The organism is Suipraeoptans intestinalis (assembly GCF_034091795.1).
GTDB lineage: Bacteria > Bacillota > Clostridia > Lachnospirales > Lachnospiraceae > Suipraeoptans > Suipraeoptans intestinalis.
The window spans coordinates 1-57,671 of sequence record NZ_JAXFXH010000008.1 but is presented as its reverse complement, the minus strand read 5'-3'; the positions used below and the strand labels follow the sequence as shown (position 1 = coordinate 57,671).

Here is a 57,671-nt window from a genome sequence, read left to right as displayed (position 1 = left end):
TCCCTGTCTGGTGTTGATCTCAAAAAACTTGTATTTTCCGTCTCTGCTGTCGTATTTGATATCAAAATTGGAGAACCCTACATAATGCATATCTTCCAGCAGCTTCTTTGCCTGCTTCATCAAAGTCTCATTCTCTTCCGTAATGATCAGCGCATGATTTCCTCTGGCAATGGGACCGTGCTCCTCCAAAAGCACATGCCCCAGACACATCATGACCACCTGACCTTCCCGGTTGGAATAGGAGGTCAGCACATACATGCTCTCATCACTTCCGGGAATCGTATCCTGGATGATCATAGGACTCTCATAGCCTGCCTCATAGGTCTTTTGGATAGCGGCTTCCAGTTCCTTCCTGTTTTGAATATAGAAGATCTTTTCCTGGCCTTCAAAAGGATGATGCCAGTAGGTCACGCTTTCTGACGGCTTCAGGATCACCGGATAAGAAAACTCCATGGCAAAATCCAGACCCATGTCCGGCGTGTATACAATGGTGTCCGGGTAATCCACTCCATTTTTTTCACACAGGTCATAGAAAAAGTCTTTTCTTTGGAGACGATCCATCATTTCAAAGTCGATATAAGGAACGATCACATTCTCTTTCAACTGCTTCTTATTCTTGCTTAGGAGATTGATATAGGTATCTCCCGCCCCGAAAGCGATCACCTTTTTATCCGGGAATTTTTTCGCCAGTCCGTTCAACGCCGCGATCACCTTCTCGTCCGTCTCGATCTGGGGATCTGCCTGATAGATGGTGATCCTGCTTTCATAGCTGGGCCCGGAAAGATATTTACCGAACACATAGGTCTGCACCTGATATTCTTCGTAAAACGCCCTCGCCACACTGTAGGTATTGATATCCCCTCCGAAAATAACGGGAACAAATTCTCTGTTTTTAAATTCCATGGTTTTTTCCTCACTTTACTCGTTGCGGACATCCGCCTTTTTCCGGAATCTCCTGTTTGAAGCCTTTTGTCCGCAGACAGCTTCCGCTCTTTGTTTACAGGATTTACTCTAGCCTAATCCCCCGGGATTGTCAACCCGAAGGCCGCCCTCCTTTGCCGGCTTCCATTTCTGCTATTCCTGTCTAAAAGTTCAGATCCTTGCTGTCCTCCTTGAACCCTTCTCCCACCACCTCGTTGGATTCCATAATGATGGTAAAGGCCTTGGGATCCACCTTATGCACCGCCTTCTTGATGGTGTACATCTGCTTGTTGTTGCAGGCGCACATGACCACGTCCTTTTCTTCCCCGGAAAAGGTTCCCTGTCCTCTCAGGATGGTAGCTCCTCGCCCGGAACACTCGTCGATCTTTCTTGCGATCTCCCTGCCATGCTCCGTCACGATCAGCGTCATCTTTCCTTCATCGATTCCATACAGGATCCTGTCCATTACAATGGCCATGAGATACGTTACGATCACTCCGTAGATCAACCCGTCTACATCTTTAAACACTACCACCGTTCCTATGACGATGGTGATCACGTCCAGCACAAAGGTGATCAGTCCCAGCGTGATATGGGGCTTCATCTTGCGGATGGCCACGCTGATGAAATCCTGTCCTCCGGTAGAAGAGGCCCGCATAAATACGATAGAATAGCCGATTCCTGCCAAGACTCCCATACAAAGGGCGGCCAAAAGCCGGCTTCCCTGATACACCGGAAACAGAGGCGCCACATAATCCATAATGGCAGAGGTGATCAGCATACTTTTTACCGACTTAAAAAAGAAGGCTTTTCCCAGATACCTGTAACAAAAGATCGATACCGGCACATTTAAGAGCAGGGTCGCCGCTCCCACCGGAATCTTCCAAAGGTGGTACATCACAATGGCCAGTCCCGAAAATCCCGCCACAGGGAAATTGGCCCGCAGGGCAAAATTATAGATTCCTGCCGCAATAAAAATCCCCGCCAGGATATCTACCCCAATATCTATTCCCAGCTCCTTCCAGTCTATGCTACCGATTCCTCTCTTCATATATCTCTTCCCCTCTCTTTCCTGTTCTTCGAAATCCTTTTGCAAGAACCTGTTCCCCATATGTTTTCTGAAGCTTTTTCATATCTTTTTCCAGCCGTTCCCGCTGCGGGCTTCGCCAGACCTCCCGCTCAAACAGGCTCATCTGCCTGGGCTCCCTCCCGCTGACCAGCTTCATGCTCCGGACTCCCAGAAGCCGCACCGGTTTCCCGTTCCACCGTTCCAAAAACAGCTCCGTCGCCGCCTTATAAAGAACCATGGGATCGTCCGTTGCCGTTTCCAAAGGCTTCTGATGGGAGCTGGTCTCAAAATTATAATACTTGATCTCTACGCTAAGAGCCAGCGCCTTTTGTCCTGCCCCGGACAGCCGTTTCCCGACTTTGCGGGAAAGGCTTAAGAGTACCGGAAATAATTCCTCCTGCGTCTTCAGGTCTTTCGGGAGGGTCACGGAGTTTCCGATCCCCTTGGCTGCCTGTCTTTCTGTCTGTAGCGGCGACGTATCCACTCCATTGGCAAACTCCCACAGTCTGCGCCCATGGCTTTTCAGATGGGATTCCAGAAGCACCGGATCCGCCTGCGCCAGCTGACCGATGGTAGAAATCTCCAGCTTTTTCAATACTTCCGTACTGGCTCTTCCCGCCATAAACAGCTCTCTTACAGAAAGCTTCCACATTTTCTTTTGGATCTCCTCCGGAAACAGCGTATGCACCTTGTCCGGCTTTTCAAAGTCCGACGCCATCTTTGCCAGAAGCTTGTTGGTGGACACTCCCACATTTACCGTAAATCCGAAGGTTTCTTTTACCCTGTCTTTCAAAAAGGCGGCTGCTTCCACCGGCGTTTCAAAGCCTTCCGAAAACTCCGTTGCATCCAGATAACACTCGTCAATGCTGACCGGTTCCAGATCCGAAATAAACTCCTGCAAAAAGGACATCAGTTTCCGGCTGTAGCGTCTGTAGGTTTCATGATCCGGTGCAACCGTCCGCAGATCCGGACACTTACGAAAGGCATTCACCACAGGTTCCCCTGTGTGAATGCCGTATTTCCTGGCAGGAAGGGATTTGGCCAGTACCACTCCATGTCTGGTGCTCTGATCGCCCCCTACAATGGAAGGGACTTCTCGCAAGTCCACTTCTTCCCCTTTTTTCAGTTCCTCCAGTGCACTCCAGCTAAGAAATGCAGAATTTACATCCACGTGAAATATGATTGACACGGTCCTATCTCCTTGCCACTAGCCTGCCGTCTTCCTCATCAATGACAATGACTTCTTCTGCTCCGATCTCTCCCTGGAGCATCAGTCTGGCCGCCAGAGTCTCTACATGTTTCTGCAGATACCGTTTCAATGGTCTTGCGCCGTAGTTGGGATCATATCCTCCCTCTACAATGCACTGCTTTGCCTGCGGAGTCAGTCGGATAGAGATCTCTTTTTCCTTTAATCTGTCATTTACATCTTTGATCAACAAGTCAATAATGTCATAAATCATCTCCTTCGTCAATGGCTTAAAGAGGATCACCTCATCCAGACGGTTTAAAAATTCCGGTCGGAAATGCAGACGCAGCTCTTCCATAACCGCCTGTTCACTCTCCTTTTTCAGAGTGCCTGCTTCATCGATCCCTTCTAACAGATAGGTAGAGCCGATATTGGACGTCATGATCAGGATCGTATTTTTAAAGTCCACCGTTCTTCCCTGGGAATCTGTGATCCGGCCGTCGTCCAGCACCTGCAGCAGTACATGGAATACATCCGGATGCGCCTTTTCCACCTCGTCAAACAGTACCACTGAATATGGTTTTCTCCGGACAGCCTCTGTCAGCTGACCTCCTTCATCATATCCCACATATCCCGGAGGCGCTCCGATCAGTCTGGATACCGAATGCTTCTCCATGTATTCGCTCATATCAATCCGAACCATGTTTGCTTCGTCGTCAAACAGGCTTTGGGCCAGCGCCTTGGCAAGCTCTGTTTTTCCCACACCGGTAGGCCCCAGAAACAGGAAGGATCCAATCGGCTTGGAGGGATCCTTGATCCCCGCCTTGGACCGCAGGATGGCTTCTGTCACCAGGGTCACTCCTTCTTCCTGTCCGATCACTCTTTTGTGCAGTTCGTCCGCCAGATGGAGGATCTTGTTTCTTTCACTCTCATTTAACCGCTCTACCGGGATCCCTGTCCATCTGGATACGATCCTTCCGATCTCTTCGTCGGTCACACATTCGTGTACCAGGGTTTCTTCATCCTCCCGGGTTCTTTCCTCTTCCTCCCGCAGTTCTTTTTCCAGCTGAGGAAGCCGTCCGTACTGAAGCTGCGCCGCCTTTTCCAGATCGTAGGTATTCCTTGCTTTTTCGATCTCCTGATTTACCTGCTCGATCTCTTCCCTCAGCTTCTGGACTTTTCCGATAGCCTGCTTCTCGTTATCCCATTTTGCCTTTTTTCCTGCAAACTCTTCTTTCAGCTGCGCCAGCTCTTTCTGCAGAATCTCCAGTCTTTCCTTACTTAACCGGTCTTCCTCTTTTTTCAGCGCCGCTTCTTCGATCTCCAGCTGCATGATCTTTCGCTGCAACTCATCCAGCTCCGCAGGCATAGAATCCAACTCCGTCTTGATCAGGGCGCAGGCCTCGTCTACCAGATCGATGGCCTTGTCCGGCAAAAACCGATCTGAAATGTAACGGTGGGACAATACGGCGGCCGCCACCAGCGCCCCGTCCGTGATCTTGACCCCATGGAACACTTCGTACCGTTCCTTCAGCCCTCTCAGAATAGAGATAGCGTCCTCCACCGTAGGTTCATCCACCATGACAGGCTGGAATCTTCTTTCCAGCGCCGCATCTTTTTCAATGTACTGTCTGTATTCATCCAGTGTGGTGGCTCCGATACAGTGCAGCTCTCCCCTTGCCAGCATTGGCTTTAGCATATTGCCGGCATCCATGGCGCCGTCCGTCTTTCCGGCTCCCACTATGGTATGCAGCTCATCAATAAACAGGAGGATCCTTCCTTCGCTTCCTTTGACTTCTTCCAGCACCGCCTTCAGACGTTCCTCAAATTCTCCCCTGTATTTGGCTCCCGCTACCAGTGCCCCCAGATCCAGGGAAAAGATGGTTTTATCTTTTAGTGCTTCCGGCACGTCTCCTCTGACGATCCTCTGCGCCAGACCTTCTACCACCGCCGTCTTTCCGACTCCCGGCTCTCCGATCAATACCGGATTGTTTTTCGTCTTTCTGGACAGGATCCGGATCAGATGACGGATCTCGCCATCCCGCCCGATCACAGGATCCAGCACCTGCTCTCTTGCCTTTTCCACCAGATCCTGCCCATATTTATTCAGACTGTCATAGGTATCTTCCGGATGATCGCTGGTCACCTTTTGATTCCCCCGCACTGTAGCCAGAACCTTCAGAAAATCGTCTTTTTTGATTCCCAGTGCTTTCAGCACCTCTTTTGCATCTCCCGCTTCATACTTCAGCAAGGACAAAAACAGGTGCTCTACCGACACATAGCTGTCTCCCATCTGTCTGGCCTCATCCTCGCCGTGGATCAGCGTCTTATTCAGATGCTGCCCGATATAAGGGTTTCCTCCCTGTACCTTCGGCCGTCTGGCAAGTGCTTCCTGGATCTTTTGCACCGCCAGCTCTCTTGCGATCCCCATCTTTTGCAGTAACTTCTGGATCAGGCTGTCCTCCTGCGTGATCAACGCCCACAGCAAATGGATCTGCTCGATTTCCTGATGCCCGTATTCTAATGCAGCTTTCTCACAGCCTTGAACGGCTTCCATTGATTTTTGCGTAAACTTATTTATATTCATCATTGTTTCCTCCTTTTTCGCTTGTTCTATTCGGAGTATAACAACTTTTGTTAGCAAAGTCAATAGTTGAGTGCTAATATTTTATGGTTACAACCGTTCCTCCTTCTTTTTTCTTTTTGACCATCCGAAAACCGCTCCGATACCTGACAGTATAAAAAGTGCCAGATTTCCTGCAACAGCGTCTCTGTCCCCTGTTTTCACTCCTTTCTTTTTGTGTGTTAGCTCTGTAGGCCCTGCGGGGATTTCCTTTTCTGTCTTTTTGTTTTTCTCCTTTGGCTGTTCTGTAGGCTGTACCGTCTCTCCCGGCTTCACCTCTGTCCCTGGATTGGGGTTAGGCTCCGGCTTTGGCTCCGGTTTGGGCTCCGGTTTAGGCTCTGGTTTAGGCTCTGGTTTAGGCTCCGGCTTTGGCTCCGGTTCCGGTTTTTTCCCGTTCAGTCCGTTTTTGGCAGCTGTGATCTTCAAAAGGATCGACAACATTTGTTGATCGTCTCCTCCTTGTTTTAAAGCCGCCTCCCCTTCCTGGATCGCTTTTTCATACGCTGTCTGCAAGGCTTTTTCTGCATAAATATACGCCTCCGTTTCTCTGACGGTTTCTGCCTCCTTCACCATTTTTTCCAGGGATTTCCCTGTTTCTGATAATTCCTTCTGGAGTTCTCCATCCAGTTCCTTTTTGGCCAGTTCGATCCGTTCTGCAAGCGCATCGACAGCCGTCTGATCCTTCTCTTCCTTTTTCAACAGTTCTTCTGCTTCCCGAATCGCATCATCATACGCTTTTCTTTTCTCCTCTGCAGATGCGCCGGTATATCTTCCGCCGGCCCGCACCTGTTCTGCCTCAGACTCCAAATACTTTAATTTTGTAAGCTGTACCGGCGCCGATTTTCCCTCTTTCACCCGGATTTCCAAATCTGCCTGAAGCTGTTTTGGATTGCTCAACCCGTCATTTTCCAACGTAGTCAGTTTTCCCCGGATGTGATAAGTTCCTGTCTTATCCACCTGATAATTTTTTTCAAACTCGATCCATTCAGGCGTCACCTTGTGAAACGGCTTTCTTTCTCCCTTTTCCATCACATCGGTCCATACGGTGACATATTGCGGAATCGCCTCTGCCCACTCATCCTCTATGGGATTTTCTTCTACTCCCGTTTCAATATATATGGGCATCACTTCCGTAATGGGGCACACCAGCTTTACCTCTGCCTCCTGATATTGGTCAGGATCTTTTATTTCAACAGAAGGAGTTCCTTCCACAACGATTCCCTTTGGCAGCTGTTCCACCTGAATCGTATAGGTTCCCATCGCCACCTCTCCTATGAATGGACGCACATGCTTCTTCGACGGATCATAGGTACAACTGTACTTCTCTTCGCCATTTTGGTATAGCTTGATCAGCAGCTTCTCTCCCAGATCCAGTTGAGGATCGCCCGTCTTTATCTTGAAAAATACACCCTTTCCAATTTTGGGATCTTCTGAAGGATGCTTCTTTTTCTTGAAAACAAACCGAACGGTCTGTACTTTCTGATCTTCCCGCAGGACGACGCTTGCTTTTTCGGGCTCTGCCTGATATCCGTCCGGTATGCGGACCGGATATACTTCGTACTCTCCTGTGGTCAGTTCATTTTTCCCATGCTTTTGTTTTTTCTCCACATGCAAAAATTCATAGGAAACTGTGTGTGTGGATCCGTCTTCAAATACGGTTTCCGGTATGATCTGATAATCACTTTTTTGTTCTGCTTCGATGGCCAGCTCCATCCCCCACATATATAAGGAATTCACATCTATCGTCTCTTTTTTCGCTCCGTAACGCTTGACTACCCCGGCAAATCCTTCCGCCAGATTTTCTATTTCAATCCGGTATGTTCCATAAGGTACCTGTTCCAACTCAAATGTATTTTTGGCGTCATTTCTTTCCAGACGATATTTTGTGTCTCCGTCTTTCACATCCACTGCCCACACTGTCAGATCCTTATAATTGGGATAGCGCATTTTGCTGGCTTCCTCCAGCTTCAGTTTGATCTCTCCCGCTTTCAGCTCCCGGAATACCAGATCTACCTGCGTCGTTTCTCCCCGCTTTATAGAAAACGGGATATCCTGTGTATTGACAAGCTTGGCAACTCCTCCGCTCTTGTCCACCAGCTTAAAGGGAGTGATGGCCTGCGCCTGTAAAATGTACTCTCCCTCTGGCAGCCTGTCTTTTCGGATCATCTCGATCTGCGGATTTTCCTTTCGCAGAATCCGGTACTCAAATCTCGGCGTCCCTGCTCCTTCCAGCGTGGGATGAATCTTAACTTCTCCCATCCCCTCTTCTTTGTGCGCCAGATGATGCAGGCTGTCTGTGACACTGTTAAATCCGTTGTCTGTGACTGACAACTCCACACTTTCCGGATAGACTCCCTCCGGAAGTTTTACCGCATACCCGTCTGCCTTCTTTTCATAATTCAGTTCTTTTCGTTTCCCGTTCTGCTGATAGAACAGCTTTAACTCCTGAATTCCGGATCCCTCTTCTTTTATTCGGAAAGTCCACGTCCCATCCGCATGACTCAGATCTACGATCTCCGGCGCCTTGGTATCCAGGATCACTTTATATGCATATTCCTGCTCTTTATATGCACTTCCGTCCTTCTTTGTTCCGCTTGCCTTTGCCTTGAATTTCAAAAAATAAGTCCCGTCTTCATAGGCTTCTCCCGTTTTCTTTACCCCTGAAAATTTCCAGGTATTGTGTGTGTCCGCTAAAACCAGACCCGGTATCGTCGGCCTGACGCAAGCTTTATATCCCAGATCATACGGCGTATTTTGCTGGGTATAGTGGCTTAACTTCTCCAGTTCTTTTCCCGCTGTTTCTCCTTCCGCTTCACAAAGATAGAACTCCGGATCTACGTAATTTCTCAGGAAGATTCCGTAAAACTGCAGAAAATCTCCTTTTCCATCCTGATTGGGGGACAACGTCAGCGGAAGAAACTCCCGTTCCTTTATGTCAAACGTTCCCTTTGTCCCTGCAATGATCTCTTTTTGATCCAGGTTCGTTTTAAAATGTGTAAACTCTGCCGGTCCCAGGATCGGATCATACCAGAACGGTTTCTTTTGTCCATCGTCATACACCCTGTCATAAATAGCCGGCTCCAGAACCGGCAGTTCCTCCCAGCTCCCTTTGAATCCGGCAAATGGTATGGAGACCGTCGCTTCCTTTCCTGTCACATCTTCAAATACCACAAAGCCTTCTACAAAATATCCATTGGGCATTTCCGCACTCAGATCTGCCGCATACGGACCAATATCTACCGAAACAGCAACATCCTTCGTATTTTTCGCCGGAATCTCTACCTCCTCCAGTTCTTTCTCATACAGCTTTTTAGGCTTTAAGGTAAACTTTCCTTCTGCCGTCTGATCTGTATTTACATAAATTTTTCCACGATACTTTAACGGCTCCTGGGAAAGATTTTTCAGCCGAACCCCAAAGTCAAACTTTTCTCCCACATCCTTTAAGATCACAGAGCAGTTTCGGCTGTCTTTTTCCGTGTTTGACACGACCACCTTGGTGTTCACTGCTTTTTGCAGCTTCATAACGCCTGCGCCCTGATGTCTGGGAGAAACCAATACACTTTCCTTCCCTTCTTCTGCCATGGCTTTTGGCTCTGCTGTGCTCATTAAGATCTGCTTTGTCAGGCTGACTCTCTCTGTCTGACTCAGATCCGGAAACTCTTCGTCCACACGCTGTTTGATCAGTGCAAATCCGGCTGCCACATGTGGAGTGGCCATGGACGTTCCGCTTTTAAATCCGTATTCGTTCTGAAACACCGTGGAATAGATATCCCCTCCCGGCGCTGTGATTTCCGGCTTAAATGTTCCTTCGTCTGAAAGCCCCCAGCTGGAAAAATCAGAGATCCCGCCCCCATCTGCTTTTACAATATCAAAGACCTCGTCCGGAAAGCTGATCTTTACGCCTGCAGGATATCCCTTGATCTCTTCCAGCATGGACTCTCCCGCAGCTCTGGATACTTTTACGATGGGGAATCCTTCATACACGGCAATAAACAGCTGGAACTGTTCATTCCCGCCTTCTTCGTCATTGTAAACCAGGATTCCCTTTGCGCCCTTGTGTTTTAATTTCCGCACAGACGCCGCATTTACCTGCGCCGACTTTTCCAGCAGAACCATTTTTCCCTGCACCGTATCCGGCGCTGCTCCTCCTGTTGCCAGCGTCTTCATATCTTCTCCGGATAACTGCGTCAGATCATATTTTTCATCCCCCAGTGCAAGTCTGTTGGAATTGGAATTAAACGCATACGAATACTGTCTTTTATGTACGGTGGCATCATCTGTGTAAAGGCAGATCTGTCCTCCATAAGATACACTGTTCTCCACCGATGCTACCGCAAAACTTTTGTCCGCTACCGCAGGCGTATCGACTGTGCTGTAATCCGGATTGAATACGCTGGGTTTTAAGTGATCCAGACTTCCCACCGCCCCTTCGTTCCCGGCCGCTATCGCCAAAATACACCCTGCTTCTCCTGCCGTCTTTATGACTTCTCCCATTTCCCGATTTGCATTTGTCACCTTTCCGGCATACTCTCCCAAAGACAGGTTGACCGCCGTGGCTCCCAGCTTCACAGCATCTTCGATCGCCGGAGTATAATTTTTGATCAGCTCATCATCTTCTGTGGCAATATTCATGATCAAAAGCTGTGCATCCGGTGCGATTCCCCGCGCCTTTGTCGCATTTTTGTCCGGCATCCTGATTTCCGTGGCTCCGATGATGCCTGCAATGTGCTGTCCGTGGTCTATCTTGGTCTTGACATTGGTTCCTCCCCCGTCTGCATAGTTGCAAACGTAGGGGAATTTTGCGTTAATATATCCTCCCCGGTTCTTTTGCTTTCCCTTCAGAAACTGATCCACTTTTTCTTTCGTCAGTTTTCCGCTGAATCCTTCCGGAATCTGAAAGGCCTTGTGTTCTACATCCGCTCCGCTGTCCACAATGGCTATGATCTGGTTCTTTCCTGAATATTTTGAATAAATCTGTGAAGATTCTATGGTGATCAGACTGTTTGCCATTCTATTCTTGGCTCTGGCTGCCTTTTTTCCGCCCTTTGCCGCTTTATACTGGGAGGCAATTTCTATATGGCGTACTTCTTTCATTTTTGCAATTTCTTTTGCGTTTTCATAAGTAGTTTTTGCCCGAAATCCGACAGACAAAAGATCCAGCGTGTACAGCACCTGGAAGGGTTTCAGTCTTTTTTCCAGTCGTTGGACCATTTGCTGATTGATCCTATCCCCATACGCACTTTTCTTTTTTCTGCCTTCCTCCGTCGTCAGATCGAAATCCCCCTCTTCTGCCTCCTTTGTAAAAGCTTTCTCCTCCAGTCTGACAAAAATTTCTACCTCTTCTTTTTCGTCGATCTTTCCTTTCGTCTGCTCTTCCAGTTTTGTTAAATTGACAGATGCTTCTTTTACTTCTGCTCTTCCCTGGTTCTTTTCCTTCTCTGCTGCTCTTACAGACGTTGGAACCGCCAAAGACACTCCCATTACAACCGCTAATCCCCAGCACACGATTCTTTTGATTTTCACAACTTCACCTCTCCTTTTTTTCGGCATACATCTGCCTCTTATCCCTTCCCCTGCTTTTCTTTTCGGATATTCTTTCTCCGTAATAAAAGCATTGCCATTAACATCCCGCTTCCCAAAAATACTGCCAGATACTGCCTTTTTGGTCTCTCGCCGTAAGTTTTTGCCGCCTTTTTCCGATTCTCTGATCCTTCTCTTCCTCCTTCTCCCTCCTTCCTTTTTCCGGCTGCTTCTTCTATTGCTTTGGCATTTGTCCCGCTGTTTTTTCCTGCTAAGATCTCCGGTGTCCCCGGCTGCGTCGAGGTATCCGGCTGGATCGGAGTATCCGGCTGGACCGGGGCATCCGGCTGGATCGGAGTATCCGGCTGGATCGGAACATCCGGCTTTGTTTCTTTTATAAATGCAAGATACACTTCCGTTTCCGTATCTTTTTCCACCACGATCTTCCCGTCTTCGGCTATCTTCCATGTGGTTTCCGCCATCTGATCTTCCGACGGCTTGTCAATGATCTCTGTTCCTTCCGGGGCTTTCCCCTGTGTCCCTGCCTTTTCTGCCGTCTCTGCTCTGCCCTGTTCTTCTGCCGGTTTCAGATCCTCCGGCTGTCCTTCCTCATATTCCAACGTTTCCGGACCTTCTTCTTGTGCCCTTCCATCCTCTTTTCGGATCCCGGAATTATCCGCTTCTGCCGAGACTTTAGATTTCGGAATCTTTTGATAGATCGTCAGCTTCCATTCCCCTTTTTCTTTTAACGTTATCTGGTAAGTTCCCCGGGAAAGCTTTTGCTGTTCTCCCTTTCCTCCCCGGTAAAGATACTCGGTTTCCTCCTGACTTTGAAGATTTTTAAACACAAGACAGATCGGTTTCTCCCAGGACCTATATGCATTGGTTTCATGCTCTGACAGCCTGACAGTTCCGGTTTCCGGCTGTGGCTCCTGCTTTTTCTGAAAGGAAAACAACACGGTTTCATGATCCAAGGTCGTATCATCCACGCGAATCTGTCCGTTTTCTCCCGATTCCATCCGAAACACATAGCCGTCCACCTTTGCATCCACCTGATAGACCCCATAGGGAAGGGTCACCAGATAGTCCTTTGACTGCCCGTAGGTATGTGTAATGGTCTGTTTCGTCCGGATCTCCGTAAAGACAAAGGAAATAGGCTGTTCCCTTGTATATCCGGTATATTCATTGGAAAATGCCGGCTGTATCCAAACCTTTCCCTGTTTTTGAGGCTTTGGGTTTGGATCCGGATCTGGATCCGGCTGTGGTGTCGGCGCTTCCCCTTCCTGAAAGGTAAAGACTGCCGTTTCATGATCCATACTTTTATCCACCCGGATCTGGTTCTCTTCTACCACTTCCAGCTTCATCCAATACCCCGTTACCCTGGCCTCCACCCGGTAGGTTCCGTAAGGAACCTTTACCAGATAATCTTTGTTCCCGCCATAGCTGTGGGTGATCACTTCTTTCGTCTCCGTGTTGGTAAAGGTAAACAAAATAGGATTTTCGGCAGAATACTGATGGAACCTGTTGTATGCAGACGGCCACAGCCAGATCTTTCCCGGTCTGTCTCCCGGCGTTACCGGCGGATCAGGCTCAGGCGTCCCCTCTTTCTCATAATATACGCGCACACTTACGTCTCCCAGATAGCCTTGTTTTTCCTCTATGTGGATGGGATTTTTTTCTATTCTTGCCTGCCAGCCGGCTGCTACCTCTTCCGCCTCCAGCCGGTAGTCTCCCTCCGTCACCTTCCCATGATACAGATTGGTGATCAGTGAGGATTCCGTATCCTGTTCCAGATAGATCTCTTTTTTGGTATCCTGATGGATCAGCTTTAACCGGATAGGACCTGTATAGCTCTCTTTTCCTTCTGCCTTCTGGATTCCATGCACATATGCCCGTACCGTAAAGTATCTGATTTTTTGAAATGTCCGTTTCAATATGACGGTAGGAGCCTCCTCTGGTATGGTTACCTCTTCTTCTCCCGCCTCCAGCACTCTGTACTGGTCATCCTTTACCGTCGTAACCACCTTGTAGGTTTCCCCTTTTTTCAGTCGATGTCCGTCTGCCTTCCGGCCATCTTTGTCATAGATCGTCACCTCATAGGCGGGAATCTTCCCCTTTCCCTGCAGGGCTGTCCGGATCAGGATCTGCCCTGTGGCATCGTCACGTATGGAATCTTCTATAGGATACTCATAAACATTATTAGCCCAGTCCTCTACCCTCAGATACGCGTCTTTTTCTGTTGTTTCCTTCGGAAGAGTGCAACTGTATCTCCCCTCTTTTTCTTCTGTCGGTATCCAGTTCTTTTTTCCGTCTTTTTCAAAAAATACCTTTACACTCCTGACGCCTGACAGCTCTTCTTTGATCTTCTCTACGGTAAAGGTCCTTGTTTTTTCCTCATACCGGCTTTTTTCTATTTCCGGCATGACCGTGTCTACTATCAAGGGAAATGTCAATGTCTGCAGATCTGCCGCCTTTGACAGAGGTCTTACCTGCACCCGGAACAGATACTTTCCATCCGGCGCCTTTTGTCCGCTTCCGACTATCGTTCCGTCCCATCTCCAATCTGCGCCGGAGGTTACTTTTTTATTATCCGGATTATTCCCAAAATAGTTTTTAATGCCTTTTTTTCCCTGGTTGCTTCGATACAGCGGCTGCGCTTCTCCCTCTGCATACACCTCCACCTGCATATCCTGATAGGATCTTAGGAACATCCCATAAAATCGGGCATAATCATTCCTTCCGTCTCCATTAGGGGAGATGGCCAGATGAGAATCCTCATAGAAGGGCGTCGGATGCGCACCTTTCCCTCTTCCCAACACCAGGAACTCCCCGTCCGCCATGGTAGACAGATGGGTAAACAAATACTCCGGCGCCCCATAGTCCTTCGACTCTTTTTCTTCTTTTTTGTCTTCTACATACAAGGGCGTTTTCCCCTCCCGCAGCAGCTGGTAAACGGAAGGTTCCAGCACCGCCAAATTATCCCAGTCTCCCACAAATCCGGAAAAAGGAATGCTGATCGCCGTGTCTTCCTCTGATTCCAGCAATAAAAATCCATCCAGATAGTTGCCGTTTGGCGTCTGCGGAAACGGCAACGCCGTCAGGTCGATCTCCTTTTGGATCACTGCCTTTTCCCCCGGCTTTACCTGATACGCTCCTGCATCTATCTCTCCCAGTTTCACCGGCGTCATGGAAAATCTTCCGTCCTTTACAGAATCCGTCGTCAGATAGATTTTCGCCTTGTAATGCACTTCTCTGTCTGAGATGTTTTCCAACGTAACCCGGATGTCGGCTTTGTCCTTGAGATTTCCCAGCGCAAGACTCCCTACGCCCTTTTCTCCATAGGCAATGACCGGTGTATACAGAGCATTGTACAGATTTAGCACACCTGCCCCCTGCTGTCTGGGGGAAGACAGGACCCCTTCTTTGTTTTGGTGCGGAACCGCTGTGTTCATCAGAAGGTTTTTTAGAAACACCTGCTTCTCTTCTGCCGTTTTTTCCGGGTACTGCTCTGCCACTCTTCTGGACAAAACAGCCAAAGCTCCTGCTACATGCGGAGATGCCATGCTGGTCCCGGACATCACCCCATAGGTCGCATCATTCAGCGTGGAATAAATATTTCCTCCCGGGGCGGTAATATCCGGTTTTAGTCCGCCCTCCGCACTGATTCCCCAGCTGCTGAACTCCGACAGCTTCCCTTTCGCCGGATTCTGGGTCTCGATCACCTCGGAAGACAGACGCAGCCATTTGCCGGGATGCTCTTTTAAATACCTGCCATCCTCATAGGAGATCATGGAAGATACTACCGGATTCTGTTCTACGTCCATGCCTACCAGGCTGCCACCTTCTTCCTGTGTATTGTAGATCAGTATAAAATCGGCTCCCTTTTCTTTGGCATTGGCGATCTTTTCTCGAAAAGGAATCTTTCCTCTGGCGATCAATGCGATCTTCCCCTCCAGGGAAAGCCCCGCCACATCTTCCTTTCTCCCCAGACCTGCATCCACCACTTCCCGATATTCCCGGTACAGCTGTTCCTTGTTTGCATGTCTTTCTTCGTTGTATACATTTCCATGAATGATTGCCCGGTCCTCTCCCTTTACCTCCAGATAGGACTCGTATGCCGTAGTATTTTCCAAAGATGCAACTGTCAGAGCGTTTGGGTCCACCCCCGGCATAGCCGTCACTCCGTAGTCCGGGAACCGGATATCCGGCTGCTTTACACCCCATCCGAAATATCCGTCATTTCCTCCGGCGATCGCCACGGGAATTCCCCTTTTTCTTGCCGCCAGGATCGCCCGTTCCACTGCGGGATCCTGCAAGGCCAGAGCCCCTCCTCCTGTTCCCAGGCTCATGTTGACTCCATCCGCTCCCAGAAGCACCGCATCCTCCAGCGCCCTGATATACGAAGAGGACTCTGCTCCCTTCTTTTTCCCAAACACCTTCATGATAGCCAACTGCGTATTTGGCGCAACGCCTTTTGCTCTGGCTTTTGTTTCCGCTTCCGGGTTTGCCCCAATGATCCCTGCCACATGCATGCCATGGGATTCTTTTTTATTTTCTTTCACCTCTGTCGTTCCGGAGGCATAGTCATAAGCAAAGGGAATCTTCTCACTAACGTATTTTCCGGACAATCCCTTTTCTTTGATCAGGGTCTCTGCCTGTTCCCTACCAAGCTTTCCTTTCACGTCTTTATCCAAGCGAAAATCCGGATGCTGTACATCTGCTCCGGAGTCGATCACTGCAATCAGCATCCCTCTGCCGTCATATTCACCGGGAATCCTGTTTTTTGCGATCAACAGGTTGCTTGCCGCATCCCGCGCCTTCCTTCTGGCTTTCTTTTTCAGCTCTTCTTCCTGATAAAGCTTCTCCCGGCTGATCTGTTCCACCTCCGGAAATCCGGATATCTCTTCCGCCTCTGACTGACTCAGCCGCAGCTTGCATCCGGAAAACAGGACGTTGTATTCTTCCTCCGGCTTTTCTACCCCCATCTGTTGAAGCTTCTCTAAAAATGTATGCATCTGCCCCGCCGGATCCTGCGTCTCCTTTAATATGACCAGATATCCCGGCTGTGCCGCCTTTGTCCGGACAGGCATCCCCAGAAGCAGCAAAACTACTGCCACCAGGATCCCCCAGCCTTTTCCTTTCTTCTTCATGTTCCTTTTTGCGGGATTTCCGTCATTTTAAGACGGCTCCTGCTTTCCTCCCTGTTGATTTTCTCCGGGAAAAAAGCACAGAAAAGCTCTCTTTCGCCTCTGTGCTTTTTCCCTATCCGTTATCTGCTTCGCACCCATACTCCGGCAGCATTTACATAATCATTGCCAATCCAGCGATTTGCAGCCATGGCCCCGTTTCCTTCCAGATAGTACCAGTTATTTCCGTCTTTTACCCAACCGATTTTCATAGCTCCGCTTCCTTCCAGGTAATACCAGCTGCCTCCGTCTTTTATCCAGCCGGTCTTCATGGCTCCGCTTCCTTCCAGGTAATACCAATTGCCTCCGTCTTTTATCCAGCCGGTCTTCATGGCTCCGCTTCCCTCCAGGTAATACCAATTGCTTCCGTCTTTTACCCAGCCAGTTTTCATGGCTCCGCTTCCTTCCAGATAATACCAGTTGCTTCCGTCTTTTACCCAGCCGGTTTTCATGGCTCCGCTTCCCTCCAGGTAATACCAGTTGCTTCCGTCTTTTACCCAACCGGTCTTCATGGCTCCGTCTTTTCCCAGAAAATACCACTGTCCCCCATCTTCAATCCATCCGGTTGCCTTTTCCCCGTCTGCCTTCCGATAATACCAAAGGCCTTTCTCTTGCTTCCATCCGGCTTTCTCTTTGGGTTTTTTCTTCGTTCCGATGCGAACCACCCGGTCTGTGGGCTCGGTCATCTGTTCCTCCGACACCACTTCTTCTCCTACTTTTTGCCCATCTACCATGGTATAGGTTCGAGTGCGAAAGCGCTTGCCCGGTTTTCCCTCGCGCTTCGTTTTCTTTTCTCCCTCATACAGGGTGTCGTCCTTGACCTCTTTTGTCTTAAACGGAAGTTCCTCCAGAACCTCTTCTTTGGTCACTGTTTCGATTCCCTCCGGTGTGTAGGTGATCAGTGGATTGCTGTAAGAGCTGTTTTCAATCTGTATCTCATAGGTTTTTCCCTGTTCAAACAACAGTTTTCCATTTTCCATCAAAGTCTTGCGGATCCGGCCATCCGGCGTAAACAGTCCATCCTTTGATTCTTCGATTTTTTCTGCTTCCTGAATGGTGTATTCCCTGAATTCCTGCTGCCCTGCTTCTCTTATTTTCACTTTTGGATAGCTGCCCCAGGTTTTTCCCAGGTACTTGCTCACCGGAAACGTTTCACTGGCAGATACCATCTGATCTTTCTCCATGAAAAATACCGGTGTAACCTGAAATGTTTTCTCAATGTCCTCATAGGTCTCCGATACGTCCTTCAGCAACAGTCTGTATTCTCCTATCGCCGGTCTGGTAAACAGATTGCTGTTTTCGGAAAAGTAGGTTCCTGTGCTCTCGTATCGGAAGGGTACCTTTTGTCCATCCGGTCCTGTGATCTCCTTTACCTGAAATCTGGAATCGGGTACCTGACTCCCGTCTATCACAAATTTCGTCCGGTCTGCAAAAGGAGCCGACGCAGGCTCCAGCCTGATCTGGTCTGCCGCAATCTTTTTTCTGGGAAGAGACGTTCCTGTCGCCGTATAAGAAAACGTCAGGGGACTGTATTTATCTGTTAAAATGGTAATGTCGTAGGTCTTTCCCTGTTCAAATACCTTTTTCTCCCCACTCTTCGTGATGGTTTCATTCACAAAGCCATCTCCCCGGAATACATATTTCCCTGCTCTTGAATAATAGCTGTCTCCATACGAACCCCCTGCTTCCTGTACTTTTACACTGGAAATATCTCCCACCAGCGCCAACACATCCACCGTATCAGAGATCAGTTTTCCCCCTTCCAGCTTTACAGAAGGAGATACCGTCAGTGTAATGGTAATGTCCTGATAAAGACCGTTTTTATCCTGGAACACGATTCTTTGCTTCTGTCCCGGCTTCGCTTTTTTCAGGATATATTCTGTTCCGGTAAAACTTCCTTTTTCATTGGCATAATAGGTTTCTCTCTCTTCCTGCCCTTCCAGGGTGATATACTCCTTTGCCACCTGAAAGTTGCTGTTGGCAGGAACGGTTTCCGTATGCAAAGGAAACGTCACTTCCTTATCCCAACCCTTGGTGTCCTGTACCGGCTGCAGATAATTTCCGGTTTCTCCCGTCTGCGTTTCTTGTCCCAGCGCCTGTATCACGCCTCGTTTTATGGCATCTCCACTTAAGGTCGCTCCGCTTGTAGCGTCTGCCATATCTATCTGCCGGATCTCTTCCAGCGTTTTTCCCTGAAATGCGGCTACACTTTTCTCATAGGCCAACGTCCAACGATCCTTATCATATCCGGTGATCGAGCTTCCATCTTCCCTGGAAGCCCCCTTATCAAGAATCCCCAGTACCTGCCCGGTGGTCTCCTCATACCGGACTGTCAGATCCGCATAATATCCCCTGGTTTCCACCAGCGTCTTTATTTCTTTCCTTTTTTCTGCCGCCTCCGCAGTCATCCCATATCCCAAACTTCCGGTAGCCACCGACACTGCCAGCACCCCGGCAAACACACTTCTTTTTTTCACTTTGTCTCCTCCCTGATGTTGATTTTTTTGCCTGACAGAAAGTTCTTTCTCCCGGCATCCAGCAAAGCTGGAATTGTTATTTTGATACTGATTCTCATTTTCTATAAAATTGTATCGAAAGTCTTTTCGCTTGTCAATGCATTTTTTATTTGATGACGCAGTTATTTTTACAAAAACGGCTTCCCTGAGATCGACGAAGGGACAAGCCAAATCGACTTGTCCCTTTTTTCAATCCTCAAACATATTCTTTTAAACTATCCGTATCTCTGTTTTCGCTCTCGGAAAGTATTTTTTCTTACACCCTGTCTATCTGCACTCAGAGATGTTGTGCGACCCCCAGAGATCCTTTCAGATTCCCGACTCGTCCAGACACTTCCAAAACAGGCTGCTTTTCTATGTTTCCAATATCTGATACAGCAGATGGTACAACTGCCCTGCCTCTTTCTCAGACAGCTGTACGCAGTTTCCCACTTTGGCCGGGATTTCCCTGACTTTCTCCTTCAGCTCTCGTCCCTGCTCTGTCAGCGAGACAATCACACTTCTTTCATCCTCTCTGCTCCGCCTTCGGACAAGATGTCCCAGTTCTTCCATTTTTTTCAGCAGAGGAGTCAGCGTCCCATTATCCAGCTTCAGCTTTTTTCCGATCTCACTGACCGAAAGTCCATCCCTCTCCCACAGTACCAGAAATACGAGATACTGAGTGTAAGTCAGTCTCAGCGGCTTTAAAAAAGGCGTATAAAGCCCCGTCACTTTTCTTGCCGCCGCATACAAGGGAAAGCACAGCTGATGCTCCAGCTTCAATGCCTCTTCCACTAGGGAATCCTCTTTTTTTTGTTGTCCTGTTTTCTCTGATGTGTCCTGCTTTTTCATGTGATCTCCTGCCAGCTAGATCAGTTCTTCCACTGCCGCTTCCACTTTTTTCATGTCGTAGGTAGGTTCAAAACGCGCTACCACTTTGCCTTCTCTGTCCACCAGAAACTTGGTGAAATTCCATTTGATCGCCGGATTGTTTTTATAATCTTTATCAATCGTCTTTAACATGGCGCTCATCATCATTGCCTTGGGTCCTTTTCCAAAGCCTTCAAAGCCCTTCTCCTGTTTCAGATACGTGTACAAAGGAAGCTCCTTCTCTCCGTTGACATCTGATTTCTTCATCTGGGGAAACCGGGTGTTGTAGTTCAGTGTACAGAATTCATGGATCTCTTCATCCGTGCCCGGAGTCTGTCCCGCAAACTGGTTACAGGGGATATCAATGATCTCCAGCCCTTTGTCATGGAATTTTTCGTACATCGCCTCCAGTTCCTTGTATTGTGGGGTAAATCCACAGCCTGTCGCTGTATTTACAATTAAAAGGACTTTGCCCTGATACTCCTTCAGTGAAACCTCCTGATTCTCTGCCGTTGTGACTGTCTGTTCATAAATACTCATATCGATCCTTCCTTTCTTTTTATATTTGATTCAATTATATTGTATCAAATATAAAAAGTCAACACTTTTTCTCTTTGACAAACTCGTATATCCGTCCCCCACAGGTTCGGATCAGTTCATAGTCGTGGGTAATGACCAAGACCGTCCTGCCTTCTTTTTCCATTTCTCTCAAATATTGAACGATCTGCAGCATCTTTCCTTTGCAAAGTCCGCTGGTGGGCTCATCCAGCACTACCACCGGTTTCTCTGACAGTGCCGTCATCCCCAGAAGCAGCCGCTGTTTCTCTCCTCCCGACAGGCTCTGCGGATGCAGCTCCCGTTTTTCCAGCAGCCCCAATTGTCTTAGAACCTCTTCTTTTTTCCTCTTGTCTTTGCTCACGATCGATATCTCCTGCCAGACCGATTCGGTAAAAATCTGATAGTTGACGTCCTGCATGACCATAGCCATAAACTGATAGTGCCTTTTGATGGGCGTTCCCCGATAGAGCCCTCTTCCCCTTCCATGGATCAGTCCGGAAAGTTGTTTTACAAAGGTAGTTTTTCCCACCCCGTTTTCCCCGATGATGAAGTGGATCCCCTGGTCAAATCCCAGACTCAGGTCAAGGATTTTCTCCCCTCGATACGACACACAAAATTCCCGGCAAAGCAGGTGGGCTTTCTCCGTCCGGTACCTCCCCTTCCCCCGGGGATGGATCCTGATCCGCTCCAGATCCTCCAGATCTTTTTCCGTAATCTCTTCCATGGTCCTAAGCCCGTAACGTCTCACGATCTCTCCCAGATTCTTTTCTGCCAGGTCTTTTCCCCGGAACACTTCCATTTCCCCGTCGTGCATCACAGCCAGTCCATCCATGAGATCTTTCAGGTAGTACAGTCTGTGTTCTGCTACCAGGATAATCTTGCCTGCCGCTTTCAGCTGTCTCAGGATTTTTTGCAGCTGACGGATGGATGAATGATCCAATGAAGCAGAAGGTTCATCAAACAAATAGACCTTGTTATCCATGCAGACAGAAGCCGTAATGGCTACCAGCTGCTTTTCTCCGCCGGAAAGTGTAAAAATGTTCCTGTCCAGCAAGTGATCCGTCCCCAGCTCTTTACTGCAGCGCCGGATGGTTTCCCATATTTTTTCTCTTTCCACACAGCGGTTTTCCAGTGCAAACGCCAGTTCATCCGTGGTATTGGTACAATAAAACTGTGTCTTCGGATTTTGAAATACGGTGGAGACCCACCGGCTTCTTTCCCCTATACTTTCCTTCCAAACGGATCTTCCCTCCATCTGGATCTCCCCTTGCAACACAACCTCTTCTTCCCCAATGATTCCATTGACTGCCTTTAGCAGACTGCTTTTTCCGCAGCCCGACCCTCCGCATATCGCGATCAATTCCCCCGGCTCTGCCTCCAGATGAACGCCCCGGAAAATAGCGTCGTCTCCGTAGCAGACAGAAAGATCTTTTATCCTAAGCATACTTCCCCCTTATATAGACGCCTATGACCAGAAGCATGAGTGCAAAAAAGGCATAGTCTATCCCTGTCAGTTTCGTCCCGGAAATGCTGCTCCGTCTTTTTCCCACTTCCATTCCCCTGGTCAGGGCAGAGACAGCCACCTCATCTGCCGTGCGGGTGAGACACATCAAAAGAGGGACCGTCCTGTATTCCAACAGCCGGACAGGATGTACAAGAAGTCTTGCGGTGGTCAGTCCGTGAAGATACATGGCATCCTTTACCTGCCTATAATCTTCGCGCACCGTATAAAAAAATCTTGCCATGACCGTCATAGGGATGACGATCTGATCCGGCAGCCTCATTTTTTTCAGGGCGCACACCAGGTCGCTCATTCCTGTGGTTACAAAAGCATATTTCCCCATCATAATGCCTGGCGCCATTCTTAAAAAGACGACGGTCAGAAACAGAAAAAGCGAAGCCCACACGCCTTTTGCATCCTGCAAAAGAAATTTCTGAACCAGTCCCGCCGCAAGAAGCAGAACCCCTCCCCGAATAGATTCTTTGTAGCGTTTTTCCAGAAACAGAAGCAGATACGGCAACAGCGAAATGGCGATCGCCGCCGCCAGATACGTTTGCTGCAGATTCCCCAGCAGCAGCACATAGGAGATCACTCCCGTCATAAACAGCTTTGTCCGGATGTCGATCCTTTGTCCCAGCCCTTTTTTCACTTTGCTATTCCTCCTTTACCATACCGGCTTTCACAAAGTGTTTTTTCAGGATCCGAATCCCCAGGGTGCAGCCAAGATATGTCCCCATCATCCCTCCCAGCACAATGGGACCCAGCGACCATACGGGCAGTACGCTCATCATTTTTTCTGCATAGGCTCTTCCGTATCCCTGCTGAACCAACTGCTCTATATATTTTTCTCTAGCAATAAAAATGGGGATCCAGTTTCCGACGCCGGAGATTACCGCCACAACAAATGCCAGCCTTGCCCGTTCTATGCTTTTGTATCCTCCGCTCTTCAGCACATACTCGCCCAGCAGACCACCTAGCAAAGCCGTCGGAATCATCCATATGCCGTGTCCCGTGGCCACAAATACCAGCGCTGTCAATATCTGCTGGATAAACAGCATCCCCGGCTTTCTGATCTTGGCGGCAAACAGCATTGCCACCGGCCCCGACAGAAACCCTGCCACAAAAGGCACCATGGGCATCAGAACGGGAATAAATCCCAACATTCCTCCCACAAATGTGAACAGCAGGATCAGGATGGAAAACAGTCCCACATTGATCAGATCTTTTACGTTCAGTCTCTTATTCATCACGTCTTTCCTCCACTTTTTACAATACGCTTCCTTTCCTGTTAATAGTTTTATTGATATTGATTCTCATTCTCTTTTGTATTGTATCGGAATCTCTTCGGATTGTCAATTCAGAATCTGTTTTTCGTCTGCAGCAGCCAACTCCTGGAGAATGTCTGTTTTCGGCATCCGTATACACACCTGCCTTTTGAAGGAAACAGCGGTCTCTAAAAAGAAAAATGACCAGAACATCCGATCCGGTCACTTTTCTTTCTTTTCTTCTTTTTTATAGATACACGATAGATTCTCCTCCATCGTCGCATATAAACATACCATAGGTTATCCTCCACCGTCGAGGCTTCCCTCACGCTTCGCAGGCTTCTTCCCTCACATACATTTCACAGGCTGTCTGCTTCTTCTGTACCACCAACTCCCTCCTGCCGTTACCAGGATCTCCGTCACCGGAAAGGCCAGCCAGACTCCCCTCATCCCACCTGCTGCCGCCAGGAGGAACGCCATGGGAATGATCAGGATAAACCCTCTGAGCAAAGAGATCACATGAGCGGGCCGCACCTGTTCTGTAGCAGTATAGTACATGGACAGTAAAATGTTCGTCCCTGCAAAAGCAGACGCCAGAAAGTACAGCCGCAGTCCTTCTTCCGCCATCTGTTGGAGCTGCACATTTCCGTCTTTGTTAAACGCGGCTGTGATCTCTTTTGCATACAGGCAGATTCCCAGATATCCAAGGGCTGCGATCCCCCCTGCCACCTTACACCCCAGTGACAGCACTCCTTTGACCTGTTTGGTCTTCCCCTGTCCGTAATTGCGGCTGAATACAGGCTGGGCTCCCTGGGCGATCCCGTTAAACACCGAGAGCATGATCAAAGAAAGATTGGCAATGATCCCATAGGCAGCCACTCCCAGGTCCCCCTGCAGCCGAAGCACGATTCCATTTAGCACCAGGATCACCATTCCGGAAGACAGTTCTGCTACGAAAGTGGGAAATCCCCCGGCAGCAATGCTTCCGATCAGTTCTTTTTTTAAATGCAGAGCCGTCAGATGAAAGTTCTGCTTCTTTGGAAGAAACAGTCTGATCGTCACGATCCCGATTCCCAGAACCGGTGCGATCCCCGTGGCAAGCGCTGCTCCGAACATCCCCAGTTTGCATGGAAAAATGAAAAGATAATCCAGTATCACATTGGAAATGCTGCCGGTCAGCATCGCCGCCATGGCAATTCTGGGAAACCCGTCATTTTTTGCAAATGTTGTCAGAACACTGTTTAGCATAAACATGGGAGCAAAAAACAGAATCACCTGCAGATAGATCCGGCTTGTATCAAATACTTTCCCCGTCGCTCCCAAAAGTCCTGTAACTTTCCCGCTTCCCCAAAGGCCGACACCCACAAAAACCAGTGAGATGAGAAGCGTCAAAAATACCGCATGCGTAAAGACCTCATCTGCATTTTTATCCTTCTTCTGACTTTTTAAAATGGAATAGCGGGTTCCGCCTCCAATGGCGATCATCATCCCGATTCCGTAAATACAGCCATAAACAGGCAGCACCAGATTCAGCGCCGCAAGTCCTTCCGCCCCCATTCCCCGGGCAATGAAAAAGGTATCTGCAAAAATATAAAAAGAAAGACCAAGCATCCCCAGCACATTCAAAGAGGCGTACCTTAAAAATTCCAGCTTGGCCGCTTTGGATTGGCAGTCCCCTGCCCCTTCAGACATCTTGCTCTTTCTCTTTTGTTCTCTTGTATCCATGCTTCTCCTTTTTGTCAGATTCTGCTACTTCGCTTTCAAAAAAACGTCCGCCACCTCCAGATCCTCTGCTGTCGTGACCTTGATATTACGATAGGAACCTTCAAACACCTTCACACGTCTGCCGCTTTCCTGTTCTACCACCATCGCGTCATCTGTCACCTGGATCTCTTTTTTTTGCAGCAGACTTTCATATGCCCGGAAGATCAGGGAATACGAAAAAATCTGAGGAGTCTGTATCGTCCATACCCGGTCTCTGGGAGGGGTGGTCTGTGCCGTCAGATCCTCTCCCACCAGCTTCACCGTGTCTTTGCTGGGCATCCCTGCCACGCAGGCTCCCCACCGTTCGACTGTCTCATAGCCTCTTTCCAGGATCTCTTCCGTCAAAAACGGTCTGGCTCCGTCATGGATCAGGACATAGCCTTCTTTTTCCCGGACATGCGCAAGCCCTTTCCATACCGATTCATATCGTTCTTTCCCTCCGGGAACCACTGCCGTTACTTTGGAACACTGATAGCGCTCCACGATCCGGGTTTGAACCCACTCTATATCTTCTGCTCCCACCACCAGGATGATCTGACAGATCAAGGGGGATCGCTCCAAACATTGCAGGCTGTAGGCGATCAGCGGGTGCCCGCCTACTTCCAGATATTGTTTTGGCCTGTCCGCTCCCAATCGCTTCCCCTGCCCTGCCGAGAGAAGGATGGCTGTACATGGTTTTCTTTCTTCTGCTTCCATCTGCTCACCTGCTATTTTGCTGAATCTCCTGCGTTTTTATATGTTTCGTACATGTTTAGGTGTCCCGTATGCTTTTTTATATATTCTGTGCCTTTGTATATCCTGTGCGCCTGTATGTGTGGCACACGTTTGTACCTTCTGCGTGCTTTGATGAATCTCTGCACGGTTGCATCCTCTGCGTCCGTTTTCACCTGCTCTTAAATCCCACTTATCGTATCTTTCAAGAAAGATCCCTGGAATCTCCCAGCTTTAAATTCGGCACCGCATTCAGATCCCAGCCGTGGCGGACGCCTTTTTGGTACTCATAATAAGCCGCTGTCCCGATCATGGCTGCATTGTCTGTGCAGTAAATGGGCGACGGGCAATAAAACTCCACCTGGCGTTTTTCGCAGGCATCCTTTAATCCTTCCCGCAGCGCCCGGTTTGATGCCACTCCGCCTGCCAGCGCAAACCGTTTCACCTGATACCGGGAAATGGCTTCCATGGCGTTTCCGATCAGTACATCCGTCACCGCTTTCTGGAAAGACGCCGCCACATCTGCCTGGCAGAAAGCCTCTCCCTTCATCTGACAGCCATTGATATAGTTTAACACTGCCGATTTTACCCCGCTAAAGCTGAAATCCAGAGGGGCATCCTCCACCTTCGCCCTGGGAAATACGATCGCATCCGGATTTCCTTCTCTGGAAACTCTGTCGATCTTAGGTCCTCCCGGGTATCCCAGTCCAATGGCTCTTGCCACCTTGTCAAAGGCTTCCCCCGCCGCATCGTCTCTGGTTCTTCCCAGGATCTCATAGACTCCGTAGTCCTTTACCTGCACCAGATGGGTGTGTCCTCCCGACACCACCAGGGAAAAGAAAGGCGGTTCCAAGGTGGGATGTTCGATAAGGTTGGCGGCAATATGCCCCTCGATGTGATGGACTCCTACCAGCGGCTTGTCCGCTCCATAGGCAATGGCTTTCGCCGCGGACACGCCTACCAGAAGCGCTCCCACAAGTCCCGGTCCGTAAGTCACTCCCACTGCCGTGATCTCCTTTATGGTCAGCCCTGCCTGCTTCAGCGCCTGTTCGATCACCTGATTGATCCGCTCCACATGCTTTCTGGATGCGATCTCCGGCACCACTCCTCCATAGAGTGTATGCAAGTCGATCTGGGAAGAGATGACGTTCGACAGCACCTCTCTTCCATTTTTTACTACGGCCGCCGCCGTCTCATCACAAGAACTTTCTATCGCCAGTATGATAACATCCTTTTCGTTTTCCATAATGCTCCTCTAATCCTCAAAGACCAATTCTTTGGTTCTTCCGTCTTTTGCCGCGATGGCATTGGGAAATATCTCCCGTACTTCCTCCATATAGTCCTCCGGCCTTGTCAGGGACGGGCTGTAATGTGTCAGCCATAACTCTTTTGCCTCCGCCTTTTTTGCCAGCTGCGCCGCCTCATAAAAAGTCATGTGCTTGTATTCTCTCGCCTTTTTTTCTTTCTCTTTCTCTCCGTACATGCCTTCGCAGATAAACAGATCCGCCTCTTTTGCATTGTTCCAGATGGCGTCTACCGGTCTGGAATCCGTGCAGTATGTCACTTTTAATCCTTTTCTTTCCGGACCCAGAACCATATCGGGAGTATACCTTTGCCCTTCTGCTTCCACCGTCTCGCCTTTTTGCAGGATTCCCCAGTACTTCTGCGGAATTTCCGCCATTCTTGCTCTCTCCACGTCAAATTTTCCCGCCCGGTCTATCTCTACCGAGTAGCCCAGACAGGTTACATTGTGGCTGACACGGAATGCTTTCAGCCGGTAGCCGTTCAAAGACAGCTCCGATTCCGGCTCCGTCAGTTCTATAAATCGGATGGAAAAAGGAAGCTCCGGCGCGATCACCCGCAGGGCGTTCACGACTCTTTCCAGCCCCTTCGGTCCGATCAGCGTCAGAGGTTCTCTCCGGTCTGCATTTCCCATCGTCAGCAAAAGCCCCGGCAGTCCACTGATATGATCTCCATGATAATGGGTAAAGCAGATCACATCAATAGGTTTAAAACTCCACCCCTTCTCCTTGATGGCGATCTGTGTCCCTTCTCCGCAGTCGATCAAAAGACTGCTTCCATTGTAGCGGACCATCAGAGACGTCAGCCACCGATAGGGAAGCGGCATCATACCGCCGGTTCCCAGCAAACATACATCTAACATTCTTTTCCTCCCAGTATCTTCTTCATGCAGATCCCATCCTCCTTCGGATGGTCATAAAACCCTCTGCGAATTCCTTCTTCCTGAAATCCTGCCCTGTGGTAAAAACTTCTGGCAGGTGCATTGCTCTGCCTGACTTCCAGATACAAGGCTCTTACACCCTTGTCCCGGCAGGCCTTTTCCAGGGCTGCCAGCAGAAGCTTCCCCCTGCCTTTCTGCCGATACCTCTTATCTACAGCCAGCCGCACCAGGTCTCCCTCGTCCAACACGGTACAGACGATCCCATATCCCACCAACTTCTTTTCCGGCTGTTTCTCCCGCTCTTTTGTCAGCCAGAGTCCCAGGGAGATCACCCGGTCCTGCCCTGCCATTTCCGCCAGCCCCGAAAGCGTCCAGTTGTCCGAAAAAATCTGTTCTTCCAGCTCTGCCACCCATCGAAGCTCTTCCTTTTTTAGTTCTGCGATCCGGATCCCTTCCGGATCCGGTCTTTCCATCCATTCCATCTGCTTTTTCTTGCCTTCTTTTTCATTTCTTATTTCCGGATCATGCAAGGGGTCTTCCTTAAAGAGCCTCTATGTCTTCCACCAGTTGGCGGATGGCTTCTTCTGTTGTCGCCCAACTGGTACAGAACCGGACAGCGCTCTTTCCTTCTCCCATTTCTTCCCAAAAAGTAAATCCATAAGTTTCTTCCAGTTTTTTCCGGTCTTTTTCGGGAAGAATCGGAAACTGTTGATTGGTGTAGGAATCATAGCGAAGGGAATAGCCCTTTTTCAAAAAGGCAGCTTTTAGCAAAAGCGCCTTTTCTACCGCCTCTTGGGAGATCCTAAAATACAGTTCATCGGTGAACAGCGTATCAAACTGCAGACCAAGCAGCCGCCCTTTTGCAAGAAGCGCCCCTTTTTGCTTTATGAGATAGCGAAAATCTCTGGCAAGCTCAGGACGGGTAATCACCAGCGCCTCTCCAAACAGGGCTCCCACCTTCGTTCCGCCAATATAAAACAGATCCGTCAATCCTGCAATGTCCGCCAGCGTCAGCTCAGATGCCGGAGACGTCAATCCATAGCCCAGTCTGGCCCCGTCCAGAAACAGAGGAAGTCCTCTCCTGCGGCAGACTGCCGACAACTCCTCCAGCTCTTTTTTGGTGTATAGGGTTCCGCACTCTGTCGGATGAGAGAGATAGACCATGCCCGGCTGTACCGTATGCTCCCTGCTCGCATCCTTCCAGTGTCTGTCACAGACCTCTTCCACCTGTTTTGCCGTCAGCTTCCCATCCTGCTCCGGTACCGTCAGCACCTTATGTCCCAGCGCCTCGATCGCACCTGTTTCATGTACCTGAATGTGCCCGGTGTCGGCTGCGATCACTCCCTGATGCGGGCGCAGCACCGATCCGATCACCGTCAGGTTCGTCTGGGTGCCTCCTACGAAAAAGTGTACCTCCCCCTCTTTCAGGGCGCATTGTTCCTTGATCTTCTGTGCTGCCTGCCGGCAGTATCTGTCCTCTCCATAGCCTTCCGTCTGCTCCATATTGGTTTCTGCCAATCTTTTCAACAGCAACGGATGTGCTCCCTCTCCGTAATCATTTTGAAATCGGATCATGCTCCCTCTTCTCCTTCCTTTCCCGCTCTGCCTGAGACAGCCTCAGGTAATCCGGCCTGAAATCTGCCGCGCTGACCGCCTTTCCTTCTTCCAGGCAGGTCAGTCCCAGAATGCCGACGGATGCCGCCCTCTGCCGGTTCAGATGTCCGGGCGCCAGACGGATCTGCAGTCCCTCTTTCTGCCACTGTTCCAGGATTCCCCGAAAAACAGGAACTCCGTCTCCCAGAAATGTCACGCATTTATGCTGCTGCTTCAGTTGCTCTCCCAGCTTTTGGATCTCCAGTACGTCCTGCTTCCGGATCGTCTGAAGCTTCCCTTCTTTTATCTCATAGATTCCGGTATAGACCTGTCCGCGTCTGGCATCCATGATGGGACAGATCAGACCGTCGCTTCCCCACAGATTCCATGCCAGCCCTTCCAGGGTCGGAACCGGAAGAATGGGAATGGCAAGAACCGAGGCCAGCCCTTTTGCCGTAGCGGCTCCGATACGAAGCCCCGTAAAGGATCCCGGCCCTGACGCAACTGCAATGGCGTCCAGAGACGCTTTGTCGATCCCCGGGATCCGAAGCGCCTGGTCGATCATGGGAAGCAGCGTCTCTGAATGCGTTTTCTTGTAGTGAATCGTAAATTCCGACAAGGTCAGCGTCTGTCCGGCCGTCGCCTCCACAACCGCCACACCGGCCACCAGTCCGGAACTGTCCAATGCTAATATTCGCATATCTGTATCCTCCGATAATCAAATCCTTTTTCCAGATCTTTTTCGATCCGGATCTCCGTGTAGTGCGCGGGGAGAATCTCCCGGATCAGGTCCGCCCATTCGATCAGGCTGACCCCCTCTCCGTAAATGTATTCTTCAAACCCGATCTCGTCCATTTCCTCCACATCCCCGATCCGGTAAACATCAAAATGATAGAAGGGCAAACGCCCTTCTTCATACACCTGCACAATGGTAAAGGTGGGACTGCTGACCGTCTCTGTGATCCCCAATCCTTCCGCCATTCCTTTCGTAAACACCGTCTTGCCTGTTCCCAGGTCTCCTGTCAGAGTAAACACCTGACCCGGTTTTGCCTGACGTCCCAGCGATCTGCCCAGTTCAAAGGTGTCCCGCTCACTTCTGCTTTCCACTTCCATCTATGCGCCCTTCCCTGTCTCCTGTCATTTTTATGTTCCGGCGGCAATGCTTCCGGGGCACTGCCTTTTGTCTCTTACCCGGAAGGCTCTATCCCTGCTTATTCAGGGCTGCCAGCTTGGATGCCGGTATCTTGATCTCCGACGCCGGAAGCTTCCTGCGCAGCAATTCTATCACAGCAGGCAGCTGCTCCTTCACCTGTTCCACCGGCAACAGGATCGCCTGCCGCTTATCATCATAAAGGATCAACACCCGTCCGCGCCAGACTACTCTCCTGAACTTTTTCCAGGAAGCCTTCCCCTGGTCGGCCGCTGTAATGGTCTCTATCCCGTCTTCCTGGAAAATATACCGGATAGGCTCTGTCAGATGCTTCGCCCTTTCCATCTGCTTTTTTACTTTACGTCGGATCAGCCAGGGGAAGATCCCGAAAACCAGGGCTGCCAGCACGAGAAAAATAACTGCCATCCCCCATTTTCCTTTCATCAGGAATGCGATTCCAAAGCTGATATTCAGGATCCCCAGCACCAGGATCACGATCCCGGAACCGCTGGTGTAAATATGGTAGATCATAAAATCTCCCATGCTGTCTCCGTCCATCTTGATTTCTGTCTCGATCGGCATCTTCGTCCCCTCCTTCACTTCCCCCATTATAACACAGATTTACCGCATTCTCAAAATCGGACTGATTTTTTTGTAAATCAAAAGAACAATGGTGGAAATGATCACACCCTTGAACAGGTTAAAAGGCGTCACCGCCAGCAAAATAAAGGTAGACAGCCCTGTGATCTTACCATTGACCTTGCTTCCCATTTCGATCAGCGCTTCCATCGGCATTCCAAAAGCCTTGGCATAGGTAGGCAAAAGAACGAAGGCATTTAGCAGACCTCCGGCTATCGCCATACAGATGGTTCCTGCTACCATCCCCCAAACCGCCTGCTTTCTGGTCTTTTTTCTCTTGTAGATCCAGGCCGCCGGCAGCACCAGACTGCATCCGATGGCAAAGTTGGCCACTTCTCCCACTCCGGCCGTCATGGTTCCCTTCAGGGCAAACTTCAGCAGGATCTTCAAAAACTCGATCACAACGCCTGCCGCCGGTCCCATGGAAAAGCATCCTACCAATACCGGTACTTCACTAAAGTCCAATTCATAGAATGACGGAGCAAACGGAAGGGGGAACTCGAAAAACATCAGCACCGTCGAGATCGCCGCCAGCATCCCGATCTGCGCCATCATCTTTACATTGCTTCTTTTTTCCTGTCCTGCTTTCATTGTAGTGTTTGTGCTCATTTTTTCTCTCCTTTTACATTTGTTTGGTTTGTAAAAGAAATCTCCCAAAGGTTTTCTCCCGCAGGATCCTGCACCTGTGGCGGATTGCTTTTGCGATCCGCTTCCCTGTCGGCGCAGTGAAATCCCGGCGAAGCATTTTTTATTTCACGGGAAATTGCATCCTGTGAAATAAAAAATCCCCCGATCTGTATCGGGGGATCTCATCGTACAATATAGGTAACACTTATAATGCACAATCCTTCTCTCATCCAGACTTTACTGTCGGTTTTGGAATCTCACCAAATCAGCCGCCGTCAAATGACGACAGGTCGCGGACTATACCGCCGGTTGGGACTTGCACCCTACCCCGAAGAATTTCTTTAACTGTTTTCTGCATTCAGTATACCCTATCAGATAGGGTATTTCAAGATGGTATTTTATTTCTTTGCCGTCTTACACCGACAAAGCTGCCTGCCGCTGCCAGCATCAGCGTTACAAGAAGCACGCTGCTGTTGCCGTCTCCTGTTTTTGGTGCTTTCGGTCTCGCAACATGGTCGGGAGCCTTCTTCTGCGTCTTGTTCTCGCTGCCGCCGTTACCAGGTGTAACGATTTTTTCATCACTTTTCTTTTCATAGATCGCATATACGGACAGATCTTCTGTTACTACCGTTTCTCCGGTAAATGCGGTTCCGCTTCCATCGGCTTTTGTATTCCATCCCTTAAATACATAGCCTTCCCTCGTTGGATCCTTTGGCATGGACTGATCCTGCATCACATCCTTGTCAATGGAACTGCCATACTCCACATCCACTACAGCGTATTCCTTCTCTTCGCTTATAAAGGTCACTTTTTTATTCAGCTGCTTTACCTTTAAGGTAAATGTGATATCCTCTTCGTTTTCCACAAAGTCCTTTCCGTCAGGCGTTTGTCGGGTGTAATATACCATATACATCGCCGCATTATATTCCGGGATGATCCTTGCATACATATATCCTCCGGTGTTACCGGCTATCGTATAATTGGTATCGTATTTCGCCTCATTTCCGACGGAAATTCCTTTTATCGTAATTTTCAAAGTGTCATCCACAGATGTGATTTTTTCATGCAATTTTTCAAATGTATCAATCCCTTCTGCAAGCGTGAAGGTCACCCTGACAGAATTTCCGACTTTTTGGATCTTGCTTACTTTGAATACATCCTTAGCGCCCGAAAACACAACCGTAGATCCCTCTACCAATTCATCCGGGAACTTCAAAATCCCTTCCGGCAACGTAAGCGTTGTAATGAAGCTGGACTGCGTTTCTCCCAAATCCACCGGTTTATTTCTTTCGTAGTAGTCTTCTGCGAATTTCAGATAATCTATCGCCTCTTTTATGCTTCTGACATCGAGGGTTCCGGTTACATCCAGTTTTTTGTCCTTCGTTGTCTCATAAACCTTGTCGTGTCCCGTATCTCCCATAATTTCGATGTCGCCCGTCACTTCAAACGGAATCGCCATTCTCGGGAATGGATCCGCTTTTTCTATTTCAGGGATTTCATCCATCCAGGGGATTCCTGCCGTCCACTTTACATCCTTTGGCCACGTCACGGGAGTTCCGTCCTTGTAGTACATGTTCTTAAAAGCCGTCTCCGGCGGAACAAAATCCGCCTCTTTTGCAAAAGCTGTTCCCGGCATCATCGTAAACATGAAACATAGACAGAAAAACATGTACAAAAAACGCCTCTTTTTCCTCATATCCTTTTTCTCCTTTGCTGGTGTTTGTCATAACCTGTCAACACGATAATCTCACTATATATGATTATAGCTACATATATATGTATATGCAAGTGCATTCTTGTCTCAATCGTCTATGTTTTCAGCTATATTTTCAGCACAAAGTGTGTTTCTTTCACAAAATCAGCCCAAAAGTCCACAACCCGAAAACCGGTTGCCGCCTTTCCAGCGCTTTCTTCTTCCTATTCCTATTTTCCTACGGCGATTTGTGCCTCATAGATGGAGTACCCGTACCTGTTATTTCTTTCCAGCCCCTGCATCCTGATGTATTTCCCTATGACCGGTTTAAATTCGATATCCAGAAGTCTATCGGCATTTTGCCCCTTTTCAAAGGATTTTACGGTGGTAAAATTCACTCCGTCATCTGAAACCTGGATCTCAAATCCGGCGTCATATCCACATTCAAAATTTATCTGAAGTCCGGTTATGATGGATCTTGCCGACAATTCAAAGGTGATGCTTTCCCTGTCTTTCCAGTCGCTGGCCCACCTGGTTCTGTCCGTTCCGTCGATCGCCGATGCTGCCTGATAGTTCTTGATGGGATTTCTTTCGTAGCTTGTTGCCGTAGCTGCCGCCGGCCTTACGCTTACAATGTCATGAATAACGATTTCATCACTGGGCGTATAATCGTTTTTGTATTTTAAAGTTGTGATAGAATGCGGCTTTAATTCAACCGAAACACTTCTGTCCTCGTCGATGACTTCCAGGTTTATAGCATCATCCGTAACATTCCCCATCAGAACTGAAATATTCCCCTCTTTGTCTTCCACAACAGTTTTGGGGATATCCAGATCCGATACAGAGCCAATGGACACGGTTCCGGGCTGAACGGTCCTGCTTATTTGCTTTAATACATAGTAGGACGGCTGATAGTAAACGCTGGTTCCGTCCGTCATGACCGGAGCATGGCATTGATTTACCACTCCCTGGGTGGGGCCTCCGTCCATATCCAAAACCAGGTTCCAGTCTATCCAGCTTTTTACCCCATGCTCAAAATCTTTCAGGATATCATAGGTGTATCTGTCCGCCGGTTCGTAGCTTCCAAACCAGGGGCCCTTTTCCTGACACCCTTCTGTCGCGTGTAAGTCTATATCCGGATACTTTTCCCTGATTACATCCAGGGAATAAAAGTCCTCTGACCACATAGGCTTTCCCGCGATTTCATGCCAGATATCTCCCGCATACCAGTGGAAGGCGATCCCGTCAATGTATTTCCTCGCATTGGGATTCCTCAGCACCCCATCGTTGAATTTGATAAATCCGTCCTTGTGCATAGGGTCATTCCCCTTATCCCAATCCCAGATCAAAAGTTCCGGATCCAGTCCGTTTTTTTCCAGGGTCGGTCCCAGATAATTGGACACAAAGTCAACGGTCTGATCGATGGTCCAGGTCGCGGCCTCCCACTTCGGGTTGTTCTGACTTTCATTCTGCATGGAAAGGGAATACACATCAATCCCCTCTTCCTTGTATGCCTGAATGTATTTCACAAAATAATCCGCATAGCTCTGATAGTATTGCGGCAGCACCGAGTTATCAATGATGCCCAGTCCTGCCGTACCGGTCTGTCCTCTTCGGATGCCTGACTTCTTCATCCAGGCCGGCGGTGCCCAGGGAGCGGCAAAAAATTTTACATCCGGTCTTCTTTCCAAAATCCTATGTAAAGCCGGTATGATATAATCCCTATCTCCCTGTATATTGAATGCTTCCAGGTTTTCATCCGGATAGGTCGTGTCATTGTAGCTGTACTGCTTCACCGAAAAATCGGCAGACCCGATGCTGGATCTCGTCAAGGAATAGTTTGCTCCCTCCTCGCCAAAATAAGCGTCAAAAATCTCTTCCTGCTTTTCGGGACTCAGCTTGGCAATATTATAGGCAGCAGACTCTGTCATAGCTCCGCCGACGCCTAAAAATTCCTGCCTTTTGTCATTCCTGTTTACTTTCAGATAATTCTTATAGACTGCGGCATCCGCTTTCTTAAAAGACAGGTTTTCCAGCTGTCTGTACCGGTCCCCTGCTGAAGAGCTTACGATAACCTCCGCCTGTCCATACCCGCTTTCCACTTCCTGCTGTCCGTTTTCAGCCCTGACCGCAGCAGGTACTGAAGCTGCCATGATACAGGCTGATAAACCGATCGCCATCAATTTTGAAAAATTTTTCCCCATAAATTCCTCCTGAAATAGATGCTCACTACAGTTCCAACACAATACATAAGCAAGTTGTGCTTCTTTTATATATGGGCTTATTATACAATTTTTATTGATGTTTTTCAATATTTTTGTGTGATAGTGCTAAAATTTATCAAAAGAAAGAGCAGATTCCAAAGAACCTGCCTTTTCGTGATATATGTAGATAGTATCATCCCTATATCAATCGCAATTTCCGATTTTCCCACCGAAAATTTTCTCCTCCTGTATGCTTTATCATCTGCATCTTCATAAAAATGCGACTCCTGCTCTTTCACAGGCTTAAAATCTTCATTAACAATTGTCGACAAGTCTTCTCTTGTCGGACTTTCCATAGTAGCTACTCTTCGTGCATGATTCATTACCAGATCATCATATAAGTTTTCTTCTATGAAATCAGGTGAACTCTCACAGCTTCTTTTAGCCTGGCATTTCCCTTCTCCGTTTTCCTTCCAACTCCCTGCGATAAAATGAATCTTTCTGCCCTAAAACATATCTCAGGACATCCGGAGCATTTTCCCCTTCTATAAAAAATCGCATAAAAACAAGCGACAACGGCACACCCCTCCCGGATGTGCTGCTATCGCTTCTCTCTAGGCATCTATGATACTTACAAAATATAACAGAGTATTTATTTACCTGTCTGTCTGTCTGTCTGTCTGTCTGTCTGTCTGTCTGTCTGTCTGTCTGTCTGTCTGTCTGTCTGTCTGTCTGTCTGTCTGTCACGATTATTTCAGATGGCATTTTACCTGTCAACCTCACACGTTATTTTCTCCATTGTACCATATTTTCTTTCATTTGTCTTTCCACTTATACAGGAAAATCTGTATAAAAATTTATCTGTCTCTTTTTATTTCCCCTCGTAATACCGTTCCATGCTAAAGCCTCTTCCTCTTACTTCATTGATCTGGGTAATGGTAATAAAGGCTTTCGGATCTATTTTTTGTATCATTTCGTTGATGGAGTACAGCTTCCGGTTGGGAACGACACACAGCACTCCCTTTTGCTCCTCCTGCCCGTATCCGGTCTCGATCCGTACCATCGTCACTCCTGCGTCCATCTCTGTCAACACCTTCTGTCTGATGGCGTCATACTTTTCTGAAATGACAAAAAGCTGGATCTGCGACTTTCCAAACAGCATCACCCGGTTGACCACCAGGCTGGTGATCAGAAGGTTCAGGATTCCGTACAGGATCTGTTCCCCGTTGGAAAAAAAGATCTGCACGCCAAGGACGGTAAAGTCTACCACATAAAGCAGTACCGCCACCGACAGGTGTGTCTTCTTGTTTAAGACCAGTGCAAGAATGTCTGTTCCTCCGGTGGAAGCGCCCACCCGGACGATCATGCCTACCCCCAGTCCCAGAAGCAGTCCTCCGTAAAGAGTCGCCAGCATCATATTGTCTGTCAGGCCGGTAATCCCCGGGATCATCTGTACCAGCGACAGAGAAAGGGGATACAAGAATGTACTCAGCAGCGTACTCAGGGCAAATTTCTTTCCCAACACGGCCGCCCCCAGGATGAACAACAAAATATTGACGCCCAAAATGATCACAGAAAGGGGCAGTCCCGTATAATGCTGAATGATCAGACCGATTCCGGTAGCGCCTCCCATAATGACTCCGTGCGGTACCAAAAATGCGACGACGGTCACCGCCAATACCAGATTGCCAATGATAACGCCTGCCAGCGTTTCTATGATTTTTCTGTTTTTTCCTCTCATACTACCCTTCTTTCCCGGATCTTCTCCCGTCCTTTGCCATTTTTCTAGGAAATTCCCTTCATGGTCAATTGGATCCTTTTTCGTTTCAGATCCACTGACAAGACTTTGACATCCACGATATCCCCTACGCCGACAACCTCCAGCGGGTGTTTTACAAAACGTTTGTCTGTCAGCTGTGAAATATGCACCAATCCGTCCTGATGTACCCCAATGTCCACAAACACGCCAAAATCAATCACGTTTCGCACCGTACCCTTCAGGAGCATTCCTTCTCGCAAATCCTCCATATCCAGCACGTCTGTCCGTAAAATAGGCTTTGGCATCTCCTCCCGGGGGTCTCTGGATGGCTTCTTCAGCTCCCGGATAATGTCTGCCAGCGTAACCTCCCCCACTCCCAGCGCTTTGGCTTCCGCTGCCACGTCGGTGATCGTCAGTGCATCCCCCAGTCCTTTTCTTTCCTGGAAGCATTCTTTTTTCAGTCCCTTTTCTTTCAGAAGCGCCTCCACGATCCCGTAAGATTCCGGGTGGACGCTGGTAGCATCCAAAGGCTCCGTTCCTCCAAAGATCCGCAGAAAGCCTGCGCACTGTTCAAACGCCTTCGGCCCCAGCTTCGGAACTTTCAGCAGCTCTTTCCGGTTCCGGAACTTTCCTGTCTTTTCCCTGTATTCCACAATGTTTTTTGCCAGAGTCCCGGAAATTCCCGAAACGTAAGATAAAAGGGAGGCCGACGCCGTATTCAGGTCTACGCCTACTTTATTTACGCAGTCTTCCACCACACCCTCCAGGGCTTCTCCCAGCTTTTTCTGGTTCATGTCATGCTGATACTGTCCCACTCCGATAGACTTGGGGTCGATCTTTACCAGCTCAGCCAGAGGGTCCTGCAGCCTTCTTCCAATGGAGATGGCGCTTCTTTGCCCCACATCATACCCCGGAAATTCCTCGGTAGCCAGCTTGCTGGCGGAATAAACCGACGCTCCCGCCTCATTGACGATCACATACTGTATCTGTCTGCCAGATTCCCCCAGCGTCTTTAAAAATTCTACCAGGAACTGTTCCGATTCCCTGGACGCCGTTCCGTTCCCCAGAGAGATCAGCGTGACCTGATGCTTTTGGATCATCTGTTTCAGCATCCGCTTGGCCTGCTCCGTCTTTTGCGGTGTCGTGGGCGCTGTAGGAAAGATCACCGCCGTATCCAGTACCTTTCCCGTAGGATCCAGCACCGCCAGCTTACATCCGGTGCGGAAGGCCGGGTCCCAGCCCAGTACCACTCTCCCCTCAATGGGAGGCTGCATCAAAAGCTGTCCCAGATTCTTTTTAAAGACTTCCATGGCTCCGTCCTCGGCTTTTTCCGTCAGGCTTCCCCGGATCTCCCGTTCGATGGCCGGTCCTATCAGCCGCTTGTAGCTGTCTAGGATCGTTTTTTCCAGCAGGTCTTCCACTTCCCGGTTTTTGGTCCTGACGATCTGCTTCTTTAAATACTGCCGGATCTCTTCTTCGGGCGCCTGCATCTTGACCGTCAGGATCTTCTCTTTTTCCCCTCTGTTCAGCGCCAGGATCCTATGGCCTGCAAGCTTCTCCACCGGCTCTGCAAACTGATAGTACATCTGATAGACAGACTCTGTTTCCTCTCCCTTTGCCTCTGACGTGACGGCTCCCCTTTGTCCCGTCCTTCTTCGGATCCAGCTACGAAACGCCGCGTCCTCCGACACCTTTTCCGCCAGGATATCCATCGCTCCCGCCAGAGCGTCCTCCTCTTTTTCTACTTCTTTTTCCTTATCTATGTAAGCTTCTGCCAGTTTCTTCAGTGACGGGATGCTGCCCTGCTCCCACAGGATCTGCGCCAGCGGCTCCAATCCCTTCTCTCTGGCAATGGTAGCCCGAGTCCTTCTTTTGGGGCGATAAGGCAGATACAGATCTTCCACGGCCACCAGCGTCTCCGCCCTTTGGATCTGCGTCTGCAGTTCCTTCGTCAGCTTTCCCTGTTCTTCAATAACTGCCATCACTTGTTCTTTCTTTTCCTCCAGGTTGCGCAGGTAATTCAGCCTCTCATGCAGGTTCCTCAGCTGTTCGTCATCCAGAGTCCCGGTGGCCTCTTTTCTGTATCTGGCGATAAAGGGGATGGTGTTTCCTTCGTCGATCAGCTTGACTGCCGCCTCCACCTGCCACTGTTTTACCTGCAATTCTTCTGCTATTTTTTTGTTGATCTCCATCTCTTTTCCCCGACTTTCCATCTGCTTTCTTTTCACTCTCAGCATGATACAGTATAACAAAATCCCCCTCCTTTCCGCAACTGCAAACTCCCTTTGCCTTCCTCTTATTTTCTTGAAAACAAGAGCGTAATCTGTTATACTTTCCACATAAATTTATGACATTTCAGAAGGGAGTCCCGCTATGACTCAGGACACAGGCGTGCTGTCCAAGCAACAGCGCAAATCCAAAGAAACAAAATCCAAGATCTTTCAGGCAGCCAGACAGATCCTGCAAAGAGAAGGCTACGAAAGGCTGTCCATAAAAAACATCTGTGAGGAAGCCGGCGTATCTAACGGAAGCTTCTATCACCACTTCAAGACCAAGGATGATCTGCTCTCCTACTATATTGAGGAGCAGCCCAGTATCGACCCGGACCGCCTGGAGGCTCCTTCCTCTGCCTGGGAGATCAAGGAAGCTGTGATCCATGTGTATCTGAACTATGTCCACTACTGCAAGGAGCTGGGCGTCGAGTTTATGAGCAGCTACTATACGCCCAAAAATCAATCCTTAAATCCCCTCATCCGCACGGAACGTCCTTACCCCATCGTTACGGTTCACAATTATCTGCAAAAGGCCATAGACGCCGGGATTTTTTCTCCTCGTATTCCTTTAGAGGAGATCACCACCGATATCCGTATGATCGTGATCGGCAATGTGTTTGAGTGGTGTCTGAAAAACGGACAGGCCGACTTTGAAAAAAATATGCAGCGGAGTCTGGATACTTATCTCAGCGGACTCCTTTAAAAGAAAGGACTATTATGATTACTTTTATTGTCAACCCCAACGCCAGATCCGGCCTGGGAAGTCGGATCTGGAAGCAGATCCAGCAGATCCTTCAGGAAAGAAAGGTACAGCATCAGGTGTTTTTTACCAAATACCAGCATCATGCCTCCCGGATCGTTTCCCAGATCACTTCCGATGGAGACTCCCATACTCTGATCGCCCTGGGAGGCGACGGTACCATCAACGAAGTCATCAATGGGATCACCTTTCTCGACAGGGTGACTCTGGGCTATATCCCTATTGGTTCCGGCAATGATTTTGCCAGAAGTCTGAAGCTTCCCTCCGATCCTGTTACTGCGATCGAATATCTGCTGAAGCCCTCCCACTTCACCAACATGGATGTGGGGGTTCTTTGGCATGGCAATAAAAAAAGGCGCTTTGCCGTCAGCACCGGGATCGGTTTTGACGCCAGCGTCTGTCACGAAATGGCCGTTTCTCCTTTAAAGCTGCTGTTAAACAAGCTGAAGCTGGGAAAGCTTGCCTATGCGGGGATCGCCGTTCGCAGGATCGCTGCCCTGATCCCGCAGGATGTGGAACTGGTTGTGGACGGTCACAAAACGCTCGGCTACAAAAACGCTTTTTTTGTGGCAGTGATGAACCAGCCCTATGAAGGTGGCGGCCTGAAATTTTGTCCCAGGGCAAACAGCCACGACCGCAGATTAAATGCCCTTATAGTTTCAGACATGTCAAAATTAAAAGCGCTGTTTCTGCTTCCGCTTTCCTTTCACGGGCTTCACACCCCTTTCCGGGGCGTCTCCCTTCTTTCCTTCCAGAACCTGGAAATACGGACACAGACGCCGCTTCCCCTCCACACCGATGGAGAGCCGGTCTTTTTGCAGAAGCAAATAAAGGTTTCCCTGGAGCCGGAAACTCTCCGGGTCATGACTTTGGTCTAAGCCCCGGAAGCTTCTAAATGTTACAAAAAATGTTGTAAGAAGGTTATTCCTCTATGAAGTACTTGATTTTGTTTTGTTGTATCGGGATTGTCTACCTGTTTTTTCTACTCCCCCGTCTTACTACCCGAAAAGTTATGAAAAAATTTTCAGGCACTCTTTTCGCCCACAGAGGCTATCACTGCGCAGAAAAAGGTGTTCCTGAAAATTCCCTGCCGGCTTTTCAAGCCGCTATTGACAGAGGGTACGGGATCGAACTGGACGTGCATCTGACCGGGGACGGAAAGCTTATCGTCTTCCATGACGACACATTGGATCGGATCTGCGGCGTTTCCGGGATGCCGGAAACCATGACGTGGGCAGAGCTTTCTCGCCTCTCTCTTTCCGGAACTTCTTATAGGATTCCCCTTCTTTCTGATGTTTTGGCTTTGGTGGACGCCCGGGTGCCTCTTCTGATCGAGCTGAAGATCCCCACGTCTTCCCTGGCCATCTGCAGAGCCTGCCTGCCTCTGCTGGAAGCTTATCCGGGGGATTTTTTTGTTCAGTCCTTTCACACCATGGGACTGCTCTGGTTCCGTTTCCATGCTCCCCATATTTTGCGGGGGCAGTTGTCCTGCAGACTCAATTCTCCCCATGACCGGGAGTCCTGTATCCTGCGCTTTCTGGTGCGTCACCTCCTATGCAATCTTCTTGGCAGACCGGATTTCGTGTCCTATAAGATGGCGCACCTCCCCTCTGTATCGGTCACCATCCTGCGAAAGCTGTTTGGCCTTCCCATCGCCGTATGGACGCTTCGGACCTCTCAGGCTCTTTCCTATGGGCGCAGGCATTTCGATATGCAGATTTTTGAGGTTCCTGCTGCGGAATATCCTTCCTCGCCGGAAGCTTCCTCCCGGTCGTAGCCGCAGCTCCTGACAGGCTGCCGTCCCCTGAGATTTGGCCCCCGCTCCCTGTGAAAATCTGCCATAGATTTCTTTCAAATCCTTTTTTCTATTGGAAAAATATGAAGAAACCATGAAGAAATCCTGAATACGGTTGTTGATTCCGGGGTTTCATGTTATAATTCCCCTAAATTTAAAACAGTCTTATAGAGCGGAAGGAGTTTCGAGCATGAGCGAGCCAGCTTTCTGGAAGCAATTACTGAAAAAGTACAAGCATGCCTGGGTCTTTCTCTACAGCTTTATTTATATACCGTGGTTCTTTTATCTGGAAGGCAGGACTTCCATCCGGTATCATGTGATCCACTCTGCCTTAGATGATCACATTCCTTTTGTAGAGTATTTTATTGTCCCATACCTGTTGTGGTTTTTGTTGATTGCTTCTGTTATTTTGTATTTTTTCTTTACAGACAAGGATTTATTTTACCGTTTGACCGGATTTTTATTTGTGGGGATGACTTTGTTTTTGATCATCTGCACGATTTTTCCCAATGCCGTAAACCTGCGTCCGGACGTGTTCCCCCGGGACAATGTGTTTACCTCCGTTGTGCGTCATTTGTATCAGGCGGATACCTCTACCAATGTACTGCCCAGTATCCATGTGTTTAATTCCCTGGGCGTCTGTATTGCCACCCGACACAGTCAGGCGCTGCGGAAAAAACCCGTAATCAGCTTTGGAATTTATCTGCTGTCTTTCTTGATTATTTTGTCTACTATGTTTTTGAAGCAGCATTCTGTCATCGACGTTGTAGCCGCCATCGGGATGGCCTGTATCATCTATCCCTTTGTCTATGTCACCCAGGAAAAGAAAGCAGTGAGTTTATCTCAGCAACCTACATAATTTTTATCAAAGGGAGGATTCTTTTATGTATGCAGAATTTAGTGAAAACCTCGTAACCGGAAATGAAATGATCGACACCCAGCACGAAGAGCTGATCGGCAGGATGAACAAGCTTCTGGAAAGCTGTGAGCTTGGAAATGAAAAGGCGGTGGCTGTCCGTACCCTGGATTATCTGGCCGACTACACCGATTTCCATTTTTCCGCGGAAGAGCAGCTTCAAAGAGAGATCGACTACCCCGGTATCGAAAAGCATCTGGCTCAGCATGCCATCTTTAAGGAGACCATCAAGGATCTGGATCAGATGCTGGCGGAAGAGGAAGGCCCCTCCAACGCATTTGTAGAGAAGGTCAAAGAAAATGTGATCCAGTGGTTCTATACCCATATTGAGGGCTTTGACCGTTCCGTTGCCGAATACAAATTTATGCGCGAGAACAACGAACGCCTGTAAGCCGAAAAAGCTTATGCCGGACAGGTCGGATGCTGCAGCATCCGACCTGTCCGGCTCTTACCATTTAAAAAAGGAGATCCATTCCGTTCTGAAACAACTGGATGGATCTCCTTTTGCGTCACAATCATCCACCCATCGACGGGTGTCACGCAATTTTCCGGATCGTATTTGAAACCTCTCTCTATTTGATTCCCGCATACCTGGTATATGCGTCAAAGGCCGATGGGATGGCATATTCTTTTGCGATATGTTTTCTATTCACAAAAAGAAAGCCCTCCGTATTAGTTTTTTCCAGATCATCCACCAGAACCTCATATCCGATCATCTCCCATTCCACATGGCTGAATATGTGTCTGGCTTCCGGAAGCCTGCGGATGCGTACCGGCATCAGTCCTCTGGCCTTACAGTATTCCAGCGCCTCTTCCTGTGTCAGATGCCCCAAAGCATTGGGAAACTCATACAAGCCTGCCAGCAGCCCTTTCCCTTCTCTCTTTTGGATGGCCACTCTGTCCTCCTCCCTGAACAGAAATACCGTTTTTTCTTCTACCCTTCTTTTTTTCTCTTTTTTCTTAAGCGGCAGGCGATCCAAAAGATCTCTCTTTCTTCCCAGGCATTGTTCCTGCAGCGGACAGTCCGCGCATTTAGGAGTTCCCACAGGCAGGCAGACCAGCGCGCCGATCTCTATCAGTCCCTGGCCAAATGCACTGGCTCTTCCCTTTGGTATCACATCCTCCAGAAGCTGTTCGATCTTCTTTTTCACTCCCGGATTTCCAATATCCTCTTCCATTGCCAGGTACCGGGTGATGACTCGCAGCACGTTGCCATCTACCGCCGGCTTTGCTATCCCGTAAGCAAACGCACTGATCGCCCCTGCCGTATAGGTGCCGATCCCTTTCAGCTTCCGAATCTCCTCGTAGGAGGAGGGGAAACTCCCGCCATGATCCTCCATGATGGTCCTGGCCGCCGTCTGCATATTTCGGACACGGTTGTAGTAGCCCAGGCCTTCCCATAGCTTTAAAAGAGTGTCCTCCTCTGCCTTTGCCAGAGAAGCTACCGACGGAAGCTCTTCCATAAACCGTTCATAATAACGCTTGACAGCTTCCACCCGGGTCTGCTGCAGCATGATCTCCGATACCCAGACTCCATAAGGCTCCGGCTTTCTCCTCCAGGGCAGATCCCGCTTATGCGCCTCGTACCAGTCTGCCACCGGCTCCGCCATGTCGTACAAGAGCGAAACCGTTTCTACCACCGGGATTTCCTGCCTCAGAAAAATACTGTCTTTTGTAACCTCACAGTCATATGCCAGGATCCGGACTCCCGCCTCTTTGGATTCCAGCAATGTCCTTGCAAACTCCGGGTGTGTTTCGACGTTAGGGATGAGATACTCTACCCCCTTCATCTGTACCACAAAAAAGAGGTATGCTTCATACCCCTCTTTTACCGCACGCTGAAGTTCTTTCATATGCTTGATGGCTCTTTGGCTGGGTGCATCGGGAAACAGGACTCTTCCTGATTCCTCCAGTGTCACGCCCTTGACTTCGATCAGAATCCTTTTTTCGGGCGTCTCTACATAGAGGTCTATCCGGGATTCCCCATAAGAATATTCTCTTTGCACCTTTGTTTTATCCGGAAACAGGTGTCCGGCGTCTATCCATTCCTCTACGACCCGATTGGGTATCTGAGAGTCCATGTTGATCAGCCGCTTTCCCTTTTTTACTGCGATCAGATCCCACTGTGTCCGGCGCCCCGGATGATCCGCATGTTCCAGATAGACCTCTGCGCCCTCCGGCAAAAGTTCCCGGCATCTCCCTGTATTCTTTACATGGACGGTCTCTACCTTCCCATTCAGCTCTACCTGTGCCACAAAGCGGTTGGGACGGTGTAAAAACCTGCCCTTTCTTACTTCCTGATATCTCATATTACAACACTTTCGATAGAAATTCCTGCAGCCTTTCATCCCTGGGATTTTCAAAAAACTCCTTGGGCTTCCCCTGCTCCTTGATCTTTCCTTCATCCATAAAGATCACTCTGGTCGCCACTTCCTTTGCAAATCCCATCTCATGCGTGACTACCACCATAGTCATGCCGTCTTTTGCCAGACGCTTCATCAGCTCCAGCACTTCTCCCACCATTTCGGGATCCAGCGCCGATGTAGGCTCGTCAAACAGCATCACTTCCGGCTCCATTGCCAATGCCCGCACAATAGCGATCCTCTGCTTCTGTCCGCCTGACAGTTGGGAAGGATAAACGCCTGCTTTTTCCTCCAGACCTACCAGCTGCAGCAGCTTTTTGGCTTCCTCTTCCGCCTCCTGCCTGCTCTTTCCCAAAAGCTTCATGGGAGCCAGGGTGATATTTTCCAAAATGGTCTTATGAGGGAAGAGGTTAAAATGCTGGAATACCATTCCCATCTTCTGCCGGTGTCGGTTGATATCCACCTTTTTATCTGTGATATCCACCCCTTCAAAATATACATGCCCGCTGGAAGGGATCTCCAACAGATTCAATGATCGCAGAAAGGTGGATTTTCCGGAACCGGAAGGTCCCACTACCACTACCACTTCTCCTTTTTTGATCTCCTCCGATACGTTATCCAGCGCGTACATCTTCCCGAACTGCTTCTGGAGGCCTTCTACCCGGATCAATACTTCTCCCGTTTTAGTGGTCACTGCTCCTCAGCCTCCTTTCCAGCATATTTACCAGTTTTGTAAAGACTACTACCATGATCAGGTAGATCGCCGCCACCGCCAGTAGCGGCATAAATGCGTCATAGGTCCTGCTTCGGATAATGTCTCCGCTCTTGGTCAGATCCTGTAGCGCAATATAGCCTGCCACAGAAGTTTCTTTTAGCAACACGATAAACTCATTTCCAAGAGCCGGCAGGACGTTTTTAAAAGCCTGCGGCATAATGATATGCACCATCGTCTGTCCATAGGTAAATCCAAGACTTCTTCCGGCTTCAAACTGTCCCTTGTCAATGGACATGATCCCGGAGCGGAAGATCTCCGCCACATAAGCTCCGGAATTGAGCCCGAAAGCCATGACCGCCACCACGACCTTATTGATATCCGCGCTTCCAAAGATCACAAAATAGATGATCAAAAGCTGTACGACCACAGGTGTTCCGCGAATGACCGTCAGGTAGATCCTGCAAAAGAAATCCAGGATCTTAAGCTTGCCCGTCTGCTCGCTGGTGGAGCGGATCGCCGCCACCAGAAATCCCAGAACGATTCCGATCAGCACTGCAAAAAATGTCACTTTCAAAGTCACAAGCAGCCCGTCCACCACATACTTCCAGCGCTCATCGCTGATAAAATTCAGATAAATTCTTTCTTGTAATGCTTCCCACATATGCTATCCTTTACTTTCTCCGGCTCTTCAGAAGAGCCGCCTTCTACTGCGCCGTAATGTATTTGGCAATGATCTCGTCCAGCTTGCCGGATTCCTTCAGTTCCTTCAATGCCTCGTTGATCTTATCTTTCAATTCTGTATTGTCCTTTGCCACGATGATGGCATATTCTTCTTCTGTGAAAGCCTCGTCCAGAATCTTCAGGTCAGACATATCTGCGATCAGTTCTTTCGCCGGCTGGCCATCGATCACCACGGCGTCAATCTTGCCCTGGGACAGCGCCTGCACAGCCTCAAAGCCTTTGTTGTAACGCTCTACTTCCGCATCCTTGATGTCTCCTGCATAAATATCGCCCGTCGTTCCCAGCTGTACTCCTACTTTTTTGCCTTCCAGATCGTCGGGGCCTGCGATCGCGCTATCTGTTTTTACGATGATCACCTGGCTCGCATGTGCATAGGTGTCGGTAAATGCCACCATTTTTTCCCTTTCCTCATTCACCGTCATTCCTGCCGCACCAAAATCTGCCTTTCCGCCGGAAACTGCCGCTATGATGGAGTCAAACGCCATATCCTCGATCTTCAGTTCCATGCCCAGCTTTTCTGCTACCGCCTCTGCGATCTCTGCATCAATTCCTACGATCTTGTCTCCGTCATGATATTCATAGGGAGGAAACTCTGCGTTGGTCGCCATCACCAGTACCTTATCATCCTGCGTATCCTTTTTTGTCTCCTTCTTGCTGCCACATGCCGCCAATGCCAGAACGCTGACTGCCACCAATCCGATACTTACAAACTTTTTCATCTTCATCCCAACTTCCTCCTTGCATAAAAAACACCTTTTGTTGCATAAAAATTAATTTATTTTAGGATTATATCACATTTTCTTATAAAATCAATAGTTTTATTCATCTTTTTTGAAATTTTATTCATTTTTATTCAACATTCCCTGATCTGCCGTCTTCGATGTTTTTTCTTTGTTTCTTTCGCTGTATTTTCCCTGTCAATGGCAAGAAACGCCTAGCCTGCGATCAACTGGATCACACCGGCGATCAGCACCAGACCTCCCAGTACGATGCGATAGTAGCCAAACACCTGGAAATCATGCTTTTTAATATACTTCATCAGGAACCGGATCGCCACGATGGAGACGCCAAAGGATACCAAGCATCCCAAAAACAAAAGCCCCAGCTCTTTTCCTGTAAAATGCAGTCCAAACTTCAACAGCTTTACCAGACTGGCTCCTGCCATCGCCGGAATGGCAAGGAAGAAGGTAAACTCTGCCGCCACGCTTCTGGAAATTCCGATCAAAAGCGCTCCCACAATGGTTGCTCCCGATCTGGAGGTTCCCGGGATCAACGCCAGCATCTGAAACAGTCCGATCCACAGAAGCATCGGTACCGTAAGTCCCGAAATCTTCGTTACCGCCGGCTGTTTTCCCTGATTTTTACGCTCGATAAAAATGAACAAGGCTCCGTAAAGGATCAGCATGATCGCCACCGGTATTTTCTTATAGAAGAGTTGATCCAGTACGTCATTGAACAGAACCCCTACGATCCCCGCCGGAATGGAGGCGATCAGCACCTTGATCCACATCTGCCAGGTCAAAAGTTTTTGCCGCTCCGTCTTGGCAGGCGCAAAAGGATTCAGCTTGTGAAAATACAGAACCACTACTGCCAAAATGGCTCCCAGCTGGATGACAACATCAAACAGCTCCATAAACTTTGTGCTGACTCCCGGCTTCAAAACATCTCCCACCAGGATCAGATGCCCTGTGCTGCTCACCGGCAGCCATTCTGTAATCCCTTCTACAATGCCCAAAATGATCACTTTTATAACATCCAACATGTTCTTCCCCTCCACTATAATACATACTGCTGCAAAAACTTTCCGATTCCGTCTTCATCGTTGCTTCCTGCCAGATAGTCCGCCTCTTCTTTTACCTCCGGCAGCCCGTTTCCCATTGCGACGCCCATCCCGGCCAGACGGAGCATCCCTCTGTCATTGTCTCCGTCTCCAAACACCATCAAAGCTTCTACCGGAATCTGAAGCCGGTTCGCCAGCCACAAAAGCCCCTGCCCTTTATCTACGCCTCTGGCATTGATCTCCAGATTGTTGGAAAGGGAGCCTGTTACCTCTACTTCCTGCCAGCCACACAACACTCGCCGCGCCTCTTCTTTGTCTTCTCTGCTCCGAAAAAGCGCCTGCACCTTGTCCACTCCCCGGTTTTGCTGCTCCAGGTATGTTTCCACATCCTCCACAGTCTGCCTGGTCTTTACAATGTACTGCGCCATGGGCTTATCTTCCATATAATGGGTGATCCTTTCCAGATCCTCTTTTTTTGCATAACCCATACCGTCGAAATAGACCTCCCGCAGCGTATCATATGTTCCAAACAGCTTCAGGATGCGCTTTGCCAGCTTTGCCTCCACCAGCTTTTCATATAAGGTGTTTCCGGAAACAAGATCCACGATCCTGCTGCCGTTTGCCGTCACCGCATACTGTAAGCCCGGAAATTCCTTTAATTCCTGCGGGATCCCTCCCAGCGGTCTTCCCGTAGCAAGCACCACACGGATTCCCTGATCCACAGCCTGCTTCAATGTGTCCGCCGTAAGACTTGTCAGCTGCTTTTGCGAATTCAACAGGGTACCGTCCAGATCCAGACCGATCATCTGCACATTAAGCTTCATATAAGGCCAATTCCTTTCTGTCTCTTATGAATATCATTTCCTGCTGCGTCATCTTTTCCCGGCTGTGGAAATAGGCTCTCCTGCTATGCTCCCGGATCCCTTCTACCGCTGCCGTATGAGAAAAAGGTGCAAACAGCAACGTATCCTTTGCCGGAAACAGCACCAGCAGGTCATCCTCCAGCTTTTCTGCACAGGTTTCCCAGATGTGCCGGAAGCAAAGGGCGCTTCCCTCATGGATCCCGTCTGCCAGGATGGAAAATCCACCGTACATGGTATTGGCGATCACAAATTCCACATCCCGTGCCAGATTTTCACAGGATCTTCCGTACAGCTCCTCCACCGTAACATCCGATGGGATCTGCTCCTCCTTCAGTATCCGGTACTTCTCTTCCTGCGTGTCCACAAGCAGGATCTCCAGTTCTCCTATGAAGGAGATCACCGGAATCTCTTTGATAGAAAACCTCCTTCCGTTTTCCAGCAGCTTATCTCTTCTTCCCTTTCTGACCCAGGGGTGGATCCTGTCTGTCTTTATGGCTGTATCGCTTCCCTCCATGGTATCTGTCCTTCCCTTCTTCCCTTGCGGAACATTTCTTGCATCTATGTACTATAGTAACAAAATTTGCTTTATAAAGCAATTTGTTGTATAATAGTTTCGCATTCTATAAATTCAGAAAGGATGGCTATATGATTAAATCAAAGAAAACAAGAGTGTTACCGCTTGCTTTATCCCTGGCTGTTGCCTGTCTGTCTGTCGTTTCCGGTACTCCGGTGGTTCAGGCAGAACCGTCTTCCAGCCAGCTGGAGAGCCAGACTTCCGACCTGCAGAATCAGTTGGATGATCTGAATGGACAATTGTCCTCTCTGGCAACCCAGTTGGACAGCACCTCTTCTTCTGTAGAAGAGCTGGCTGCCCAGGTAGAAAAGTCCAAGCTGGATCTGGCTGCCGCCCGGTTGAACGAATCTTTGCAGTATGATGCGATGAAAGACCGCATCAAATTCATCTACGAAGGCGGCAACGTATCCTTACTCCAGATCCTGTTTTCTTCCGAAAACATGTCCGACTTCCTCAACAAGGCAGAGTATGTCAGCTCCATCAGCGAGTACGACCGGGATATGTTAAAGGAATTAAAAGCAGTGCGGGATACCGTTCAGAAAAAACAAGAAGAGCTGGAAAGACGCCAGAAGGATCTGACTGTCCTGCAGGAAGATCTGAAAGCCAAAAGAGAGGCCCTGACCTCCCAGATCTCTTCCACCTCCACGGAGCTTAGTGATTACCAGGCGCAGTTGGAACGTGCAAAGGCAGCGGAAGCAGCTTTGCAGGCGGCGAAGGACCGGGAAAAGGTCGCACAGATCCAGGTACCGGCAAGCAGCCAGCCGGCCGCTGACGTCGTTTCCACAGTGGAGCCCATGCCTTATCCGGACACCAGTGATCTGGTTCTGTTCGCAGCGATCCTGGAGGCAGAGGCAGGCGGAAGCGCCGATGGACTTCTCGCCGTTGCTACCGTGATCATGAACCGTGTCAGCAGCCCCAGATTTCCCAACACACTGTCGGAGGTGATCTACCAGAGCGGACAGTTTGCCCCCACCTGGGACGGCAATCTGCAGCGTATACTGGCCAAAGGCCCCTCTGCTCTGGCTTATTCCACAGCTCAGGCGGCTTTAGCCGGGCAGCGGCATTCCGCCGTAGCCAACTGCTATTTCTTCCATGCGGCGTGGACCGGAAAGGAAGGCGTCAATGTAGGCGGCAACGTATTTTGGTAAAAATTGCATATTGAAAAGGCGCTGCCCATTCTTTCAAGCAATGGGCAACGCCTTTCTTTTTTCCTCTTTATTTTCCGTAGTAGCACTTCAGGTAGATCTCCTTGATCTCCCGGAACAACGGATACCTTGGATTGGCGCCTGTACACTGATCGTCAAACGCCTGCTCTACCATTTCATCCAGCGTTTCCAGGAAATAGCTCTCGTCTACTCCATATTCCCGGATGGTCTTTTTGATTCCGATCCTTTCTTTCAGATCCTCCAGCTTTGCGATAAACGCCTCCAGAACCTCTTCCTCTGTATTTCCGACACAGCCGACAAATCTTCCCAGTTCTGCATACCTTGCCCGTGCGTGAGGATATTCATACTGAGAGAAGGTTCCCATCTTCGCAGGAACTTCCGCCGCATTGTAGCGGATCACCTCTGTCAGCAACAGCGCATTGGCGATTCCGTGAGGAATATGATGGAAGGCTCCCAGCTTGTGAGCCATAGAATGGTTGACCCCCAGGAACGCGTTGGCAAAAGCCATTCCTGCCATACAGGATGCGTTTGCCATCTTCTCTCTGGCTGCCGGATCCTTTGCTCCGTTGGCGTAGGCAGAAGGAAGATTTTCAAATACCATTTTCACGGCTTTCATGGCAAGTCCGTCCGTATAGTCGGTTGCCAGGATGGACACATAAGCCTCGATGGCATGGGTCATAACATCGATTCCCGACGCGCTGGTCAGACCTTTGGGCTGCTCCATCATATTATCTACATCTACGATAGCCATGTTCGGCAAAAGCTCATAATCTGCGATAGGCCATTTCACTCCGGTCTCTGCATCTGTAATGATGGCAAAAGGCGTTACCTCAGAACCGGTTCCGGAGGAAGTGGGGATAGCCACAAAGTACGCTTTTTCTCCCATCTTCGGGAAGGTATAGACCCTCTTTCGGATGTCCATGAAGTCCATTGCCATATCTTCAAACTTTGCCTCCGGATGCTCGTACATCAGCCACATGATCTTGGCTGCGTCCATAGCAGAGCCTCCTCCCACCGCAATAATGGTGTCCGGCTCAAAGGCTGCCATCTGTCTGGTTCCTTCCCTTGCACACTGCAGCGTGGGATCCGGAGCCACCTCATAAAAGCAGGCGTGCTGGATTCCCATTTCATCCAGTTTCTCCTCCACGGGTTTTACATAACCGTTTTTGTACAGAAAGCTGTCTGTTACGATAAAGGCCTTCTTCTTTTTCATCACCGTTCCCAGTTCATCCAAGGCCACCGGCATACAGCCCTTTTTAAAGTAAACCTTTTCAGGTGTTCTAAACCACAGCATGTTCTCTCTCCTTTCAGCCACCGTTTTCACATTGATCAAATGCCTTACTCCCACGTTTTCTGAAACGGAGTTTCCTCCCCAGGAACCGCAGCCCAGTGTCAGGGAAGGAGCCAGTTTGAAGTTGTACAGATCCCCGATCCCACCATGAGCGGACGGGGTATTGATCAGGATCCTGCAGGTTTTCATGGCCTGTGCATGCTGTCTGATCTTTTCTGTCTCTGACGGATGTACATAGAGGGAGGCCGTGTGTCCGTATCCTCCGTCAGCCACCAGTCTTTCCGCCTTTTTCAAAGCCTCCTGGAAATCCTTTGCATGATACATTGCCAGCACCGGAGACAGCTTTTCATGTGCAAACTCTTCTGAAATATCCACCGATTCTACTTCTCCGATCAGGATCTTGGTATCTTCCGGAACCTGGATTCCTGCCAGGCAGGCGATCTCATATGCGGATTTTCCGGGGATCTTTCCATTCAATGCCCCGTTGATCAGGATGGTTTTTCTGACCTTATCCAGCTCTGTCTTTTTATCCAGGAAGTAACAGCCTCTGTAGGCAAACTCTTTTTTTACTTCCTCATAAACGCTGTCCAAAACGGTAACGGACTGTTCGGATGCGCAGATCATTCCATTGTCAAAGGTTTTGGAATGGATGATCGAGCTGACTGCCATCTTAATATCTGCCGTTTCATCTATGACCACCGGCGTGTTTCCGGGGCCTACTCCCAAAGCCGGTTTTCCTGAAGAATAGGCGGCTTTCACCATCCCCGGTCCACCTGTTGCCAGGATAATATCCGCCTCTCTCATAACTGTGTTGGTCAGCTCCAGAGAGGGTACGTCGATCCAGCCGATGATCCCCTCCGGCGCCCCCGCTTTCACTGCCGCCTCCAGCACAATCCTGGCCGCTTCTATCGTACAGTTTTTTGCAGAAGGATGGGGACTGATAATGATCGCATTTCTCGTCTTCAAGCACAGCAGTGTTTTAAAAATAGCCGTTGATGTCGGATTGGTCGTAGGGATCACTGCCGCTACCAGACCAATGGGCTCTGCAATCTTTTTGATCCCATAGGCCGGATCTTCCTCGATCACACCGCAGGTTTTTGTATGACGGTAAGCGTTGTAGATGTACTCCGCCGCATAGTGGTTCTTGATTACTTTGTCTTCCACGATGCCTCTTCCCGTTTCCTCTACCGCCTGCTTTGCCAGCACGATCCTGTTTTTATTGGCCGCCATTGCCGCCTCAAAAAAGATCTTGTCTACCTGCTCCTGCGTATAAGTGGCAAATATCTCCTGAGCCTTGCGCAGTTCTTTCATTTTTGCTTCCAAACTTTCCACACTATCTACCAATTGCTGTATTGCTTCCTTTTTCTTTGCCATCTTTTCTTCCTCCTGTGTGCTGGGTTTTTCCTTCTGTCACACAGGATACCTTATCGTTAATTATTTGTCAATAGAAATAGTTAATTTTTTAACATTTATTTCCAATCCCTGTTTGTTGCCGCACATACTTATGGCGCAACAGCCTGTTCGTCTGTTACGCCATAAAAAATTTCTTTCTTCCATTTGCCACTTTCTGACCGGCCTGACCGTTTCCCCAACGGATCGGATCACATTGCTTCCCCTTCTCCCCTTGCGATCCGGCTGACTCTCTCCAGCGCATTTTTCAGCGCCGGGATCTGCAGGACCAGAATCGTCAGAACGCCTTCTGCCAGCAGGAATCCGTAATTATAGACAAAGGGATAGACTGCCGCCAGCACCTTGGGGAAATTCTCCGGCATATAAGACATCCAGAACAGATAGCCTCCCAGTACGTGAAAGGCTCCTCTTGCGATCACGGCAACCACATAGCCTTTTAAAAGACCGTTTTTCTGTTTGAGAAACAGTCCTCCCAGGCCAAGCGCTGCAAATGCCAGCAGATAATCACAGCACACCTGGAAAAAGGAAAGCACATAAGGCTCCTGGATGAATTGCAGGATCCCATAGACAAATCCCGCCATCACTCCCACTTTGGGGCCGTACCAATATCCGATCAGCACCACAAACAGCATACTGAACAGGGTCACTCCCCCTCCGTAGGGCATGCGAAACAGCTGAATGTAGGAGGTCAGATACGCCAGAGCCAGCGCCATGCCGCAGAAGGTCAGCTGCTTTACATGCATCCTGTCCTCCTTTGCCCTGCCGCCTGCCAGGTAGCCTGCCACAAAGAAAATCACGACAGCAATGGCAATGGTGACCCCGTATCCCGCCGTCGTCAGGCCTCCATCCTTCGTTACCATAAATGAAAACATAAAAAATCCCCCTTTTCCTTTGGGGGCTGCCATGCTTAAGAATCCTTCTCATCTCAGCTTCCTTACGCCGGTATTATCCGGTTCAAGTCTTGAGGGTTAGTCGTCCCTGGACAACATTCTCAGCAAAAGCACCCCTAGCTTTTTCTTTCCCCTCCATTATAAGAAAGCCTTCTGTTTTTGTCAAATCCACTCTTTCATTGCATCCAACATGAAATCCAACATCTTCTTTTTGCAGATTTCCTTTCACTTTTACAAACGGTTTCCGATTTTCGATTGTATGGAACTTCGTATACCCTCCTCCCCCGGAAGTTGCGGGCTTCTATTGAAAAAGCCTTTTTTCTGGATTACAATAAGTAGCATAACCATTCAGATGTACAAAAAGGAGGATCCTATGGAAAATTTTACTTATAACACACCTACCCTGGTCCGCTTTGGAAGAGATGCCGAATCTGAAACAGGCGATCTTGTCCTTCAGCAACACTGTAAAAAAGTGCTGATCCATTACGGCGGGAACAGTGCAGTTCGTTCCGGTCTTTTGGCAAAGGTAGAGGCTTCCCTGACGGAAAAAGGGATCGAGCATCTGTCTCTTGGAGGTGTCGTTCCCAATCCTCGCCTTTCCAAGGTACAGGAAGGGATTGATCTTTGCCGAAAAGAGGGGGTTGATTTTATTCTTGCCGTGGGCGGCGGAAGTGTGATCGATTCTGCCAAAGCCATTGCGCTTGGCGTTCCTTATGCAGGAAACGTGTGGGATTTTTATTCCGGTCAGGAGACTGCAAAGACCTGCCTCCCTGTGGGCGCTGTATTGACCATCGCTGCTGCCGGCAGTGAGATGAGCAACTCTTCCGTTATCACCAAGGAGGAGGGCGATCTGAAAAGAGGCTACCGCACCGAGCTTTGCCGCTGTCGGTTTGCTGTCATGAATCCGCAGCTTACCTGCACCCTGCCGGACTATCAGACTCAGAGCGGTTGTGTGGATATCCTGATGCACACCATGGAGCGGTTCTTCGGAGGCGTTCCCACCATGGCGCTGACAGACAGGATCGCGGTTGCTTTGCTGCAGACCGTCATGAAATGTGCAAAGATCCTGAAGCAGGAGCCGGACAATTATGAAGCGCGAGCAGAGGTGATGTGGGCCGGCAGCCTTTCCCACAACGGACTGACCGGCTGCGGAAGTGACGGCGGCGACTGGTCCTCCCATCAGCTGGAGCATGAACTAGGCGGTATGTTTGACGTCGCTCACGGAGCCGGTCTGGCCGCAGTCTGGGGAAGCTGGGCAAGATACGTCCTTCCTTCCGATCCTCAGCGTTTTGCAGCTTTCGCCACGCAGGTTTTTGGCATCGCACCCTCTGGTACTCCTACGGAAACGGCACTGGCCGGAATCGAGGCAATGGAGACCTTTTATCGTAGTGTAGATATGCCAACCTCTATCAAGGAACTGGGTGTGGAGGTTTCGGAGGAGCAGATCCAAATCCTTGCGGACAAGTGCAGCTTCCAGGGCTCCCGCACCATCGGAACCTTCCGTCCGCTGAACAGGGACGATATGGCAGCCATCTACCGCATGGCAAAGGGCGACTAACAACACAGGATGTTTCTGTAAAAACAGGATCCGGAGCTTTCTATTTCCGGATCCTGTCTTTTTTTATGAGAAGTGCTCTTATCTTCTGCAACGCTTCTCTTTTTTTGCCTTTCTTTTTTGCTGCTTTCTTCTTTCTATCTCTTCTCCCTGCCCAGAAAAAACATTCCTGCTGCCGCCGCGCAGATCACTCCATACCCTGCAAAACTTAGCAGGTCGGGCATCTGGCCAAACACAAAAAATCCCAAAAGAGCCGCAAAAATAATCTGAGAGTAGTCGTAAATGGAAATCTCTCTGGCCGGAGCATGACAGTAAGCCGCCGTAATGGAAAACTGTCCGCCTGCCGCCGCCATTCCTGCCAGCAAAAGGATTCCCACCTGTCTTGCAGACATGGGATGAAACTGAAACAGTAAAAAGGGAAGGGTCACCACACAGGAAAAGGCAGAGAAAAAGAACACGATCCTCTCTCCTTTTTCTCCCCTCAGTCCAAGCTTTCTTACCATCGTATAGGCTGCTCCTGCCGCCATTCCTCCCAGCATTCCGATCATGGCAGGAAACAGATTGAGATTGGAGCCTGTCGGCTTGATCACCAAAAGACTTCCCAAAAAGGCTCCGGCGATCAACAGGATCCTTTTGATGTCAATGGATTCTCTCAGCCAGAATACACTGAAGATCACGGCAAAAAAGGGCGATAGCTTATTCAGCATAGAAGCATCTGCCAAAAGAAGATGATCCACCGCATAGTAATTGCAAAGGATCCCTGCCGTCCCGAATCCTGCCCGCAGCAGCATATATCCCAGGTTTTCCCTTCGACACAACCAGGTAGTACGGGATTTTGCCAGCAAGATCGCTGCAAAGATCGCCGCTACAAAATTCCGAAAAAAACTTTTTTGTATCGACGGCAGATCTCCCGACAGCCGGATACAAAGACTCATAATGGCAAAACAAAATGCCGACAGGATAATATAAAGGATTCCCTTATAATATTGCTTTTTTTCCATAATTTCCTTTCCTATCTTACGATTCTTTCAAAGACAGTTCTCTCCCCTGCTTCCACACAGCT

At 49.1% G+C, this 57,671-nt stretch carries 44 protein-coding genes and 2 riboswitches (1 of these 46 running past the window's edge); of the genes, 7 read left to right on the top strand and 37 right to left on the bottom strand.

Annotated elements, in window-relative coordinates; all coding sequences use genetic code 11:
• From SOW26_RS02720 to SOW26_RS02590, 27 genes are all read right to left on the bottom strand, one after another.
• Window positions 1-903 carry the 5' portion of a carboxylate--amine ligase gene (locus tag SOW26_RS02720; RefSeq protein ID WP_276958658.1) on the bottom strand. 309 nt of this gene lie to the left of the window's left edge, so only the first 903 of its 1,212 coding nucleotides appear in the window; the start codon lies at window positions 901-903; its stop codon lies beyond the left edge, outside the window.
• Between the two features lie 181 nt (window positions 904-1,084).
• Window positions 1,085-1,972: a YitT family protein gene (locus tag SOW26_RS02715; protein WP_276958659.1), complete on the bottom strand. Its 888-nt coding sequence runs from the start codon at window positions 1,970-1,972 to the stop codon at window positions 1,085-1,087.
• Complete coding sequence (locus SOW26_RS02710) at window positions 1,953-3,179, bottom strand: DNA polymerase Y family protein (protein ID WP_276958660.1); 1,227 nt, start codon at window positions 3,177-3,179, stop codon at window positions 1,953-1,955. Before SOW26_RS02710 ends, SOW26_RS02715 begins: the two co-directional genes overlap by 20 nt.
• Window positions 3,180-3,183: 4 nt before the next feature.
• A complete protein-coding gene (gene clpB / locus SOW26_RS02705; RefSeq protein ID WP_276958661.1) occupies window positions 3,184-5,763 on the bottom strand; it encodes an ATP-dependent chaperone ClpB in 2,580 nt (859 codons plus the stop codon).
• An 87-nt stretch (window positions 5,764-5,850) separates the two neighbouring features.
• A complete protein-coding gene (locus SOW26_RS02700; RefSeq protein WP_320651841.1) occupies window positions 5,851-11,322 on the bottom strand; it encodes a S8 family serine peptidase in 5,472 nt (1,823 codons plus the stop codon).
• 38 nt (window positions 11,323-11,360) lie between these two features.
• The gene (locus SOW26_RS02695; protein WP_320651840.1) at window positions 11,361-16,469 is read right to left on the bottom strand and encodes a S8 family serine peptidase; all 5,109 of its coding nucleotides are present in this window, start codon (window positions 16,467-16,469) and stop codon (window positions 11,361-11,363) included.
• A gap of 119 nt (window positions 16,470-16,588) precedes the next feature.
• Window positions 16,589-18,982: a G5 domain-containing protein gene (locus SOW26_RS02690; RefSeq protein WP_320651839.1), complete on the bottom strand. Its 2,394-nt coding sequence runs from the start codon at window positions 18,980-18,982 to the stop codon at window positions 16,589-16,591.
• A 393-nt stretch (window positions 18,983-19,375) separates the two neighbouring features.
• Window positions 19,376-19,795 carry a MarR family winged helix-turn-helix transcriptional regulator gene (locus SOW26_RS02685; protein WP_320651838.1) on the bottom strand — a complete coding sequence of 140 codons (420 nt, stop codon included), beginning with the start codon at window positions 19,793-19,795 and terminating at the stop codon, window positions 19,376-19,378.
• A 72-nt stretch (window positions 19,796-19,867) separates the two neighbouring features.
• Window positions 19,868-20,410 carry a glutathione peroxidase gene (locus SOW26_RS02680; RefSeq protein WP_154478037.1) on the bottom strand — a complete coding sequence of 181 codons (543 nt, stop codon included), beginning with the start codon at window positions 20,408-20,410 and terminating at the stop codon, window positions 19,868-19,870.
• A gap of 58 nt (window positions 20,411-20,468) precedes the next feature.
• Entirely contained in the window at window positions 20,469-21,872 is a 1,404-nt protein-coding gene (locus SOW26_RS02675) for an ABC transporter ATP-binding protein (RefSeq protein ID WP_320651837.1), read from the bottom strand.
• On the bottom strand, window positions 21,865-22,578 hold the full coding sequence (locus SOW26_RS02670; RefSeq protein WP_276960229.1) for an energy-coupling factor transporter transmembrane component T: 714 nt from the start codon (window positions 22,576-22,578) through the stop codon (window positions 21,865-21,867). Before SOW26_RS02670 ends, SOW26_RS02675 begins: the two co-directional genes overlap by 8 nt.
• Before the next feature lie 4 nt (window positions 22,579-22,582).
• Complete coding sequence (locus tag SOW26_RS02665) at window positions 22,583-23,176, bottom strand: MptD family putative ECF transporter S component (protein ID WP_276960228.1); 594 nt, start codon at window positions 23,174-23,176, stop codon at window positions 22,583-22,585.
• A 366-nt stretch (window positions 23,177-23,542) separates the two neighbouring features.
• Window positions 23,543-24,919 (bottom strand): MATE family efflux transporter, encoded by a 1,377-nt coding sequence (locus SOW26_RS02660; protein WP_235899406.1) that lies wholly within the window; start codon window positions 24,917-24,919, stop codon window positions 23,543-23,545.
• A gap of 24 nt (window positions 24,920-24,943) precedes the next feature.
• Complete coding sequence (gene ispD, locus SOW26_RS02655; RefSeq protein ID WP_154478031.1) at window positions 24,944-25,654, bottom strand: 2-C-methyl-D-erythritol 4-phosphate cytidylyltransferase; 711 nt, start codon at window positions 25,652-25,654, stop codon at window positions 24,944-24,946.
• Between the two features lie 220 nt (window positions 25,655-25,874).
• Window positions 25,875-26,915, bottom strand: a complete 1,041-nt coding sequence (gene tsaD, locus SOW26_RS02650; protein WP_276960227.1) for a tRNA (adenosine(37)-N6)-threonylcarbamoyltransferase complex transferase subunit TsaD — start codon at window positions 26,913-26,915, stop codon at window positions 25,875-25,877.
• Window positions 26,916-26,924: 9 nt separating this feature from the next.
• On the bottom strand, window positions 26,925-27,833 hold the full coding sequence (locus SOW26_RS02645) for a ribonuclease Z (protein ID WP_154478027.1): 909 nt from the start codon (window positions 27,831-27,833) through the stop codon (window positions 26,925-26,927).
• Window positions 27,827-28,333: a ribosomal protein S18-alanine N-acetyltransferase gene (rimI, locus tag SOW26_RS02640; RefSeq protein ID WP_320651836.1), complete on the bottom strand. Its 507-nt coding sequence runs from the start codon at window positions 28,331-28,333 to the stop codon at window positions 27,827-27,829. Before rimI ends, SOW26_RS02645 begins: the two co-directional genes overlap by 7 nt.
• A 58-nt stretch (window positions 28,334-28,391) precedes the next feature.
• Window positions 28,392-29,426, bottom strand: a complete 1,035-nt coding sequence (locus SOW26_RS02635; RefSeq protein WP_276960225.1) for a threonine aldolase family protein — start codon at window positions 29,424-29,426, stop codon at window positions 28,392-28,394.
• Complete coding sequence (gene tsaB, locus SOW26_RS02630; protein ID WP_154478021.1) at window positions 29,407-30,144, bottom strand: tRNA (adenosine(37)-N6)-threonylcarbamoyltransferase complex dimerization subunit type 1 TsaB; 738 nt, start codon at window positions 30,142-30,144, stop codon at window positions 29,407-29,409. Before tsaB ends, SOW26_RS02635 begins: the two co-directional genes overlap by 20 nt.
• Window positions 30,132-30,557: a tRNA (adenosine(37)-N6)-threonylcarbamoyltransferase complex ATPase subunit type 1 TsaE gene (gene tsaE, locus SOW26_RS02625; RefSeq protein ID WP_276960223.1), complete on the bottom strand. Its 426-nt coding sequence runs from the start codon at window positions 30,555-30,557 to the stop codon at window positions 30,132-30,134. The genes tsaB and tsaE overlap by 13 nt, the downstream gene beginning before the upstream one ends.
• An 88-nt stretch (window positions 30,558-30,645) precedes the next feature.
• Window positions 30,646-31,176 carry a YcxB family protein gene (locus SOW26_RS02620; protein WP_320651835.1) on the bottom strand — a complete coding sequence of 177 codons (531 nt, stop codon included), beginning with the start codon at window positions 31,174-31,176 and terminating at the stop codon, window positions 30,646-30,648.
• Between the two features lie 39 nt (window positions 31,177-31,215).
• Window positions 31,216-31,842 (bottom strand): ECF transporter S component, encoded by a 627-nt coding sequence (locus tag SOW26_RS02615; protein ID WP_276960222.1) that lies wholly within the window; start codon window positions 31,840-31,842, stop codon window positions 31,216-31,218.
• A 232-nt stretch (window positions 31,843-32,074) separates the two neighbouring features.
• A riboswitch (FMN riboswitch) is annotated at window positions 32,075-32,200 on the bottom strand.
• A 45-nt stretch (window positions 32,201-32,245) separates the two neighbouring features.
• Window positions 32,246-33,556, bottom strand: coding sequence for an InlB B-repeat-containing protein (locus SOW26_RS02610; RefSeq protein WP_276960221.1), 1,311 nt, complete (start codon window positions 33,554-33,556; stop codon window positions 32,246-32,248).
• 227 nt (window positions 33,557-33,783) lie between these two features.
• Entirely contained in the window at window positions 33,784-35,757 is a 1,974-nt protein-coding gene (locus SOW26_RS02605) for a discoidin domain-containing protein (protein ID WP_276960220.1), read from the bottom strand.
• Window positions 35,758-35,861: 104 nt separating this feature from the next.
• Window positions 35,862-36,170, bottom strand: a complete 309-nt coding sequence (locus SOW26_RS02600) for a hypothetical protein (protein WP_320651870.1) — start codon at window positions 36,168-36,170, stop codon at window positions 35,862-35,864.
• A gap of 458 nt (window positions 36,171-36,628) precedes the next feature.
• A complete protein-coding gene (locus tag SOW26_RS02595) occupies window positions 36,629-37,498 on the bottom strand; it encodes a YitT family protein (protein ID WP_154477999.1) in 870 nt (289 codons plus the stop codon).
• Window positions 37,499-37,542: 44 nt separating this feature from the next.
• Complete coding sequence (locus SOW26_RS02590) at window positions 37,543-39,708, bottom strand: Tex family protein (protein ID WP_276959993.1); 2,166 nt, start codon at window positions 39,706-39,708, stop codon at window positions 37,543-37,545.
• A gap of 181 nt (window positions 39,709-39,889) precedes the next feature.
• Here SOW26_RS02590 and SOW26_RS02585 point away from each other — a divergent pair, with 181 nt between their 5' ends.
• From SOW26_RS02585 to SOW26_RS02565, 5 genes are all read left to right on the top strand, one after another.
• Entirely contained in the window at window positions 39,890-40,492 is a 603-nt protein-coding gene (locus SOW26_RS02585; protein ID WP_276959988.1) for a TetR/AcrR family transcriptional regulator, read from the top strand.
• A gap of 14 nt (window positions 40,493-40,506) precedes the next feature.
• Window positions 40,507-41,427, top strand: a complete 921-nt coding sequence (locus SOW26_RS02580) for a diacylglycerol/lipid kinase family protein (RefSeq protein ID WP_276959989.1) — start codon at window positions 40,507-40,509, stop codon at window positions 41,425-41,427.
• Window positions 41,428-41,561: 134 nt separating this feature from the next.
• Window positions 41,562-42,326 carry a glycerophosphodiester phosphodiesterase gene (locus SOW26_RS02575; protein ID WP_320651834.1) on the top strand — a complete coding sequence of 255 codons (765 nt, stop codon included), beginning with the start codon at window positions 41,562-41,564 and terminating at the stop codon, window positions 42,324-42,326.
• Window positions 42,327-42,534: 208 nt separating this feature from the next.
• On the top strand, window positions 42,535-43,203 hold the full coding sequence (locus tag SOW26_RS02570; RefSeq protein WP_276959991.1) for a phosphatase PAP2 family protein: 669 nt from the start codon (window positions 42,535-42,537) through the stop codon (window positions 43,201-43,203).
• Between the two features lie 25 nt (window positions 43,204-43,228).
• Window positions 43,229-43,651, top strand: a complete 423-nt coding sequence (locus SOW26_RS02565; protein ID WP_276959992.1) for a bacteriohemerythrin — start codon at window positions 43,229-43,231, stop codon at window positions 43,649-43,651.
• A gap of 181 nt (window positions 43,652-43,832) precedes the next feature.
• Here the strand turns inward: SOW26_RS02565 and mutY are convergent, their stop codons facing one another.
• The 7 genes from mutY to SOW26_RS02530 all read right to left on the bottom strand — a co-directional run bounded on the left by mutY (window position 43,833) and on the right by SOW26_RS02530 (window position 50,236).
• Complete coding sequence (gene mutY / locus SOW26_RS02560; protein ID WP_276960118.1) at window positions 43,833-45,569, bottom strand: A/G-specific adenine glycosylase; 1,737 nt, start codon at window positions 45,567-45,569, stop codon at window positions 43,833-43,835.
• 1 nt (window position 45,570) lies between these two features.
• On the bottom strand, window positions 45,571-46,317 hold the full coding sequence (locus SOW26_RS02555; RefSeq protein ID WP_276960119.1) for an amino acid ABC transporter ATP-binding protein: 747 nt from the start codon (window positions 46,315-46,317) through the stop codon (window positions 45,571-45,573).
• Window positions 46,307-46,999, bottom strand: coding sequence for an amino acid ABC transporter permease (locus tag SOW26_RS02550; RefSeq protein WP_154477987.1), 693 nt, complete (start codon window positions 46,997-46,999; stop codon window positions 46,307-46,309). Before SOW26_RS02550 ends, SOW26_RS02555 begins: the two co-directional genes overlap by 11 nt.
• Window positions 47,000-47,042: 43 nt before the next feature.
• Entirely contained in the window at window positions 47,043-47,804 is a 762-nt protein-coding gene (locus SOW26_RS02545; RefSeq protein ID WP_276960120.1) for a basic amino acid ABC transporter substrate-binding protein, read from the bottom strand.
• A 209-nt stretch (window positions 47,805-48,013) separates the two neighbouring features.
• Window positions 48,014-48,841 (bottom strand): undecaprenyl-diphosphate phosphatase, encoded by an 828-nt coding sequence (locus SOW26_RS02540; RefSeq protein WP_154477983.1) that lies wholly within the window; start codon window positions 48,839-48,841, stop codon window positions 48,014-48,016.
• Window positions 48,842-48,855: 14 nt separating this feature from the next.
• Window positions 48,856-49,683: a Cof-type HAD-IIB family hydrolase gene (locus tag SOW26_RS02535; RefSeq protein ID WP_320651833.1), complete on the bottom strand. Its 828-nt coding sequence runs from the start codon at window positions 49,681-49,683 to the stop codon at window positions 48,856-48,858.
• Window positions 49,673-50,236 carry a hypothetical protein gene (locus SOW26_RS02530; protein WP_154477979.1) on the bottom strand — a complete coding sequence of 188 codons (564 nt, stop codon included), beginning with the start codon at window positions 50,234-50,236 and terminating at the stop codon, window positions 49,673-49,675. Before SOW26_RS02530 ends, SOW26_RS02535 begins: the two co-directional genes overlap by 11 nt.
• A gap of 131 nt (window positions 50,237-50,367) precedes the next feature.
• Between SOW26_RS02530 and SOW26_RS02525 the strand changes: the two genes are divergently transcribed.
• Window positions 50,368-51,444: a cell wall hydrolase gene (locus tag SOW26_RS02525; RefSeq protein WP_276960122.1), complete on the top strand. Its 1,077-nt coding sequence runs from the start codon at window positions 50,368-50,370 to the stop codon at window positions 51,442-51,444.
• A 67-nt stretch (window positions 51,445-51,511) separates the two neighbouring features.
• On the opposite strand, the gene adhE is transcribed toward SOW26_RS02525, so the two are convergent.
• Together adhE and SOW26_RS02515 are read right to left on the bottom strand one after the other, a co-directional pair.
• Window positions 51,512-54,127 (bottom strand): bifunctional acetaldehyde-CoA/alcohol dehydrogenase, encoded by a 2,616-nt coding sequence (gene adhE, locus SOW26_RS02520; RefSeq protein WP_320651832.1) that lies wholly within the window; start codon window positions 54,125-54,127, stop codon window positions 51,512-51,514.
• A 227-nt stretch (window positions 54,128-54,354) separates the two neighbouring features.
• Window positions 54,355-55,035 carry an energy-coupled thiamine transporter ThiT gene (locus SOW26_RS02515; RefSeq protein WP_276959234.1) on the bottom strand — a complete coding sequence of 227 codons (681 nt, stop codon included), beginning with the start codon at window positions 55,033-55,035 and terminating at the stop codon, window positions 54,355-54,357.
• 42 nt (window positions 55,036-55,077) lie between these two features.
• Window positions 55,078-55,181, bottom strand: a riboswitch (TPP riboswitch).
• A gap of 245 nt (window positions 55,182-55,426) precedes the next feature.
• Between SOW26_RS02515 and SOW26_RS02510 the strand changes: the two genes are divergently transcribed.
• On the top strand, window positions 55,427-56,611 hold the full coding sequence (locus SOW26_RS02510; RefSeq protein ID WP_276960135.1) for an iron-containing alcohol dehydrogenase: 1,185 nt from the start codon (window positions 55,427-55,429) through the stop codon (window positions 56,609-56,611).
• Between the two features lie 134 nt (window positions 56,612-56,745).
• On the opposite strand, the gene SOW26_RS02505 is transcribed toward SOW26_RS02510, so the two are convergent.
• The gene (locus SOW26_RS02505; RefSeq protein WP_276959896.1) at window positions 56,746-57,609 is read right to left on the bottom strand and encodes a DMT family transporter; all 864 of its coding nucleotides are present in this window, start codon (window positions 57,607-57,609) and stop codon (window positions 56,746-56,748) included.
• Between the last annotated feature and the right edge of the window lie 62 nt (window positions 57,610-57,671).

What these genes read in the sequence shown, in the direction of transcription:
- SOW26_RS02715 (WP_276958659.1), bottom strand. Translation starts at nt 1,972, where the DNA reads ATGAAGAGAGGAATCGGTAGCATAGACTGGAAGGAGCTGGGAATAGAT.
- clpB (WP_276958661.1), bottom strand. Translation starts at nt 5,763, where the DNA reads ATGAATATAAATAAGTTTACGCAAAAATCAATGGAAGCCGTTCAAGGC.
- SOW26_RS02695 (WP_320651840.1), bottom strand. Translation starts at nt 16,469, where the DNA reads ATGAAGAAGAAAGGAAAAGGCTGGGGGATCCTGGTGGCAGTAGTTTTG.
- SOW26_RS02680 (WP_154478037.1), bottom strand. Translation starts at nt 20,410, where the DNA reads ATGAGTATTTATGAACAGACAGTCACAACGGCAGAGAATCAGGAGGTT.
- SOW26_RS02675 (WP_320651837.1), bottom strand. Translation starts at nt 21,872, where the DNA reads ATGCTTAGGATAAAAGATCTTTCTGTCTGCTACGGAGACGACGCTATT.
- SOW26_RS02665 (WP_276960228.1), bottom strand. Translation starts at nt 23,176, where the DNA reads ATGAATAAGAGACTGAACGTAAAAGATCTGATCAATGTGGGACTGTTT.
- SOW26_RS02660 (WP_235899406.1), bottom strand. Translation starts at nt 24,919, where the DNA reads ATGGATACAAGAGAACAAAAGAGAAAGAGCAAGATGTCTGAAGGGGCA.
- ispD (WP_154478031.1), bottom strand. Translation starts at nt 25,654, where the DNA reads ATGGAAGCAGAAGAAAGAAAACCATGTACAGCCATCCTTCTCTCGGCA.
- tsaD (WP_276960227.1), bottom strand. Translation starts at nt 26,915, where the DNA reads ATGGAAAACGAAAAGGATGTTATCATACTGGCGATAGAAAGTTCTTGT.
- SOW26_RS02645 (WP_154478027.1), bottom strand. Translation starts at nt 27,833, where the DNA reads ATGTTAGATGTATGTTTGCTGGGAACCGGCGGTATGATGCCGCTTCCC.
- rimI (WP_320651836.1), bottom strand. Translation starts at nt 28,333, where the DNA reads ATGGAATGGATGGAAAGACCGGATCCGGAAGGGATCCGGATCGCAGAA.
- SOW26_RS02635 (WP_276960225.1), bottom strand. Translation starts at nt 29,426, where the DNA reads ATGATCCGATTTCAAAATGATTACGGAGAGGGAGCACATCCGTTGCTG.
- tsaB (WP_154478021.1), bottom strand. Translation starts at nt 30,144, where the DNA reads ATGCGAATATTAGCATTGGACAGTTCCGGACTGGTGGCCGGTGTGGCG.
- tsaE (WP_276960223.1), bottom strand. Translation starts at nt 30,557, where the DNA reads ATGGAAGTGGAAAGCAGAAGTGAGCGGGACACCTTTGAACTGGGCAGA.
- SOW26_RS02620 (WP_320651835.1), bottom strand. Translation starts at nt 31,176, where the DNA reads ATGCCGATCGAGACAGAAATCAAGATGGACGGAGACAGCATGGGAGAT.
- SOW26_RS02615 (WP_276960222.1), bottom strand. Translation starts at nt 31,842, where the DNA reads ATGAGCACAAACACTACAATGAAAGCAGGACAGGAAAAAAGAAGCAAT.
- SOW26_RS02610 (WP_276960221.1), bottom strand. Translation starts at nt 33,556, where the DNA reads ATGAGGAAAAAGAGGCGTTTTTTGTACATGTTTTTCTGTCTATGTTTC.
- SOW26_RS02605 (WP_276960220.1), bottom strand. Translation starts at nt 35,757, where the DNA reads ATGGGGAAAAATTTTTCAAAATTGATGGCGATCGGTTTATCAGCCTGT.
- SOW26_RS02595 (WP_154477999.1), bottom strand. Translation starts at nt 37,498, where the DNA reads ATGAGAGGAAAAAACAGAAAAATCATAGAAACGCTGGCAGGCGTTATC.
- SOW26_RS02590 (WP_276959993.1), bottom strand. Translation starts at nt 39,708, where the DNA reads ATGGAGATCAACAAAAAAATAGCAGAAGAATTGCAGGTAAAACAGTGG.
- SOW26_RS02585 (WP_276959988.1), top strand. Translation starts at nt 39,890, where the DNA reads ATGACTCAGGACACAGGCGTGCTGTCCAAGCAACAGCGCAAATCCAAA.
- SOW26_RS02580 (WP_276959989.1), top strand. Translation starts at nt 40,507, where the DNA reads ATGATTACTTTTATTGTCAACCCCAACGCCAGATCCGGCCTGGGAAGT.
- SOW26_RS02575 (WP_320651834.1), top strand. Translation starts at nt 41,562, where the DNA reads ATGAAAAAATTTTCAGGCACTCTTTTCGCCCACAGAGGCTATCACTGC.
- SOW26_RS02570 (WP_276959991.1), top strand. Translation starts at nt 42,535, where the DNA reads ATGAGCGAGCCAGCTTTCTGGAAGCAATTACTGAAAAAGTACAAGCAT.
- SOW26_RS02565 (WP_276959992.1), top strand. Translation starts at nt 43,229, where the DNA reads ATGTATGCAGAATTTAGTGAAAACCTCGTAACCGGAAATGAAATGATC.
- mutY (WP_276960118.1), bottom strand. Translation starts at nt 45,569, where the DNA reads ATGAGATATCAGGAAGTAAGAAAGGGCAGGTTTTTACACCGTCCCAAC.
- SOW26_RS02550 (WP_154477987.1), bottom strand. Translation starts at nt 46,999, where the DNA reads ATGTGGGAAGCATTACAAGAAAGAATTTATCTGAATTTTATCAGCGAT.
- SOW26_RS02545 (WP_276960120.1), bottom strand. Translation starts at nt 47,804, where the DNA reads ATGAAGATGAAAAAGTTTGTAAGTATCGGATTGGTGGCAGTCAGCGTT.
- SOW26_RS02540 (WP_154477983.1), bottom strand. Translation starts at nt 48,841, where the DNA reads ATGTTGGATGTTATAAAAGTGATCATTTTGGGCATTGTAGAAGGGATT.
- SOW26_RS02535 (WP_320651833.1), bottom strand. Translation starts at nt 49,683, where the DNA reads ATGAAGCTTAATGTGCAGATGATCGGTCTGGATCTGGACGGTACCCTG.
- SOW26_RS02530 (WP_154477979.1), bottom strand. Translation starts at nt 50,236, where the DNA reads ATGGAGGGAAGCGATACAGCCATAAAGACAGACAGGATCCACCCCTGG.
- SOW26_RS02525 (WP_276960122.1), top strand. Translation starts at nt 50,368, where the DNA reads ATGATTAAATCAAAGAAAACAAGAGTGTTACCGCTTGCTTTATCCCTG.
- adhE (WP_320651832.1), bottom strand. Translation starts at nt 54,127, where the DNA reads ATGGCAAAGAAAAAGGAAGCAATACAGCAATTGGTAGATAGTGTGGAA.
- SOW26_RS02515 (WP_276959234.1), bottom strand. Translation starts at nt 55,035, where the DNA reads ATGTTTTCATTTATGGTAACGAAGGATGGAGGCCTGACGACGGCGGGA.
- SOW26_RS02510 (WP_276960135.1), top strand. Translation starts at nt 55,427, where the DNA reads ATGGAAAATTTTACTTATAACACACCTACCCTGGTCCGCTTTGGAAGA.
- SOW26_RS02505 (WP_276959896.1), bottom strand. Translation starts at nt 57,609, where the DNA reads ATGGAAAAAAAGCAATATTATAAGGGAATCCTTTATATTATCCTGTCG.